44 protein-coding genes and 15 pseudogenes (2 of these 59 only partly in view) are annotated in these 57,671 nt (G+C 72.3%); 32 read left to right on the forward strand and 27 right to left on the reverse strand.

The window, feature by feature from the left end:
• The 3 genes in view from DEJ15_RS03615 to DEJ15_RS03625 are tightly spaced (each overlapping or abutting the next) and all read right to left on the reverse strand, a layout consistent with a single transcriptional unit that may run on beyond the window.
• On the reverse strand, positions 1 to 80 hold the beginning of the coding sequence (locus DEJ15_RS03615) for an OmpL47-type beta-barrel domain-containing protein (protein WP_284175621.1). Its footprint begins 925 nt before the window's first position; 80 of the gene's 1,005 nt are visible here — the first part of the coding sequence; the start codon lies at positions 78 to 80; its stop codon lies beyond the left edge, outside the window.
• Positions 28 to 1,773, reverse strand: a complete 1,746-nt coding sequence (locus DEJ15_RS03620; protein ID WP_284175622.1) for a glycoside hydrolase family 3 protein — start codon at positions 1,771 to 1,773, stop codon at positions 28 to 30. The genes DEJ15_RS03615 and DEJ15_RS03620 overlap by 53 nt, the downstream gene beginning before the upstream one ends.
• Positions 1,737 to 3,032, reverse strand: coding sequence for a glycoside hydrolase family 3 C-terminal domain-containing protein (locus DEJ15_RS03625; protein WP_284175623.1), 1,296 nt, complete (start codon positions 3,030 to 3,032; stop codon positions 1,737 to 1,739). Before DEJ15_RS03625 ends, DEJ15_RS03620 begins: the two co-directional genes overlap by 37 nt.
• 284 nt (positions 3,033 to 3,316) lie before the next feature.
• On the opposite strand from DEJ15_RS03625, the gene DEJ15_RS03630 reads away from it, so the two are divergent.
• The 3 genes from DEJ15_RS03630 to DEJ15_RS03640 are packed head-to-tail and all read left to right on the forward strand — an operon-like array spanning position 3,317 to position 4,645.
• A complete protein-coding gene (locus DEJ15_RS03630; protein WP_110825546.1) occupies positions 3,317 to 3,505 on the forward strand; it encodes a hypothetical protein in 189 nt (62 codons plus the stop codon).
• Between the two features lie 54 nt (positions 3,506 to 3,559).
• Entirely contained in the window at positions 3,560 to 4,141 is a 582-nt protein-coding gene (locus tag DEJ15_RS03635) for a hypothetical protein (RefSeq protein WP_284175624.1), read from the forward strand.
• Between the two features lie 12 nt (positions 4,142 to 4,153).
• The gene (locus tag DEJ15_RS03640; RefSeq protein WP_284175625.1) at positions 4,154 to 4,645 is read left to right on the forward strand and encodes a DUF6328 family protein; all 492 of its coding nucleotides are present in this window, start codon (positions 4,154 to 4,156) and stop codon (positions 4,643 to 4,645) included.
• Between the two features lie 224 nt (positions 4,646 to 4,869).
• Here DEJ15_RS03640 and ku read toward each other — a convergent pair whose 3' ends face one another.
• Positions 4,870 to 5,748, reverse strand: coding sequence for a non-homologous end joining protein Ku (gene ku / locus DEJ15_RS03645; RefSeq protein WP_284175626.1), 879 nt, complete (start codon positions 5,746 to 5,748; stop codon positions 4,870 to 4,872).
• Between the two features lie 311 nt (positions 5,749 to 6,059).
• Between ku and DEJ15_RS03650 the strand changes: the two genes are divergently transcribed.
• From DEJ15_RS03650 to DEJ15_RS03660, 3 genes and pseudogenes are all read left to right on the forward strand, one after another.
• Complete coding sequence (locus DEJ15_RS03650) at positions 6,060 to 6,806, forward strand: SDR family oxidoreductase (protein ID WP_284175627.1); 747 nt, start codon at positions 6,060 to 6,062, stop codon at positions 6,804 to 6,806.
• Positions 6,803 to 9,345: pseudogene (locus tag DEJ15_RS03655) on the forward strand (ATP-dependent DNA ligase). Before DEJ15_RS03650 ends, DEJ15_RS03655 begins: the two are co-directional and overlap by 4 nt.
• 151 nt (positions 9,346 to 9,496) lie before the next feature.
• Entirely contained in the window at positions 9,497 to 9,697 is a 201-nt protein-coding gene (locus DEJ15_RS03660) for a hypothetical protein (RefSeq protein WP_110825540.1), read from the forward strand.
• A gap of 65 nt (positions 9,698 to 9,762) precedes the next feature.
• Here the strand turns inward: DEJ15_RS03660 and DEJ15_RS03665 are convergent, their stop codons facing one another.
• The 5 genes and pseudogenes from DEJ15_RS03665 to DEJ15_RS03680 form a co-directional block, all read right to left on the reverse strand.
• A complete protein-coding gene (locus tag DEJ15_RS03665; protein WP_284175628.1) occupies positions 9,763 to 9,963 on the reverse strand; it encodes a hypothetical protein in 201 nt (66 codons plus the stop codon).
• Between the two features lie 10 nt (positions 9,964 to 9,973).
• Entirely contained in the window at positions 9,974 to 11,527 is a 1,554-nt protein-coding gene (locus DEJ15_RS03670; protein WP_284175629.1) for a fumarylacetoacetate hydrolase family protein, read from the reverse strand.
• A 65-nt stretch (positions 11,528 to 11,592) separates the two neighbouring features.
• A pseudogene (locus DEJ15_RS17625) lies at positions 11,593 to 11,793 on the reverse strand (fumarylacetoacetate hydrolase family protein); the annotation flags it as partial.
• Positions 11,790 to 12,173 (reverse strand): GtrA family protein, encoded by a 384-nt coding sequence (locus DEJ15_RS03675; RefSeq protein WP_110825789.1) that lies wholly within the window; start codon positions 12,171 to 12,173, stop codon positions 11,790 to 11,792. The pseudogene DEJ15_RS17625 and the gene DEJ15_RS03675, both read right to left, overlap by 4 nt.
• Before the next feature lie 193 nt (positions 12,174 to 12,366).
• Positions 12,367 to 14,800: pseudogene (locus tag DEJ15_RS03680) on the reverse strand (phosphoketolase family protein); the annotation flags it as partial.
• A 211-nt stretch (positions 14,801 to 15,011) separates the two neighbouring features.
• Here DEJ15_RS03680 and DEJ15_RS03690 point away from each other — a divergent pair.
• A complete protein-coding gene (locus DEJ15_RS03690; RefSeq protein WP_110826207.1) occupies positions 15,012 to 15,692 on the forward strand; it encodes a hypothetical protein in 681 nt (226 codons plus the stop codon).
• Between the two features lie 85 nt (positions 15,693 to 15,777).
• Here DEJ15_RS03690 and DEJ15_RS03695 read toward each other — a convergent pair whose 3' ends face one another.
• The gene (locus DEJ15_RS03695) at positions 15,778 to 16,383 is read right to left on the reverse strand and encodes a DnaJ family domain-containing protein (protein ID WP_110823072.1); all 606 of its coding nucleotides are present in this window, start codon (positions 16,381 to 16,383) and stop codon (positions 15,778 to 15,780) included.
• A gap of 121 nt (positions 16,384 to 16,504) precedes the next feature.
• Here DEJ15_RS03695 and DEJ15_RS03700 point away from each other — a divergent pair, with 121 nt between their 5' ends.
• Positions 16,505 to 17,566, forward strand: coding sequence for a sodium:calcium antiporter (locus DEJ15_RS03700; protein WP_110823074.1), 1,062 nt, complete (start codon positions 16,505 to 16,507; stop codon positions 17,564 to 17,566).
• Between the two features lie 17 nt (positions 17,567 to 17,583).
• Here DEJ15_RS03700 and DEJ15_RS03705 read toward each other — a convergent pair whose 3' ends face one another.
• Entirely contained in the window at positions 17,584 to 19,401 is a 1,818-nt protein-coding gene (locus DEJ15_RS03705; RefSeq protein WP_110823076.1) for a glycoside hydrolase family 15 protein, read from the reverse strand.
• Positions 19,402 to 19,580: 179 nt separating this feature from the next.
• Between DEJ15_RS03705 and DEJ15_RS03710 the strand changes: the two are divergent.
• The 8 genes and pseudogenes from DEJ15_RS03710 to DEJ15_RS03735 all read left to right on the forward strand — a co-directional run.
• Positions 19,581 to 20,748: pseudogene (locus tag DEJ15_RS03710) on the forward strand (RtcB family protein).
• 113 nt (positions 20,749 to 20,861) lie between these two features.
• A pseudogene (locus DEJ15_RS17630) lies at positions 20,862 to 21,173 on the forward strand (DUF1206 domain-containing protein); the annotation flags it as partial.
• A gap of 73 nt (positions 21,174 to 21,246) precedes the next feature.
• Positions 21,247 to 21,372, forward strand: a pseudogene (locus DEJ15_RS17635) (DUF1206 domain-containing protein); the annotation flags it as partial.
• A gap of 158 nt (positions 21,373 to 21,530) precedes the next feature.
• Positions 21,531 to 21,722: pseudogene (locus tag DEJ15_RS17640) on the forward strand (DUF1206 domain-containing protein); the annotation flags it as partial.
• Positions 21,723 to 21,850: 128 nt separating this feature from the next.
• Entirely contained in the window at positions 21,851 to 23,416 is a 1,566-nt protein-coding gene (locus DEJ15_RS03720) for a protein kinase domain-containing protein (protein WP_110823080.1), read from the forward strand.
• 219 nt (positions 23,417 to 23,635) lie between these two features.
• Positions 23,636 to 25,830: pseudogene (gene treS, locus DEJ15_RS03725) on the forward strand (maltose alpha-D-glucosyltransferase).
• A gap of 152 nt (positions 25,831 to 25,982) precedes the next feature.
• Positions 25,983 to 26,858, forward strand: a complete 876-nt coding sequence (locus tag DEJ15_RS03730) for an SMP-30/gluconolactonase/LRE family protein (RefSeq protein WP_110823082.1) — start codon at positions 25,983 to 25,985, stop codon at positions 26,856 to 26,858.
• 290 nt (positions 26,859 to 27,148) lie between these two features.
• Positions 27,149 to 27,664: pseudogene (locus DEJ15_RS03735) on the forward strand (alpha/beta fold hydrolase); the annotation flags it as partial.
• A 494-nt stretch (positions 27,665 to 28,158) separates the two neighbouring features.
• Here the strand turns inward: DEJ15_RS03735 and DEJ15_RS03740 are convergent.
• The 6 genes and pseudogenes from DEJ15_RS03740 to DEJ15_RS03760 form a co-directional block, all read right to left on the reverse strand.
• The gene (locus tag DEJ15_RS03740; RefSeq protein ID WP_110823087.1) at positions 28,159 to 29,355 is read right to left on the reverse strand and encodes an NAD(P)/FAD-dependent oxidoreductase; all 1,197 of its coding nucleotides are present in this window, start codon (positions 29,353 to 29,355) and stop codon (positions 28,159 to 28,161) included.
• A gap of 10 nt (positions 29,356 to 29,365) precedes the next feature.
• Positions 29,366 to 29,587: an SDR family oxidoreductase gene (locus DEJ15_RS17645; protein WP_349814800.1), complete on the reverse strand. Its 222-nt coding sequence runs from the start codon at positions 29,585 to 29,587 to the stop codon at positions 29,366 to 29,368.
• The gene (locus DEJ15_RS03745) at positions 29,584 to 30,270 is read right to left on the reverse strand and encodes an SDR family NAD(P)-dependent oxidoreductase (protein ID WP_349814935.1); all 687 of its coding nucleotides are present in this window, start codon (positions 30,268 to 30,270) and stop codon (positions 29,584 to 29,586) included. The genes DEJ15_RS17645 and DEJ15_RS03745 overlap by 4 nt, the downstream gene beginning before the upstream one ends.
• Positions 30,244 to 30,690 (reverse strand): annotated as a pseudogene (locus DEJ15_RS03750) (Dps family protein); the annotation flags it as partial. The pseudogene DEJ15_RS03750 and the gene DEJ15_RS03745, both read right to left, overlap by 27 nt.
• A gap of 137 nt (positions 30,691 to 30,827) precedes the next feature.
• Positions 30,828 to 31,343 (reverse strand): MarR family winged helix-turn-helix transcriptional regulator, encoded by a 516-nt coding sequence (locus tag DEJ15_RS03755; RefSeq protein WP_110823093.1) that lies wholly within the window; start codon positions 31,341 to 31,343, stop codon positions 30,828 to 30,830.
• A 133-nt stretch (positions 31,344 to 31,476) separates the two neighbouring features.
• Complete coding sequence (locus tag DEJ15_RS03760; protein WP_110823095.1) at positions 31,477 to 32,034, reverse strand: NADPH-dependent FMN reductase; 558 nt, start codon at positions 32,032 to 32,034, stop codon at positions 31,477 to 31,479.
• Between the two features lie 126 nt (positions 32,035 to 32,160).
• On the opposite strand from DEJ15_RS03760, the pseudogene DEJ15_RS03765 reads away from it, so the two are divergent.
• From DEJ15_RS03765 to DEJ15_RS03790, 6 genes and pseudogenes are all read left to right on the forward strand, one after another.
• Positions 32,161 to 33,796: pseudogene (locus DEJ15_RS03765) on the forward strand (glycoside hydrolase family 13 protein).
• A gap of 261 nt (positions 33,797 to 34,057) precedes the next feature.
• Positions 34,058 to 34,495, forward strand: a complete 438-nt coding sequence (locus tag DEJ15_RS03770; RefSeq protein ID WP_284175632.1) for an L-type lectin family protein — start codon at positions 34,058 to 34,060, stop codon at positions 34,493 to 34,495.
• Positions 34,496 to 34,632: 137 nt separating this feature from the next.
• Positions 34,633 to 35,946, forward strand: a complete 1,314-nt coding sequence (locus tag DEJ15_RS03775; protein WP_284175633.1) for a hypothetical protein — start codon at positions 34,633 to 34,635, stop codon at positions 35,944 to 35,946.
• A 121-nt stretch (positions 35,947 to 36,067) separates the two neighbouring features.
• Complete coding sequence (locus DEJ15_RS03780; protein ID WP_284175634.1) at positions 36,068 to 36,373, forward strand: hypothetical protein; 306 nt, start codon at positions 36,068 to 36,070, stop codon at positions 36,371 to 36,373.
• Positions 36,374 to 36,384: 11 nt separating this feature from the next.
• Positions 36,385 to 36,972 (forward strand): hypothetical protein, encoded by a 588-nt coding sequence (locus DEJ15_RS03785; protein WP_284175635.1) that lies wholly within the window; start codon positions 36,385 to 36,387, stop codon positions 36,970 to 36,972.
• A 58-nt stretch (positions 36,973 to 37,030) separates the two neighbouring features.
• Positions 37,031 to 38,443, forward strand: a complete 1,413-nt coding sequence (locus tag DEJ15_RS03790) for an MFS transporter (RefSeq protein ID WP_258365810.1) — start codon at positions 37,031 to 37,033, stop codon at positions 38,441 to 38,443.
• 151 nt (positions 38,444 to 38,594) lie between these two features.
• Here DEJ15_RS03790 and DEJ15_RS03795 read toward each other — a convergent pair whose 3' ends face one another.
• On the reverse strand, positions 38,595 to 39,458 hold the full coding sequence (locus DEJ15_RS03795; RefSeq protein WP_284175636.1) for a LysR family transcriptional regulator: 864 nt from the start codon (positions 39,456 to 39,458) through the stop codon (positions 38,595 to 38,597).
• Between the two features lie 93 nt (positions 39,459 to 39,551).
• Here DEJ15_RS03795 and DEJ15_RS03800 point away from each other — a divergent pair, with 93 nt between their 5' ends.
• Both DEJ15_RS03800 and DEJ15_RS03805 read left to right on the forward strand, forming a co-directional pair.
• Entirely contained in the window at positions 39,552 to 40,811 is a 1,260-nt protein-coding gene (locus DEJ15_RS03800) for an MFS transporter (RefSeq protein WP_110823930.1), read from the forward strand.
• 184 nt (positions 40,812 to 40,995) lie between these two features.
• Positions 40,996 to 41,628 carry a hypothetical protein gene (locus DEJ15_RS03805; protein ID WP_110823107.1) on the forward strand — a complete coding sequence of 211 codons (633 nt, stop codon included), beginning with the start codon at positions 40,996 to 40,998 and terminating at the stop codon, positions 41,626 to 41,628.
• Positions 41,629 to 41,653: 25 nt separating this feature from the next.
• Here DEJ15_RS03805 and DEJ15_RS03810 read toward each other — a convergent pair.
• Positions 41,654 to 42,570: pseudogene (locus DEJ15_RS03810) on the reverse strand (cation diffusion facilitator family transporter).
• A 48-nt stretch (positions 42,571 to 42,618) separates the two neighbouring features.
• Here DEJ15_RS03810 and DEJ15_RS03815 point away from each other — a divergent pair.
• Positions 42,619 to 43,377 carry a DUF4166 domain-containing protein gene (locus DEJ15_RS03815; RefSeq protein ID WP_284175637.1) on the forward strand — a complete coding sequence of 253 codons (759 nt, stop codon included), beginning with the start codon at positions 42,619 to 42,621 and terminating at the stop codon, positions 43,375 to 43,377.
• Positions 43,374 to 44,353, forward strand: a pseudogene (locus tag DEJ15_RS03820) (epimerase). The gene DEJ15_RS03815 and the pseudogene DEJ15_RS03820 overlap by 4 nt, the downstream one beginning before the upstream one ends.
• Here the strand turns inward: DEJ15_RS03820 and DEJ15_RS03825 are convergent.
• Positions 44,322 to 45,365 carry an EamA family transporter gene (locus tag DEJ15_RS03825; protein WP_284175638.1) on the reverse strand — a complete coding sequence of 348 codons (1,044 nt, stop codon included), beginning with the start codon at positions 45,363 to 45,365 and terminating at the stop codon, positions 44,322 to 44,324. The pseudogene DEJ15_RS03820 and the gene DEJ15_RS03825 overlap by 32 nt on opposite strands.
• A gap of 71 nt (positions 45,366 to 45,436) precedes the next feature.
• Here DEJ15_RS03825 and DEJ15_RS03830 point away from each other — a divergent pair, with 71 nt between their 5' ends.
• Complete coding sequence (locus DEJ15_RS03830; protein WP_284175639.1) at positions 45,437 to 46,354, forward strand: LysR family transcriptional regulator; 918 nt, start codon at positions 45,437 to 45,439, stop codon at positions 46,352 to 46,354.
• Positions 46,355 to 46,482: 128 nt separating this feature from the next.
• On the opposite strand, the gene DEJ15_RS03835 is transcribed toward DEJ15_RS03830, so the two are convergent.
• From DEJ15_RS03835 to DEJ15_RS03865, 7 genes and pseudogenes are all read right to left on the reverse strand, one after another.
• On the reverse strand, positions 46,483 to 46,821 hold the full coding sequence (locus DEJ15_RS03835; RefSeq protein ID WP_502866185.1) for a hypothetical protein: 339 nt from the start codon (positions 46,819 to 46,821) through the stop codon (positions 46,483 to 46,485).
• A gap of 26 nt (positions 46,822 to 46,847) precedes the next feature.
• Complete coding sequence (locus tag DEJ15_RS19340; RefSeq protein WP_502866147.1) at positions 46,848 to 47,570, reverse strand: hypothetical protein; 723 nt, start codon at positions 47,568 to 47,570, stop codon at positions 46,848 to 46,850.
• Between the two features lie 181 nt (positions 47,571 to 47,751).
• Positions 47,752 to 48,573: a L,D-transpeptidase family protein gene (locus tag DEJ15_RS03845; protein WP_258365792.1), complete on the reverse strand. Its 822-nt coding sequence runs from the start codon at positions 48,571 to 48,573 to the stop codon at positions 47,752 to 47,754.
• A 2-nt stretch (positions 48,574 to 48,575) separates the two neighbouring features.
• Positions 48,576 to 49,868, reverse strand: a complete 1,293-nt coding sequence (locus DEJ15_RS03850; protein ID WP_284175642.1) for a hypothetical protein — start codon at positions 49,866 to 49,868, stop codon at positions 48,576 to 48,578.
• A gap of 217 nt (positions 49,869 to 50,085) precedes the next feature.
• Entirely contained in the window at positions 50,086 to 51,447 is a 1,362-nt protein-coding gene (gene purB / locus DEJ15_RS03855; RefSeq protein ID WP_284176288.1) for an adenylosuccinate lyase, read from the reverse strand.
• A gap of 22 nt (positions 51,448 to 51,469) precedes the next feature.
• Positions 51,470 to 51,983: pseudogene (locus tag DEJ15_RS03860) on the reverse strand (low molecular weight protein-tyrosine-phosphatase).
• Between the two features lie 13 nt (positions 51,984 to 51,996).
• Positions 51,997 to 52,368, reverse strand: coding sequence for a phage holin family protein (locus tag DEJ15_RS03865; RefSeq protein WP_349814801.1), 372 nt, complete (start codon positions 52,366 to 52,368; stop codon positions 51,997 to 51,999).
• 122 nt (positions 52,369 to 52,490) lie between these two features.
• Here DEJ15_RS03865 and DEJ15_RS03870 point away from each other — a divergent pair.
• The 5 genes and pseudogenes from DEJ15_RS03870 to DEJ15_RS03890 all read left to right on the forward strand — a co-directional run.
• Positions 52,491 to 53,556 (forward strand): annotated as a pseudogene (locus tag DEJ15_RS03870) (histidinol-phosphate transaminase); the annotation flags it as partial.
• A 175-nt stretch (positions 53,557 to 53,731) separates the two neighbouring features.
• A complete protein-coding gene (locus DEJ15_RS03875; RefSeq protein ID WP_284176289.1) occupies positions 53,732 to 54,733 on the forward strand; it encodes a thiamine pyrophosphate-dependent enzyme in 1,002 nt (333 codons plus the stop codon).
• An 86-nt stretch (positions 54,734 to 54,819) separates the two neighbouring features.
• A complete protein-coding gene (locus DEJ15_RS03880) occupies positions 54,820 to 55,779 on the forward strand; it encodes an alpha-ketoacid dehydrogenase subunit beta (protein WP_110823934.1) in 960 nt (319 codons plus the stop codon).
• A 111-nt stretch (positions 55,780 to 55,890) separates the two neighbouring features.
• Positions 55,891 to 57,414, forward strand: coding sequence for a dihydrolipoamide acetyltransferase family protein (locus tag DEJ15_RS03885; protein ID WP_502866148.1), 1,524 nt, complete (start codon positions 55,891 to 55,893; stop codon positions 57,412 to 57,414).
• Positions 57,415 to 57,600: 186 nt separating this feature from the next.
• A protein-coding gene (locus DEJ15_RS03890; protein WP_284175644.1) for a GNAT family N-acetyltransferase crosses the window boundary here: on the forward strand, positions 57,601 to 57,671 show its beginning. 442 nt of this gene lie beyond the right edge of the window; only the first 71 of its 513 coding nucleotides appear in the window; it begins with the start codon at positions 57,601 to 57,603; the stop codon falls past the right edge of the window.

The raw sequence follows: 57,671 nt of genomic DNA on the forward strand, positions 1-57,671 counted from the left end.
AGGATCCGGCTCGCGCTGCGCTGCAGGTCACCCAGGCGCAGGTTGTAGCCGGTGGCGGGGTAGGAGCCGCGGATTGTCACCGTGTAGGCGACGACCGGCGACGCGGGGTCGGCCGGGTCCTGACGTCGGACGTCGGACACGGTGATCCCGGCCTTCTGCGCCGCAGTGAGCGCGGTGCCCGAGAGCAGTGCGGTCACGTCGGCGTAGGCGGCCTGGACGGAGGCGTAGCGCGCGTTGCCGGCGTACGTCTCGTTGTTGATCGCATCCCGCGTCGTGGTGCCGGAGAGCGGCGCCTTCGACAGGTCGGTCGTCGCGTCGACCGTCGTCGACAGCGTCTCGGTCCCGGTGGCCGACGGCACGAGGCCGCCGAACTGCCAGGAGTACGAGGTGCGGGTCGGCGTGACCGTCCGGTTGTAGGCCGGGAGGCCCGACACGTCGATCGTCGGGTCGACCTTCTTCAGGGCGTTCAGCACCTCGTTCGGGTTGCCGCCCGGCTCGATGAGGTCGTTGCCCGCGTACATGACGCCCGTCGCGCCGGTGCGCGGACCGGCCCCCCCAGTCGGTCATGACCGTGCCGGCGAAACCCCATTCGCCGCGGAGCACGTCCGTGTTCAGGTCGTAGCTGCCGGACGCGTACGTGCCGTTGACCTTGTTGTACGACGTCATCACCGACATCGGCTGCGCGCTCTTCACGGCGATCTCGAACCCGCGCAGGTAGATCTCGCGGCTCGCACGCTCGCTGATCACGTCGTTCGACGTGGTGCGAGCGGTCTCCTGGTTGTTCCCGTAGAAGTGCTTGATCGTGACGCCGACGCCCGGGATGCTCTGGACGCCCTTCGTGGTCGCCGCGGCGATGAGCCCGGTGAGCAGCGGGTCCTCCGAGTAGTACTCGAAGTTGCGGCCGTTGAGCGGGTCGCGGTGGATGTTCATGCCCGGTGCGAGCCACAGCGAGACGCCGTACTCCGACATCTCCTGGCCGACGGCCTCACCCACGCGCTGGACGAGCTCGGGGTCCCACGTCTGCGCGAGCAGCGTGCCGATCGGCCAGGCCGTCCCGAACTGGTAGGTCGCCGGGTTGGAGGCGATCTTCTGCGTGATGCGCAGACCGGCGGGACCGTCGGCGAGGGTCATGCCCGGCAGGCCGAGGTCCTCGTACTTGGCGGTCGTGTACCCGGCGGCGCCGACGGCGGTCGCGGTCGTCCCGGCGGCGCTGGCGCCCTCGACGATGTTCGCGAGCTGCGTGGCGCTCAGCCCCGCGACGAACTGCTCCATCGAGATCTTGCCGGTCTTGACGTCGAACAGGGTCGAGCCCGGGACGACGGTGACGCCCTCGGTCTCCTCTCCGGTCTTCGCCTGGTACGGCGCGCCGGTGCCCTCCCAGTTCGTGCTGGCCGCGTCGACGTACGCGGTGACCGAGGCGATCGTGTCGCGGTCGAGCGCGTAGTACGGCGAGTCGGTGCCGACGGGGACGTCCTGCTCCTCCTTCGAGGAGTGGTCCGGCGCGGCGAAGCCCGTCGTGTCGAGGGGCAGGACCGGTGCGTCGGCGAGCTGGCGCTCCTCGTCCGGGTAGGTGAAGAAGTCGGCCGGGTCGCTGGTGCGCTCGGTGGCCGGGGCCTGGTCGTCGAGCTGGTTCGACAGCTGCTCGACGGTCGTGGTCGCGCCGAGGCGGAGCTTCGCGGCGACGGTCGTGTTGCGCGACGAGTCACCGACGCGGATCACGTAGTCGCCGGCCTCCATCACGTTCGTGGCCTTTTCCTGGTCGTACGACGCCATGTCGGTGGTGTTGTACCGGATGGTGACGGTCTGCGAGGCGCCGGGGGGCGAGGCTGTCGGTCTTCGCCGAGCCCGCGAGCTGCTGGTACGGCTTGTCGAGTCCGGTCTGCGGGGCCGAGAAGTACGTCTGGACGACGTCCTTGCCCGACGCCTCCGTCCCGACGTTCGTCACGCGTGCCTTGACCGTCACGGACGACATGTCCGCCGTGACGCCGAGCGGCTCCACCTGGAACTGCGTGTACGACAGACCGAAGCCGAAGGGGTAGTCGACGACGCTCGCCGGGTCGGCGCGGTTGATCGACCCGTACATCGAGTCGAAGTACCGGTACCCGACGTAGATGCCCTCGGTGTACTGCTCCTCGGCGCTGTTGCCGTCGTTGTTCGCGAACGACCCGGAGGCCGGGTAGTACGAGTACTTCGACGCCCAGGTGTCGGTGAGCTTGCCCGAGGGGGGTGACGGTGCCGTTGAGCACCTCGGTCAGTGCCGTGCCGCCCTCCTGCCCGGCCTGGCTCATGAGGAGCATCGAGTCGAGCGGCTTCCCGCCGTCCGGGTCGACGGCCGCCGCGTTGATCTGGTCGAAGAACGCCGTGTCGACGACCCCGCCGACGTTGAGGACCACCACGACCTTGCCGTAGGTCTGTCCGATGAGTTGGAGGTCGTCCTTCTCGAGGTCGGTCAGCTGGTAGTCGCCGGCGCCGGACGACCGGTCCGCACCCTCACCGGAGTTGCGGGACAGCACGTAGAGCGCGGTGTCGGTCGGTGCTGTCGGCTGCACGGTGGTGCGGGTGAGGCGCTGCTCGACGGACGAGTAGTCGATGGTGGGGCCGAAGATCCCGCCGCCGCTGGTGTTGCCGTACTTCGCGTCGAACGCCGTCTTCACCGCGTCCGAGTACGCCCGGTCGGTGGTGATCTGGTAGCCCGCGTTCTCGAGGCCCTGACGCACGGAGACCGACGAGCGGTTGTTCACCGCGCCCGAGCCGGTGCCGCCCTTGACGGTCGCGTAGGCGCCGACGCCGTAGACGGCCACCGTCCCGCTGCTCGCCATCGGCAGCGCCGAGTCGTTGTTCTCGAGCAGGACCATGCCCTGGGTCGCCGCTTCCTTGCTCAGCGCGGCGTTCGCCTTCTCGAGGGGCCCGGGGTTCGGGTTGGTGGTGGCCGCTTGCGCGAGCCCGGTCCCGGCGACGACGAGCGCCCCCCGTGACCCCGGCCGCGAGGGCGGCCTTCGCGGCGACCACGAGGGGCCGCCTGTTCTCCACATGCATCGAGTTGTCCTCCCTGACAACGTCGGACGCGTCGGCGTCGACCCGCGCCGCGTCCCTGCGTCTCAGGTCGTCCCGACCGACGCGAGGGGTCTGACGGAACAATCCCGGACGCTATTCGGCTTTGGAGGGGACTGTCAATGCACAAATGTGCGGGGCCGTCATGTTTTTCGGCCGCCTCCAGACTGAAGGCCGACGGCGAGTCGCTTCACCATCGGGCCATGACGGTCAACGGTGTCGGGCGTCGCTCCGCGACCGCACGCGGGACGAGGTCCTCGCCGCGGTGCGCGCCGGGGGAGGCTCGACTCGCGCCGAGCTCGCCGAGCTCGCCGCGCTCGCCGAGCTCGCCGGGGTCCGCCGCTCGGCGCAGCCGGCGATCGCCCGGGCGGTCCAGGTCCGGCCGGCAGCGCTCGGGTCCGACTCCGAGCTCGTCGGGGCGCTCGACCTCGCGGCGGCGTGTCAGCCCGCCTGATCATCCTCTCCACACCGGTCCACTGAAGTACTGGAACATCAGTAGAGTGGAGCGATGACCCTCACCATGCTCGCGACCGTTCCGCTCCTGCTCATCACGACTGCGCTCCCGTCCGGAGCCGTGCCGTCCACCGAGGCGGCACCTCCCACCACGTCTGCCGGCGTCGTCAGTGCGCTCGAGCAGATCGGGCGCACCCAGACCGCGTCGGACATCAGCGCCGTGCGTGCTGCGGGCGGCGCCGTTCTGCTGACCGACCCGGACACGAGCGAGGTGGTCGCGGCCGTGTCGGCTGAGACGCCCCTCGGGCGCGCGCTGAACCCCGTCACGCCGGGCTGCTCCACGACGTCGCTCTGCATGCGGTCCGCTGCGAACGTGCCCTACGGCTACAGCGGAGCGGGGACGCGCACCGGGACCTGGAAGAACATCGCGCAGATGGCGCCCGGCGACCGTCGCTCGCGGTTCGAGTGGACCTCAGGGGGGTCTGACGCTCGCGCCCGGGGAGACGAACATCTTCGGTCGCCCGGTCACGATGAAGAAGATCAGTCGCTGATCGTCCGCCGTCTCCCGCGGCGGAGCAGCCGGTCTGTGCCGCGGGAGGTCGAGCCGGGGCGCGACGTGGTTCGATCCAGACCATGAGCACCACCGACCGTGACGTCCACCGCACCGAGCGGGGACGGAACGAGACCCCCCGCAGAGCGCTGGGACCGCAACTGGTCCGACATCCAGCAGGAGCTGCGCATCGTCCAGACCGGAACGCAGATCCTCGCCGGGTTCCTGCTGACGCTGCCGTTCCAGCAGCGCTTCGCGTCCCTCACCGCGCTGCAGGAGACGGTCTACCTCGTGCTCGTCGTGCTCGCCGTCGTCGTCACCGTGGTCGCGCTGTCCGCGGTCGCGACGCACCGCCTGGTGTTCCGGCAGCGGCAGAAGCACGACCTGGTCCGGGTGGGCAACGTCATCCTGCTCACGGCCCTCATCGCGAGCGCACTGCTGTTCGCCGGCACGGTGCTGTTCGTGTTCGACGTGGTGCTCGGGGACCGCGGGGGCGTGGTCGCCGGCGTCGTCGTCTTCGTGGGGACCGCCGCGCTGTGGACGACGCTGCCGACGGTGCTGCGCCGCACCTCGCGCGACGTCGAGGAGTGAGCGCGCGGCGGGGCTAGCTCGCCTTCTGCTTCGCGGCCGGTGCCTTGACCGGGGTCTTCTTCGTCGACGTCTTCTCGGCAGGGGCCTTCGCTGCCGGCGCTCCGTCCGCCGACGCCTTGCTCGCTGACGCCTTGCTCGTCGACGACCCGCCCGCCGAGGCCTTCGCGGCCGGGGTCTTGCGCGTCGACCTCTTCGCCGCCGGTGTCCGCTTCGCAGGCGCCTCCTCAGCGGCCGCATCGTCGTCTGACGTCGACTCGCCGGAGCCACCGCCCTGCTTCCGCGATCGCCCCGCCGGACGCGCCCCCCGAGCCTCCCGACCGGTTCTTGTCCACGGACGCGCGCAGCGCCGCCATCAGGTCGATGACGTCCCCACCGGTGTCGTCGTCGTCAGCCGCGTCCTTGCCGAACGTCTCCGCGGTGTCGACGTCGTCACCGGACTCCAGCTTCGCGTCGATGAGCTGCTGCAGCTCCTCCTGGTACTCGTCCGTGTACCGGTCCGGGTCGAAGTCGGTCGACATGCTCTCGACGAGCGAGGACGACATCTTCAGCTCGTTCGCGCTGACCTTCACCGAGGTGTCGAGGGCCGTGAAGTCCGCCGCACGGACCTCGTCGCCCCACAGGAGCCCCTGGAGCAGCAGCACGTCGTCGTGCACGCGGAGCACCCCGAGCCGGGTCTTCTGACGGAGGGTGAACTGCACGATCGCCAGGCGGTCGGTCTGCTCGAGGGTCTTGCGGAGGAGCACGTACGCCTTCGGGGAGCGCGAGTCCGGCTCGAGGTAGTACGTCTTCTCGAACATCATCGGGTCGACCTGGTCGACGGGCACGAACTCGAGGACCTCGATCTCGTGCGACTGCTCCTGCGGCAGCTGCTTGAAGTCGTCGGAGGTGAGGACCACGGTCTTCTCGCCGTCGTCGTACGCCTTCTGGATGTCGCCGTACTCGACCTCGTGGCCGAGCTCGCAGACGCGCTTGTACCGGATGCGGGCCTTGTCCTCGTCGTGGATCTGGTGCAGCGAGACGTCGTGCGTCTCGGTCGCCGCGTACACCTTGATCGGCACGTTGACGAGCCCGAACGCGATGGAGCCCTTCCAGATCGACCTCATGCGCTCATGATGCCCGGATGCATGCGGATCGGCGCTCAGTTCCGAGCGGATCGGCAGGTGCGGCGGGCGGCCGCTCGCCCTCCACAGCCGGGAGGCGCGGCTCGCGTTCTCCACGGAGGTCGCCGCTCCTGTGTCGCCGGCCCGGTTCCGCGAGCACGATGGGGCCATGAGCCAGCTCGACAAGCAGGACCCCCCGGGAGCAGTACGCCCGTCCGCCGTTCCCCGCGCAGACGCAACAGGGGTCCGGCCGCGCAGCGGACCTCGACCCGCCGGCCGACCACGGCGAGACGAGCTACCAGGGCACCGGGCGGATGCGCGGGTACCGCGTGCTCGTGACCGGGGCGGACTCGGGCATCGGCCGGGCCGCGGCGATCGCGATGGCGAAGGAGGGGGCGGACGTCGCCCTGAACGCCCTGCCCGAGGAGATCGAGGACCTGACCGAGGTGCGGGACGTCATCGCCGACCTCGGTCGCACGGCGGTGATGCTCCCGGGCGACCTGACCGACGAACCGTTCTGCGACGAACTCGTGCGGACTGCGGTCGACCTACTCGGCGGACTCGACGCGCTGGTGCTCGTCGCCGGGCACCAGAAGGTGCACGAGGACATCACGGAGCAGACCACCGAGGACTTCGACCGGACGATGAAGGTGAACCTCTACTCGCTGTTCTGGCTGACCCGGGCTGCGGTGCCGCACATGGCACCCGGCAGCGCGATCGTCACGACGAGTTCGGTGTCGGCGTACCTGCCCCAGGACCGGATGATCGACTACGCGGCGACGAAGGCCGCCATCATCACGTACACGAACGGGCTCGCCCGCCAGCTGGCGTCGAAGGGCATCCGGGCGAACACGGTCGTCCCCGGCCCGGTGTGGACCCCGCTGCAGCCGATCAGCTACCCCGGGGACGAGATCGCGGCCTACGGACAGGACACCCCGCTCGGCAGGCCCGCACAACCGGTCGAGCTCGCCAGTGCGTACGTGTACCTCGCCGGCCCGGAGTCGTCGTACACGTCGGGCACGACGCTCACGGTCGGCGGTGCGACCGGGGTCGCCCTGTGAGCCCGGTGACGAAGAAGACGACGGTGCAGGTCGGGGACCGTCGTCTGGCGCTGACGAACCTCGACAAGGTGCTCTACCCGGAGACCGGCACGACCAAGGGGCGGGTCATCGAGTACTACGAGCGCATCGCGCCGTGGATGATCCCGCACGTCACCGGCCGCCCGATGACCCGGAAGCGGTGGGCGAACGGCGTCGACGGCAAGGTCTTCTTCGAGAAGAACCTGCCCGACTCGGCCCCGGACTGGATCCGGCACCACACGATCTCGCACGAGCACCACGACGTCGAGTACCCGGTGGTGGACGAGATGCCGACGCTGGTGTGGACGGCGCAGCAGGCCGCGCTCGAGCTGCACGTGCCGCAGTGGCGGTTCGGTCCGCGCGGCGGGCACCAGAACCCGGACCGGCTCGTCCTCGACCTGGACCCGGGTGAGGGCGTCGGGCTGCCGGAGTGCGTCGAGGTGGCGCTGGCCGCCCGGGCGGTGCTGCAGGGGATGGGACTCGAGCCGTACCCGGTGACCTCCGGGTCGAAGGGCATCCACCTGTACGCGGCACTCGACGGGAAGGCGACGGCCCAGCAGGTGTCGGACGTGGCGCACGAACTGGCGCGGGCGCTGGAGCAGGACATGCCGGACCTGGTCCTGTCGTCGATGAGCCGCGCGGAGCGGGCCGGCAAGGTGTTCGTGGACTGGTCGCAGAACAACGGCAACAAGACGACGATCGCGCCGTACTCCCTGCGCGGCCGGTCGCTGCCGACGGTCGCTGCGCCCCGGACGTGGGAGGAGTTGACCGAGCCTGGCCTGGCACACCTGACGCTGGACGAGGTCCTCGAGCGGGTGCCGGTGCTCGGTGACCTGCTGCACCCGGTCGCCGCGGCGTCCCTCGGGGTCGGACGAGCCGATGCCGGGCGCTGGGACGGCGCGCGCACGGAGGCGGTGAACGAGCGCGAGCGGCAGGAACGGCAGGAGCTGCAGGACCGCCTGTCGACGTACCGGGCTAAGCGGGACGCGTCCAGGACCCCGGAACCGGTGCCGCAGGCGTCGCCGACCGTGCGGACCGACGGGAAGCCGACGTTCGTCATCCAGGAGCACCACGCGACCCGGAACCACCACGACTTCCGCCTGGAGCACGACGGCGTGCTGGTGAGCTGGGCGCTCCCGAAGGGGGGAGCCGACCGACCCGGGCGCGAACCACCTGGCCGTGCAGACCGAGGACCACCCGCTGGAGTACGGCGGCTTCGAGGGCGTCATCCCCGCCGGAGAGTACGGCGGGGGGCACGGTCACGATCTGGGACGACGGGACGTACGAGCTCGAGAAGTGGCGCGAGGGCGAGGAGGTCATCGTCACGCTGCACGGACGGACGAACGGCGTCCGACGGCTCGCGCTCCTGCACACCCGGGGGGCGCGGTCGCGGTGGTGACGAGAAGAACTGGCTCATCCACCGCACGAAGGACCAGCCCGACCAGGGCGCGGTGACGGACGGGGCGGACGCCGGGAGGGCCTCCCGGTCGAGCGCCGCGGGCCGTGAGCGGATCGACCGGGCGGCGTCCGCGTCCACGGAGCCGGCCGAACGCCGCACCATGCAGGCGTCGCTGCAGAAGGGCGAGCCGGCACTCGACCCGCGCCAGTGGGCGTTCGAGATGAAGTGGGACGGGGTCCGGGCGCTGGCGACCGTCCGCGACGGCGCCGTCCGCCTGCTCAGCCGGAACGGCAACGACCTCACGGACCAGTACCCGGAGCTGCAGGAACTCGGGGAGCGGGCTGGGGTCGACGGCGTGTTCGACGGCGAGGTCGTGGCGCTCGACGACCACGGACGGCCGTCCTTCCAGCTGCTGCAGAACCGGATGGGACTGACGAAGCCGCGCGAGGTGGCCGCCGCACAGGCCAGCACCCCGGTGCGCTTGTTCCTGTTCGACGTGCTCGAGGCGGACGGCCACGAGCTCACCCGGCTCGGCTACACCGCCAGGCGCGAGGCGCTGACGACCGTGGTCGAGCCCGGAGGCGCGATCGAGGTGCCGCCGGCGTTCGACGGAGACCTTCCGGCGGCGATGTCCGCGTCGCGGGAGCGCGGGCTCGAAGGAGTCGTCGCCAAGAAGCGCTCCTCGCGGTACGTCGAGGGGGCGGCGGTCCGAGTCGTGGCTGAAGCTGAAGCACCACGCCACGCAGGAGGTGGTCGTCGGTGGCTGGAAGCCCGGGGCCGGACGGCGAGCGGGGGGGCATCGGCTCGCTGCTGCTCGGGATCCCCGGCGACGACGGCCTGGTGTACGTGGGCAAGGTCGGCACCGGGTTCCGTGACCGGGACCTCGACGAGATCGGCGCGCTGCTCGACGGGCTGGAGCGGGATGCGTCGCCGTTCGTCGACGTGCCCCGGCCGGACGCGCGCGATGCGCATTGGGTCGCCGCCGAGCGGGTGGCGGAGGTCGAGTTCGCGGAGTGGACGGGCGACGGACGGCTGCGTCAGCCGTCGTGGCGGGGCTGGCGCAGTGACAAGTCCCCGGAGGACGTCGTCCGCGAGGTCCCCGAGGAGGTCGTGCCCGACTGAGCCGGTCCGGAATCCGCATGCACGAGCATGAGGTCCGCCGGGGGCGAACTTCCGTCCCCCCGTTGTCCACGGCAGCGGGGGGACGATCTCGGCACGACCGCCTGCTGCCGCGAGCGTGGCTGTTACGGTCCTCGAGACGGAAGGACGCGACATGGACGCGAGCAAGTACCTGCCGCCGTTCACGCAGGGACAGCGCGGTGACGCGACGCAGGACCCGCGTGGCAAGCAGGACGCCGCCGGTGGCGCGGCCGTCGGCGGACGACACGACGACCGGCAGATGGTGGACGCGGGCAGCGTCACCGACCCGGAAGCGACCTACGCCGACTTCCTCGGCGACCAGGTCGACGACTGAGCCGACCGCGCGAGACCGGCCCACGCTCCGGTCGAGCCGACCGCGTCAGACGGAGCTGCCCGGCGTCAGGCCGAGCCGATCGGCGTCAGGCTGCGGGCGCGGGCCCGTCCGCGGCGGCGCTCCCCCGACTCCAGCGGCAGGTCTTCCTCCGCTGCGGCACGCTCGTCCGCCTCACCGGCGTCCGCCGCGGCGGCCTTCGCCTCGTCGATGGCCTCCTGGGAGGCACGCAGCGCTTCGTCGTTCCCGGGGTGTGCCTGATCAGTCATGTCCGCCACGCTACGCGGACGTCGCTGGACCGGTTCGGCGACGCAGGACCCCGTCCGGCACGACCGGCGGCCGTGGCTGGTCGAAGTCGACGGCCGAGGTCGGCGCGACCGAGGTCGGCATCGCCGGTGCGGGCGGCGCACCCTGGGCATCGGCCGCGTCGAGCACGGCACGGGTCGCCGCCGCAGCGATCCGCAGGGCGTCCTGCAGGGGCCTCGCCCGGAGCGCCGGGGTCCGGACCTCCACGCCCCACGGCTCGGCGAACCCCAGGCCGCGGACCGTACGGACGAACCCGGGCAGGTCCCAGGCACCGGAACCGGGCAGGTAGCGGCCGTCCCGCGACTCGTCGGCGAGCGTCATCCCGTTCGGGGTGTGCAGCAGTCCGTCGCTGAGCTCGACCGCGGCGAGGGCGGACGGCGCCACGCCCTGCGCGATCGAGGCCAGGGTCGACCCACCGCGCAGCGCGTGCATCGCGTCGAGCACCAGCCCGCCGTTCGGGTGACCCGCCACCACGAACCGCGAGGCGCGCTCGACGGTCGCCAGGTTCGACCACGGCTCCGGCTCGAGCACCAGACGGGCGCCGACGCCCTCGGCCTGCACCGCGAGGTGGTTCCACGCTTCACCCATCACCGCCGGTGACGCCCCGGGAACCGAGTGGTCCGCCCGCACGACGACCTGCCAGGCGGCCAGGGTCGCCGCTGCTTCGAGCAGGACGCCGCGGTCGGCCTCCTGGTCGTCCCGGCCCGGTGTCGACCACCAGTCACCGAGGGTGCCGAGCTGGACCCAGACCACGCCGGCGTCGTCGAGCATCCGGCGCAGGTCCGCGAAGCCGGTCGTGGCGCGGACCTCGTGCAGGTCGTCGAGCGCGAGAGCGAGCCCCGCGAAGCCGGCGTCGGCCACCGCGCGGACACGCTCCCGCACCGGTTCACGCCCGGCCCACGTCCACGACGTGGCGAGCAGGTCGTGTTCCTCCACAGGACCACCTCCATGATCCGGACACGCTCGGCTGCCCCGTTGCAGCTGCTGCACGTCCTGTCTGCGGATCGCTGCCGTACCCCTCGCAGCGTTCGGGGTCCGGTGTACGCCGGGCGCCTCGGAGTCCTCCCAGGACGGCCGGCGTCCGGAGCGAGCCGGGGAGGGCCGCGTCAGACGACGTGCGTCTCGACGACCCCGACACCGTCCACCGCGCCGCGCAGCACCGACCCGCGCGCCACCGGCCCGACGCCCTCGGGGGGTGCCGGTGAAGAGCAGGTCGCCGGGCGCGAGCGCGACGGAACGGGACAGCGCGGCGATCGTCTCGGCGACGCTCCAGATCTGCTCCGCCAGGTCGCCCGACTGCCGCAGGTCCCCGTCGACGTGCAGGGTGACGGCCCCGGACGTCGGGTCGACACCGGCTGCGGGGACGATCGTGCCGATCGGTGCGGAGTGGTCGAACCCCTTCGCCAGGTCCCACGGACGCCCGAGTCGCTTCGCCTCGGCCTGCAGGTCCCGGCGGGTGAGGTCGATGCCGACCGCGTACCCCCCAGACGAGTCCGAGCGCGTCGGCGACGGACACGTCCCGGCCACCCCCACCGAGGGCGACGACGAGTTCGACCTCGTACTCCAGTCGGGCGGTCAGGGTCGGGTACGGGGGAGTCGGCGCCGTCCGTCACGAGCGCGTCTGCCGGCTTGCCGAAGAAGAACGGCGGCTCGCGGTCCGGGTCGTGGCCCATCTCGCGCGCGTGCGCTGCGTAGTTGCGTCCGACGCAGTACACGCGACGGACCGGGAACCGGCCACCGGTGCTCGTGGGAACGGTCGGGAGGCCCGGCGCCGGGACGACGAGGTCGGTCACGCGTCCAGCGTGGCAGGCCGCGCCGGGAACACGAAGCGGTTCATCGCCCAGTAGCGGAAGACCATCGCGATGAGCGTGCCGATCACGGGGCCGCTGATGAAGTCGGCGAGTTCCTGCCCCGCGAGCGACACGTTCGGCACTTCCAGACCGAGGACGTAGCGGGAGATCCAGAGCGGTGCCGAGTTGAGGCCGACGCCGATCACGCTGACGATGACGAACAGCAGGACCTCGTGGCCGGTGTGCAGCTCGCCACGGTCACCGAAGGACCACTTCTTGTTGAGGAAGTAGGACACGACCGTCGCGACGATGATGCCGATCGCCAGGGCCGTCACCGGGTGCTGCGGGATGACGAAGAACTTCAGCCCGTAGTTGATGCCCATCGTGATGACGAAACCGAGACCACCGACGACCAGGAACCGGAGCGCGGGGTGCTCCACGAGCGACCGGACAGAGAACGACTGCACCGGCCAACCCTAGACCGGCCGGCCGGACGGCCGCCGACCGGCACGCGTTCCGGACCGGCCGTCCGGTCAACGACCGGGAGCGGCCCCCCTCGGTCTCGCCCTGTCCCGGGTCGCCACCCGTGCCGCCGTCCGAGGCCCCGTCCTGCGGCCAGCCGGTGAACTCCCATCCGGCGACCGCCTCGTGGTCCTCGCCGTTCGTGTAGGCGAACTCTCGAGCGGCGGCGCGTGCGTCGGTGAGGGCCGTCAGCAGGTCGTCGAACCGGTCGGACCCGTCGGCGACGCGGGTGAGCGCGTCGTGCGCGAGGGCGTACCGGTCCATGTCGTTCCGCATGAGCATGTCGAAGGGCGAGGTGGTCGTGCCCTGCTCGAGGAAGCCGTGCACGTGCAGGTCGTCGTGCCCGTGCCGGCGGTAGGTCAGGTTGTGCACGAGCGAGGGGTAGCCGTGGAAGGCGAAGACCGCGGGCGTGCCGGGCAGGAAGACCTCGTCGTAGCGCTCGTCCGACGCCGGGTGGTCGTGCTTGCGCGGGTCGCCGATCGACAGCAGGTCGACGACGTTGACCACGCGGACGCCGACGTCGGGCGCGTGCTTCCGGATGATGTCGGCGGCGGCGATCGTCTCGACGGTCGGGACGTCGCCGGCGCTGACGAGCACGACGTCGGCGTGGCCCACGGTCTGCTCCGTGCCGGCCCAGTCCCAGACACCGAAGCCGGCCGCCGCGTGGGCGACGGCGTCCTCGAGGGACAGGAACACCGGCTCGGGGTGCTTGCCGGCGACGATGACCTCGATGCGGTCCGTCGTCTCGAACGCGTGCGCGGCGACGGCGAGCAGCGTGTTCGCGTCGGCGGGCAACTTGATCCGGACCAGGTCCTGCTGCTTGGACGCCACGACGTCGAGGAACCCGGGGTCCTGGTGCGAGAACCCGTTGTGGTCCTGCCGCCACACGTGCGACGACAGCAGGATCGTCAGGTTCGACACCGGTGCGCGCCAGTCGATGTCGGTCGAGGACTCGAGCCACTTGGCGTACTGACCGACCATCGAGTCGACGATGTGCGCGAACGCCTCGTACGTGTTGAACACCCCGTGGCGCCCGCTCAGCACGTACCCCTCGAGCATCCCCTCGAGCAGGTGTTCGGACAGCACCTCGATGACACGACCGCGGGCTGCCATGTGCTCGTCACCGGCCTCCCGCCGGGCACGCCAGACCCGGCTCGTGACGTCGAAGACCGCGTCGAGCTTGTTCGAGATCGTCTCGTCCGGGCCGAACAGCCGGAACGAGTTCGGGTTCCGCTGCGTGAGGGCGGCGAGCCACGGCCCGAGGGTGCCCGTGGCGGACGCGTCCTCGCCGACGGGCACGGCGAACTCCTCGAGGCCCGGGCGGTCGAGGGCGGTCCGGATCCGGCCGCCGTTGGCGTGCGGGGTGGCGCTCATCCGGGTCTCGCCGGCGGGACGGATCGTCTCGAGGATGCCGATCGGCCGGGCGTCCTGGTCGAACAGCTCCTCCGGCCGGTAGGAGCGCAACCACTCCTCGAGCTGCCGGCGGTGACCCTCGTCGTCGCGGACGTTCGGCAGCGGGACCTGGTGCGCGCGGAAGGTGCCCTCGACCTGCTCGCCGTCGACGACCTTCGGGCCGGTCCAGCCCTTCGGGGTCCGGAGCACGATCATCGGCCAGCGCGGGCGGAGGTCCGCGGCGCCGGCCATCTCGCCGGCGGCGGCTCGGGCGGCCTGTGCCCGGGCGGCGGCCTGGATGTCGTCGATCGTCGCGAGTGCCCGGCGGAGCGCCCCGTCGAACAGGGCGTGCACGGCGAACGGGTCGTGGTCCACCCGGCCGGAGTCGACCACGATCGGCTCGTAGCCGAGTCCGCGGAAGTACGCCTGCAGGTCCTCGTCGGGGATCCGCGCGAGGACGGTCGGGTTCGCGATCTTGTACCCGTTCAGGTTCAGGATCGGCAGGACCGCGCCGTCCGACACCGGGTCGAGGAACGTGTGCGCCTGCCAGGACGCCGACAGCGGACCCGTCTCGGCCTCACCGTCGCCCACGACGCAGGCGACGACCAGGTCGGGGTTGTCGAACGCGGCGCCGTACGCGTGCGCGAGGGAGTAGCCGAGCTCACCGCCCTCGTTGATCGACCCCGGGGTCTCCGGTGCCGCGTGCGAGGGGATGCCGCCGGGGAACGAGAACTGGCGGAAGAACCGCTGGAGCCCGGCCGTGTCGGGCGTGATGTCGGGGTAGAGCTCGTTCCACGTGCCGTCGAGCCACGCGTTCGCGTTCATCGCGGGGCCGCCGTGGCCGGGACCGCAGATGTAGAGCACGTCGCGGTCGGTCTCGCTGATGACGGCGTTGAGGTGCGCGTACACGAGGTTCAGCGCCGGCGACGTCCCCCCAGTGCCCGAGCAGCCGCGGCTTGATGTCCGAGGGCTCCAACGGCCGCTCCAGCAGCGGGTCGTCGAGCAGGTAGATCTGCCCGACGGTGAGGTAGTTCGCGGCGCGCCACCAGGCGTCGATCGCGCGGATGCGGTCGGTGGACGAGTGCGACGTGGGCATGCCCCACACGCTACGAGAGAGCCGATCCGGGAAATCCAGAAAACCCTCCAATCCGATCGGCGCAGGGTGCCGAATCACTGTCACAAGCCGGGAACGGCCCGCAAGCGCTCACCAGCCGCACATCGCTGGTTCTCCACCCCTTCGCGGGGTGTGTTCGGCGCGCATCCCATTCCAGATCCGCGCCGAGCGCGACAAGCAAAGGAACGAAGACATGCGCAAGTCCCTGAAGACCTCGATCACCCTCGCCACGACCGGTGCCCTCGTGCTCGGCGGTGCAGCGTTCGGCGTCAGCGCCGCGAACGCCTCCACCCCGGCCGTGCACACCGTCTCCAGCTCCGCGTCGAAGATCCCCGCCCCGGTCGCGTCGGTCCCCGAGGTCCTCGGCGGCGACACCTCCGTCGCCCTCGACAAGGGCTTCACCGACGCCCTGACCTCGCTGAAGCTCACCCCGGGTGTCTCGGGAGATGCGACCCTCGAGGACGGCGCCGTGTCGTTCCCGATCACCTCCGGCTCGGTCACCTACTGGAGCCCGGACGGCAACTACCGCCCCTACGTCCAGGGTCTGCTGAACCACGACGACTCCGGCCTGACCCTCAAGGCCGGCGACACCACCGTCACGCTCGAGAACTTCGTCGTGAACCCGGGCTCCTCGAAGCTCTACGGTGACGTCCTCGTCAACGGGAAGGTCGCCGCCCCGAACGCGTTCCTGTTCGAGCTGCACGGCGGCTCCCTCAAGCCCCTCCAGCTCGAGGGCGACAACGCGATCCTGACCGGCACCACCGTCCACATCTCCCAGGACGCCGCGGACCTGCTGAACCAGACCTTCAAGACCGACGCCGTCAAGCGCGGCCTGCTCGTCGGCACCGCCACCATCACCGCCCAGATCAAGTAACACCCGATCTGACGCACCACCACCAGAACGCCGTCCCGCACAAGCGGGACGGCGTTCTCGCGTCCCCGGAACCAGACGCCCGGGGTCAGCCGCGCCGGCGCCACCAGCGGGTGGGCCGGGAACCGGACGCCCGCTCGGCCGCAGCGACCGCGTCGGCCGCGAACCGGGCCTCCCGGCGGTCCTTCCACGCGACGACCTCTGCCTCGACGTCCCGCATCGGGGTGACCACGGGCGGGCCGCCGAGCAGCTGACGGCGGGCCTCCTTCACCCGGGCGTTGAAGTCGACCAGGACGTCCCGCACGTCGGACTCGGCCGACAGCGCGTCGAGGTGGTCGTCGAGTTCGGCGTCCTCGGTGCGCAGGGCCAGGGCGGGCGGGGCGATCCCGCGGATGTCCTCGCGCTCGATCTTCGCCTTGATCCACCAGTTCGGGTCGTGTTGCTCACCGAGCCCGGGGAGCGGCTTGCCGTGGTACGGGTTCCCCTCGAAGACGCCGCGCCGTTCGGCCTCGGCGATCTGGGCACGCGCGTGCGCGGCGACGTCGGCGGCCTTGAGCAGTCGACGTTCCTCACGCTCGGCGCGGACCTCGTCCGGGTCGAGCGAGCCCCGCTCGATCTCGGCGTCCACGAGCTGCTGGTAGCGGTACCGCGCGGCCTTCCGCAGGCGGTCCATCCGGGCATCGACGTCGTTCATCGTCGGACCATGATGCGCCCCACCACCGACTGCCACCCTCAGCCGCCGTCCGCGGACAGGACGAGGAGCCGATGGACGCAGGACTCGGACAAGACGGACGGGGCGGTCCAGGGTCGCAGAGGTGGAATCCCTGCCCCTCTGGTTGCTCTGTCTGGTCTTCGTCGCTGGCGCGGCCGTCATCTGGGTCGCCGGCATCCAACTGTCGAAGACCACCGACGTGCTCGACGCCCGGCTGCACCTCGGCAGCGCGCTCGGCGGACTCATCGTCCTGGCCGTCGCGACGAACCTGCCCGAGATCGCCATCACCGTCAGCGCCGGGCTCTCCGGGTCGATCGAGGTGGCCGCCGGCAACATCCTCGGCGGCATCGCGATCCAGACGGTCGTCATCGCCGTGCTCGACGCCTTCGGAAAGAGCGGGAAGGGCGTCAAGCCGATCACGTACCGGGCGGCCTCGCTGACCCTGGTGCTCGAAGCGATCGTCGTCGTGGCGGTCCTCGCCGTCGTCATCGCCGGGAGTCAGCTGCCGCCGGACCTGGTCGTCGCGCGGCTCACCCCGGACGTCGTGCTCATCGCCCTCATCTGGATCGCCGGGCTGTTCCTCGTGCAGCGCGCCGGCAAGGGACTCCCGTGGCACGAGAGCGGTCACGCCCCGGACGCCAGCCCGCACGCGTCCGGACACCGGACCCGCAAGCCGGACACCCCGCCGATGAGCACCCGGAAGGCCGCCGTCGTCTTCACCGTCTCGGCGCTCGCGACCCTCGTCGCCGGTGTCGTGCTCGAGCGGGCCGGTGACGCGGCGTCCAGCCAGATCGGGCTCTCCGGCGTGCTGTTCGGCGCCACCGTCCTCGCCCTGGCGACGAGCCTGCCGGAGATCTCCACGGGCCTCCAGGCGGTCAGACAGGGCGACGACAACCTGGCGGTCTCGGACATCTTCGGCGGGAACGCGTTCCTGCCCGTGCTCTTCCTGGTGGCCACCGTGCTCTCCGGCAAGGCGGTGCTGCCGCAGGCGAACGCGAGCGACGTGTACCTGACGGCGCTCGCGGCACTGCTGACGCTCGTCTACGCCGTCGGACTCGTGTTCCGGCCGCAGCGTCGGGTCATCGGGATGGGCGTCGACTCGTTCCTCGTCGTCGTGCTCTACCTGCTCGGCATCGGCGGGCTCGTCGCGATCACGCTCGGGTGAGCGCTGCCCGGTCGCGGTCAGTGGTCGGCCGCGACCTCCTCGATCGTCAGCGCCGCCTGGATGAGCGCCAGGTGGGACAGCCCCTGCGGGATGTTGCCCATGAACGCCCCGCCCTCGCTGAGCATCTCGCTGAACAGCCCGACGTCGTTCGCCTGGTCGACCATCTCGTCCATCAGCGCCCGCGCGTCGTCGGTGCGGCCGACGCAGGCCATCGCGGCCGCGAGCCAGAACGAGCACGCGACGAAGGGTGACTCCTCGTCCTCGATCCCCGAGTAGCGGTAGACGAGCGGACCGCGCTGCAGCTGCTCCTCGATCGCCCGGATCGTCGACTCCATGCGAGGCCCCCGGTCGAACCCGCTCATGGCGTGCAGCAGGATCGAGGTGTCGAGGGCGTCGCTGCCCGGGTACATCACGTAGTGACCGCGCTCCTCGTCCCACCCCTTCTCGGACACCCACTGCTCGATGAGCTCGCGGTTCTCGATCCACTTCCCACGCGGGCCGTCGATCATCCCGGCGTCGTGCAGCTCGACGGCCGCGTCGAGGGCCTGCCAGCAGCCGATCTTGCTCGTCACGTAGTGCTGCGCGTCCTCGAGCTCCCACATGCCCGAGTCCGGTTCGACCCAGCGATGACACGCGTCGTCGGCCAGGTCCTGCAGCACCGATGCGGTCTTCCGGTCGAGGACGTTGCCGGCGCGCACGTACTGCTGCATGATCGCGAAGACGTCGCCCCACACGCCGAGCTGCAGCTGGTCGCCCGCGCGGTTGCCCACCGTGACCGGCCCGATGCCGTTCCACCCCGGGACGGTGCGCTCCTCGACCTCGTCGGTCTTCGAGCCGTCCAAGCCGTAGAAGATCGGCATGGTCTCGTCGTGCTCGGCGATGGTGCGCATCACCCACGACACGGCGGCGTGTGTCTCCTCGCGCAGCCCGAACCGGGTGAGCGCGTGCACCGTGTACGCGAGGTCGCGGACCCAGGCGAAGCGGTAGTCCCAGTTCTTCCCGCCGGTGCGGTCCTCGGGGAGGCTCGTGGTCGGCGCGGCCGCGATCGCGCCCGTCGGCGCGAAGATGAGCAGCTTCAGCGTGAGAGCGCTCCGCTGGACCGCTTCAGCCCACGGGCCGTCGTAGTCGAACTCCTCCGACCACGCCGACCAGTTCGCGATCGTGCGGTCCACGCCCTCGAGGCTGCGCTCCGGGTCCGGCAGGAAGATCGGTTCGTCGTGCGTGCCGACGACCGTCAGGATCGACTTCGATCCCTCGCTCGTGTGGAAGCGACCGGAGAAGCGCGGCCCGTCGTCGTGCACCGGTTCGAAGCCCTGCTCGACGATCGCGATCGTGACGCCGTCGATGCCGATCACGGTTCCGTTGCCGGTGTCCAGACGTTCCGGCTCGGCCGTGTCGAGCAGTGTCCCGGGTACGACCGCCCACTCCATCTCGACCGACCCCTCGACGCCCTCCACGCAACGGCCGATCTCGGCCCAGGGCAGACGACCGGCGACACCTGTCACCATCGCGTCGGTCACGGTCGCCTTCCCCTCGGAGGTCGTCCAGGTCGTGACGAGGACGTTCGTCCCGGGCAGGTACTGACGGGAGGCTTCGGCGTCGTCGTCCACCGGACGGAGGGCGATGTGCCCGCCGTGTTCGGCGTCGACGATGCTCGCGAACACCGGCGGCGAGTCCATCGACGGGATCGGGAGCCAGTCGATCCGGCCGTCGCGGGCGATGAGGGCCACGGTCCGGCCGTCACCGATGGCGCCGTAGGACCGCAGCGGCACGTAGCCGTCGGTGCGCTCCTCGTTGTCGCTGGCGTCGGGTGTGTCTCGTGTCCGTTCCGGCATGGTCCCATCGTGCCCGCCGCGGCTCAGCGTGCCCCGCGCACCCCACGTACCCCGGGCGGCCGGTGGTGGGGCCGCCGTCGTGCACCCTTGCGCGCAGGGCTCGTCACGCGGTATGTTCCTCGGTTCCGCCCGGACGGGTGGACCGTCGCTCCGACGCCGTCCGACAGGGACACACGACCATGCAGAAGATCACGGACCGCCTCCTCTCCTGGGCCTCGATGCTCGAGGAACGCACCGAGCAGCAGGCCCGCACGACGTCGCGGATGCCCTTCGTGTACCCGCACCTCGCGCTCATGCCCGACGCACACCTCGGCCTCGGTGCCACCGTCGGGTCGGTCATCCCCACCCTCGGTGCGGTCATGCCCGCAGCCGTCGGCGTGGACATCGGCTGCGGGATGATCGCGGTCCGGACGCAGTTCTCCCGCGCCGACCTGCCCGAGGACCTCCGACCGCTCCGGCAGGCGATCGAGCGGGCGGTCCCGCTCTCCGCCGGAGCGACGAACCGGACGATCGTCGACACGGCCGTGCCGCGCATCGCCGCGCTCGAGGCGCTCGCGGTGGAGGCCGACTTCGACCCCGCCGACTCGCTCGCCGGTTGGCGGAACCAGCTCGGCACCCTCGGGTCGGGCAACCACTTCATCGAGGTGTCGCTCGACGAGGAGGACCGCGTCTGGCTGTTCCTGCACTCCGGCTCGCGAGGCGTCGGCAACCGGATCGCGCAGCGGCACATCGCCGTCGCGAAGGAGGCCATGCAGTGCTGGTGGATCGAGCTGCCGGACCCCGACCTCGCCTACCTCGTCGAGGGCACTCCGGAGTTCGACCGGTACATCGCCGAGCTGCGCTGGGCCCAGCACTTCGCGCTCCTCAACCGCGAGGAGATGATGGACCGCGTCGTCCGCCAGCTCGCCGAGGTCGTCGGCACGGCCGTGCAGGAGGTCGAGCGGATCAACTGCCACCACAACTTCACGCAGCGCGAGACGCACTGGGGGGAAGTCCGTGTGGGTCTCCCGCAAGGGCGCGATCCAGGCGACGGCGGGTCAGCCCGGGCTCATCCCCGGCTCGATGGGCACGGCGTCGTACGTCGTCGAGGGGCGGGGTGACAAGCGGTCGCTCGAGTCGTCACCGCACGGGGCCGGCCGGTCGTACTCGCGGTCAGCGGCACGGCGGACGTTCACGCACGAGCAGCTCCGCGAGGCGATGACCGGCATCGAGTACCGGGACACCGACGCGTTCCTCGACGAGATCCCGGCCGCGTACAAGCCGATCGACCAGGTGATGGCGGACGCCGCCGACCTCGTCACGGTCCGGCACACGCTGCGGCAGATCGTCAACGTCAAGGGGGACTGACCGGGCGGCGACGGACGGGAGGCCCGTGGCGGGCCCGCCACGGGCCTCCCGTCCGGATCGGCGCGACGCCCGTCGGTCCGGACAGCCCCCGTCCGGGCGGGCAGACTCGTGGGGTGACCGACGCAGCCCAGGACGCCGCCCGTGAGACCGGACGACAGGCGCGCCGCGCCGCCGACAGCAGGTGGTTCGAGACGACGGCCCGTGCCGGGTTCGTCGGCAGCGGTGTCGTGCACCTGCTCATCGGGTACCTCGCGGTGCTGCTCGGTGTCGGGAACGCCTCGGCCGGCAGCGGTGCGCAGGGATCGGAGTCCGGCGACACCGACCAGTCCGGTGCCCTGGCGCAGCTGGCCTCGGTCCCGGGTGGTGTCGTGCTCCTCTGGCTCGTCGCCGTCGGCACCGCGGCGCTGGCCATCCGACTCCTGGTCGAGGCCGTCGTCGGCGGTCGCACGGACGACGCGCGGGCCTGGGTGAACCGGGGGGAAGAACGTCGGCAAGGCCGTGGTCTACGGCGTCATCACCTACTCGTCCGCCAGCTACGCGGTCGGCGCCGGGAAGAGCTCCTCCGGGTCGACGACGAGCGCCGCCGCGACCGCGCTCGCGACGCCGGGCGGTGTCGTACTCCTGCTCGTCGTCGCCGCGGTCGCGATCGCCATCGGGGTGGGACTCGTCGTGATCGGGGTGCGGGGGGTCCTGGAAGAAGCACCTCCGGCCCCAGCCGCAATCCGTCCGTCGACCGGTGGCCGTGCTCGCGACCCTCGGGTACGTCGCCAAGGGGGGTCGCGGTCGTCATCGTCGGCGTGCTCGTCGCGGTGGCCGCGTTCCGCAGCGACCCGGAGCAGGCGAGCGGGCTCGACGGGGCCTTCGACGCGCTGCGCTCGATGCCGGGCGGGTCCGTCGTCCTCGTCGTGGTGGGGCTCGGGTTCGCCGCGTTCGGCGTCTACAGCTTCTTCCGTGCCCGCTACGCGCGGATCTGACCGCGCGCACGGGATGGTCGCGGACACCGCGGCCCCGGCGATGCGATGATGCATCGCGGTGGCACGTCGCGCGTCGCCTGTGCCCGTGACCACCGGTCGCGGCTCGCCCACATCGAAGACGAGGAAGCATGGTTCCGACGGAGGGACACCAGGAGGCCGCCCCGCTCCTGGCAGGCCGGTACCGCCTGGAGCAGGTGATCGGTCGGGGTGGCATGTCGGTCGTGCACCGCGCGTGGGACGAGAGCCTGGACCGTCCGGTCGCCGTGAAGCTCTTCCACCCTGGCATCGTCGACATCGCGCGGCAGGAGGCCGAGCAGGGCGTCCTGGCGTCCCTCGACCACCACAACCTCGTCAGCCTCCTCGACGCGGGCGTCGTCGAGGACCAGAACGGATCGCTGCAGCGGTTCATCGTGATGGCGCTCGTGCACGGCCAGGACCTCGAGGAGCGGCTGTCCCTCGGGCCGCTCGCCTCGCGGCACATCGCCGAGATCGGCTACGACATGGCCGAGGCGCTCGACTACATCCACGCGCAGGGCGTCGTGCACCGTGACATCAAGCCGTCGAACATCCTGCTCGTCGACTACGGCAACGGGTCCGACCGGGCACGGGCACGGCTCACCGACTTCGGGATCGCGCTCGCGGCCGGCGTCGAGCGGCTCACCGCGGACGGCGTCACGACGGGCACCGCGGCCTACCTGAGTCCGGAGCAGGCCCGGGGCGCGGACGTCGGTCCGGCCAGCGACGTGTACTCGCTCGGACTGGTGCTGCTGCAGTGCTTCACCCGGCGGCGGGAGTTCCCCGGCTCGCTCGTCGAGTCCGCGCTCGCACGGCTCTCGCGTGACCCGATCGTGCCGGAGCCGCTGCCCGAGCACTGGAAGCAGGCGCTCGCGGCGATGACGGCGCAGGACCCGGCGGCCCGACCGGTCGGCGGCGAGCTCGTCGCGTTGCTCCGACACGTCGTGCTCACCGACACCGCGAGCGACGAACCGGCGGACGTGGCCGCGGCGGACTCCGCTCCCGGTCGTCCCGAGGCGGGTGCGGCACCCGCGTCCGGCTCGGTGTCCGCGTCCGGCTCGGTCTCCGGCGAGGGCGACGGGCGTCCGACGACGCTCGACGTCCTGCCCGAGGAGGCCCTGCAGCGCACGACCGCGATGGCGGCGCGGCTCTTCGACGCGCCCATCGCACTCATCGAGGTGCTCGACGAGGACCGGGAGTGGTCGCAGTCGTACGTGGCCGACGGCGTCGACAAGTCCGCGCGGAGCATCACGTTCCGGAACGGGTTCGCCCCGGTGCCGGTGCCCGTGGTGATCCCCGACGGGTCGACCCACCCGGAGATGCGGAACAGCCCGCTCGTCACCGGCCCGCTCGGCATCCGGTTCTACGTCAGCGTGCCGCTCGTCCGACACGACGGCGCGACGGTCGGCACGCTCGCGGTGCTCGACTCGCGTCCCCGCACCGCCGACGAGGCCGACATGGCGAACCTGCGGGACCTCGCGGCGCTCGCCGTGACGCAACTGGAGCTCCGGCAGGAGTCCCTGCGGACCGGCACCAGCGACGCCGTCCCGATCGTGCGCACCGGCGGGACGCACACCGGCGGACCGCACACGGGCGGTGCCCTCACGGGTGGTGGGCACACCGCGGGCCGACACAGCGGGGACGTCCGTGCGGCCCCGGAGCCGGACCGCGCCGGCTGACCCGCCGAACCGGCGACCGTCGTCGGGTAGGCATGACTAGCGTGGGAGACGTGGACATGGACGACGAGGCACCCCGGATCGACGAGCAGGTCGCCGACGAGCACATCACCGGTACGCGGTTCCCGGTCGACCGGACTCCGGACGACCAGGGCACGGCAGCCGAGGGCACGACCGACGAGGACGTGACCGACGAGGACACGACCCCGGCGGCCCCCCGAGATCACCTACGACGAGCAGTTGTACCCGGCCCGACCTCGCCGACTGCGGCCGCGCGCGAACCTGCGCGGCGGCAGCCTGCAGCGGCGGTTCTCGGACCCGCGTGCGGCCAACGGCGAGAACCCGGCCTACATCGAGTGGCTGGTGCGCCAGTCGATGCTCAAGGACGCGGACGTCCTGAGCCGCCAGCTGTCGGGGTCGCCGAGCATGTGGCGCAACCCGTACGCCCGTCCGGACGCCCGGCGCGCCGTGTCGACGTCGGACGTCTGGTTCACCGCGTACCCGATCTCGCTCATCACGCGTCCGGGGGGAGTCGTTCCTGACGGCGCTCGCCGACCCCGAGCTCTGGACCGCGTTCGAGCGCATCGGCATCAACGGCGTGCACACCGGACCGGTGAAGCGCGCCGGTGGCATCCGCGGGTGGCAGGAGACCCCGAGCGTCGACGGCCACTTCGACCGGATCGGGACGCAGATCGACCCCACCTTCGGGGACGAGGAGACGTTCCAGCGGATGACCGACGTCGCCGAGGAGCACGGCGGCAGCATCATCGACGACATCGTCCCGGGACACACCGGCAAGGGCGCGGACTTCCGTCTGGCCGAGATGGCGTTCAAGGACTACCCGGGCATCTACCACATGGTCGAGATCCCGCCGGAGGAGTGGCACCTGCTCCCGACCGTGCCGGAGCACCGCGACTCGGTGAACCTCGACTCCGCCACCGAGTCCGCCCTCGCCGAGCGCGGCTACATCATCGGCGAGCTGCAGCGCGTGATCTTCCACCAGCCCGGCGTCAAGGAGACGAACTGGAGCGTCACCGCGCCGGTCGTCGGCGTCGACGGCGTCACCCGCCGCTGGGTGTACCTGCACTACTTCAAGGAGGGGCAGCCGTCGGTCAACTGGCTCGACCCCACCTTCGCGGGCATGCGTCTGGTCATCGGCGACGCCCTGCACTCCCTGGGCGACCTGGGCACGAGCGCGCTCCGTCTCGACGCGAACGGGTTCCTCGGCGTCGAGAAGAGCGCGGAGGGTGCCCCCGGCTGGTCGGAGGGCCACCCGCTGTCGCACGCGGCGAACCACGTCATCGCGGGCATGGTGCGCAAGGTCGGTGGCTTCACGTTCCAGGAACTCAACCTGACGGTCGAGGACATCCGCGACACCGGGGCCGTCGGCGCCGACCTGTCGTACGACTTCATCAACCGTCCGGCCTACCACCACGCCCTGGCGACCGGGGACACCGAGTTCCTCCGCCTGACGCTCCGCACCTCGCTCGAACTCGGCGTGGAACCGGTCAGCCTGGTGCACGGCATGCAGAACCACGACGAACTCACGTACGAGCTCGTGCACTGGGCGACGCTGCACAAGGACGACGTGTACACGTTCCACGGCGAGGACACGACCGGCGGCGCGCTCGCCGAACGGATCCGGGCCGACCTGACGGACGCGCTCACGGGCGAGGCCGCCGACTACAACCTCGTCTTCACCACGAACGGCATCGCCTGCACCACGGCGTCGCTCATCGCGGCGACCCAGGGGCACACCACGCTCGACGCGATCACCGACGAGCACGTCCCGCAGATCCGTGACGCCCACCTGCTGCTGGCGGCGTTCAACGCCTGGCAGCCGGGCGTCTTCGCGATGTCGGGGTGGGACCTGCTCGGGTCGCTGACCCTCCCGAAGGAACTCGTCACCGACCTGATCGCCGAGGGGGGACACGCGGTGGATCGAGCGCGGCGCGCACGACCTGCTCGGCGTCGCCCCGGACACCGAGCGGTCCGCGTCCGGCATGCCGCTGGCCCGGTCCCTGTACGGTCCGCTTCCGGAGCAGCTCGAGCGGCCGGACTCGTTCGCGTCCCGGCTCGGGGAACTCCTGCGGGTCCGGACCGAGTACGGCATCGCCTCGGCCCGCCAGGTGGACGTGCCCGAGGTGGCGCACCGCGGGATGCTCGTCATGGTCCACGAACTCGAGTCGACGGACGAGCAGGGCGAGCCGATCGTGCAGATCACCGTGCTCAACATGACCGACACGGCGCTCGACGGCACCATCCGGTCGGAGTCGCTCCCGCACGGCGCGACGGTCGTCGACGCGACGGACCACAGCGAGCTCGGCACCGTCGACGACCTGTGCAGCTTCCCGCTGCGCATCGACGCCTACGGGTCGCGCTTCCTCGTCCTGCGCCGGACGGCGTTCGAGCAGTGACCTGCACCGATCCGCACCGAGCAGTGACCCACACCGAGCAGTGACCTGCACGAGCGGTGACCGCACCGCCGTCCGTCCCGGTCCCGCGCGATCGGGACGGACGCACTGCGGTCTGAGCGGCCGGGCACCGCGCGACCGGTAGACCGGACGGCATGACGACGAGCGCCACCACCGGCCCGGCCCGCGTGTTCTCCGACGTGCAGGCGACCCTCGCCGAGAGCATCGTGTGGGACCCCGGGCAGCAGGTGGCCCGCTGGGTGGACATCCCGCAGGGCACGCTGACGACCGCGGACGCCGAGGGCCGCGTGCTGCACACGGTGACGCTCGACCCGCCGCTGCCGTCGTTCCAGCCCCGCGCCGCAGGTGGGTTCGTCGCCGCGAAGGACGACACCGTGGTGCTGACGGACCAGGACGGTCACGTCGAGCGCGAACTCGCCGGCGTGCAGCACGCGAACGACGAGATGCGCTTCAACGAGGGCAAGTGCGACCCGTTCGGACGCTTCCTGGTCGGGAGCATGGACCCGACGGACGGGCCGCCGGCAGGGGTGCTGTACGCGTTCTCGCCGGACGGCACGGTCCGGGTCCTCCGCGACGGCTTCGGCACCACGAACGGCATGGAGTGGAACGACGACGGCTCCGAGATGTACGTCACCGACACCGACACCGACACGGTCTACCGCGGTGCGTACGGCCCGGACGGAGAGCTCGGCGATCTCGAGCCGTTCATCGCCGGCGCGGCGCACGACGGTCTGGTCCGTGACGACGAGGGCTGCTTCTGGGGCGCGATCTACGGCGAATCCCGCGTGGAGCGGTACGGCCCCGACGGCACGCACCTGGAGACGGTCGAGATCCCGGCACCGAACGTGACCTCGGTCGCCTTCGGCGGGACGGACATGTCCCTGCTGCTGGTGGGCACGGCACGCGAGAACCTGACCGACGAGCAGCTCGCAGAGGCGCCGCACTCCGGGTCCGTCTTCGCCGTGCCGACACGGGTGCACGGCCGCCCGGCGTTCCCCTTCGCCGGCTGAGCGGCCGGTCGCCGGGCACCGCCCGGCGACCGGTGCGCTCCAGCGCGTCGGGCCGCCCGGCGGGGTGCTCGCGGTAGCCTGGGCGACCGCCAGCGACCGCGAGGAGCGTCAGTGAACGACGAGCAGCACCAGGGGGACCCCCGTGCCACCGGGGGGCACCGGACCCGGCCGGGGAGCTCGCCCACGCCGAGGACGCCGACGTCGAGGTGCGCGTCGACCGCATCGCCGTCGACGGCACGTACGTCCGCGTCAGCTCGATCGGCGAACCCGGGGAACGTGCCTTCGTCCTGGTGGCCGGCCTCGGCATCGCGTCGACGTACTACGAACGGCTCGCGCCGCACCTCAACGAGTACGGCCCGGTGCACGCGCTGGACCTGCCCGGGTTCGCCGGGGTCCCGCGCTTCCGCGGTGCCGTGTCGATCGAGCGCTACGCCGACGCGGTCGAGGCGGTCATCGACGAGCTCCGCCTGCACGACCCGGTGCTGGTCGGGCACTCGATGGGCACGCAGGTCGTCACCGAGGTCGCCGCCCGGCGCCCGGACGTCTCCGACGTGGTGCTCATCAGCCCGGTCCTCGACCCGGCGTCGCGGTCGGTGCGGAGAGCCGCGCTGCGGTTCCTCCGGTCCTCCGTGCACGAACCGTCCGCCGTGCGGTGGCACGCGGTCACCGCGTACGCGCTCTGCGGGTGGCACTGGTTCCGCAAGGTCCTGCCCGAGATGATCGCCTACCCGATCGAGGAGCGTGCCGCCGACGTCCAGGCCCGGACCCTGGTCGTCCGCGGCGAACACGACGCACTCGTGCCGCGCTCCTGGGTGCGGCGGCTCGCGCGTGCCCTGCCGTACGCGGTCCTCCGCGAGGTGGTCGGGGGGCGCGCACTCGGTGATGCACGCCCAGGCGGACGCCGTCGCACGCCTCGCCGTCGCGCACGTCGACGGTCGGCTCCCGGACCGCGGGGTCTCCTCGCTGCAGCGCGTCCGCGACGACTCCACCGCGTCCGACCTCGACCGCCTCGGCCTGACCGACCGCTGGCTCGTCGTGAAGTCGCGCTTCACGGAACTCGTCGGGATGGCGAAGGGCGACGACGAGCGGCTGGAGGCAGCCAAGTCCGCGCACGCGGTCGCGATGGCCGACCGCGACGGCGTCCCGGTCGACCCGGAGGAACGGGAGACGGTCGTCGAGACGGTCGCCCCGGAGCGCGGCGGCGACCGCCGACCCTTCTGACCCCGTCCGCACAGGAGGCCCGGAACCGGTCCTGCAGGACCGGTTCCGGGCCTCCCGGCCGGCCGTGGCGCCGCGCCGGTCAGTCGGCGGTGATGGTGCCGGGCAGCATGTCCGGTGTCAGCGCATGCGCCTCGGCCAGCACCTTGCGGGCGTCGTCGGTCTTGCCGGGCACGTTCCAGAGCAGCACGCCGGCGACCAGGTCGTCGTCGTCCAGTTGGTAGACGACGCCCCGCTCGTGTGGTTCGGCCCAGTCCTCGACGGCGCGGAGCGAGGAGGACACGACGCCGACGGCCTCGTACCGGACGTCGAAGACGGTGGAGTAGAACATCGGGGTGTGCTCGTACGGCTCGTCCGCTCCGGCCAGGTTGCGACCGGCCTGCCGACCCTGCTGCTGCGCGTTGTCGACGTGTTCGACGCGGCGGGTGCCGAGCAGCCGGTCCGGGTAGGACGCGACGTCGCCGGCGGCGTACACCGCGGGGTCGTCCGTGCTGAGCGTCGCGGACACGCGCACGCCGTCGTCGACGGCGAGGCCGGCGTCCTCGGCGAGCTGCGTGGCAGGATCGATGCCCAGGCCGGCGACGGCGACGTCGGCGGTCACCGTCGAGCCGTCGTCGAGGGTCAGGACGACGCCGTCGGCCGTCTCCTCGCCCGACGCGACCCGACTGCCCGTGCGGACCTCCACCCCGGCATCGACGAAGCGCTGCTGGAAGACGGCCGCCAGAGCCGCCGGGAACATGTGACCACCGAGCACGTCGTCGGGGGTGACGAGCGTGACACGGGCACCGTTCTGCACCAGGCCCGCGGCGATCTCGGTCCCGATGTAGCTGCCGCCGACGACGACCACGGAGGCACCCGCGTCGGCGTGCCGACGGAGTGTCCGGTAGTCGGCTGCGCTGCGGTAGCTGAGCACCCGGTCGGACGGCCGGAGACCGGGCAGGTCCCGCGGACCACCGCCGGTGGCCAGGAGCAGCCGGTCGTAGCCGATCGTCTGCCCGTCGGCGGTCGTCACGGTCTTCGCCGCGCGGTCGATCGACTCGACCCTGGTGCCGAGCACGAACTCGGCGCCGGTCTCCTCGGTGTGCAGGTCGACCCCGTCGTCCCAGCTGAAGTCCGGATCCGTCCAGAGCTTCTTGGACAGGGCCGGACGGGCGTACGGGCGGTCGACGTCCTCGCTGATGATCCCGATCGTGCCGTCGGGGTCGAGCTCGCGGATGCCGCGTGCAGCCGAGTCGGCGACCATCCCGCCGCCGATGATGAGGTGTCGGTGGTGCGTCACGGGTCCTCCGTCAGATGGTCGCGACCGAGCCGGAGTCGACGCGGTAGTCCGCCCCGTTGACGAAGCTGGCGAGCTCCGAGCACAGGAACGCCACGACGTTGGCGACCTCCTCCGGCTCACCTCGGCGCTTCAGTTCCATGTACGGACGCTCTTCGTCGAGGAAGCTCGAGATCGCCTCGTCGAACGAGGTGCCGAGCTGCTTCGACCGCTTGTCCATCATGGCGTCGGTCATCGGGGTGTGGATGAACGCGGGGGGAGACCGTGTTCACGAGCAGCCCCTCGTGCGCGTAGGAGCGCGAGAGGCCCTTCGCGAACGAGAGCACCCCCCGCCTTGGCGGCACAGTAGGGCAGTTCGTCGTCGTACGGCTGCCTGGCGTCCTCGGACACCAGGTAGACGATCCGGCCCCAGCCGCCGTTCCGCAGGTCGCTGATGAACTCGCGGGTGATGCGGACCGGCCCCATCAGGTCGATGTCCAGCGTCTCCTGCCAGCCGGCCTCGTCGATCTCGTGGAACATGCCCTGTGCTCCCGTGACGCCCGAGGACTGCACGAGGATGTCGATCTCGCCGACGGCGTCCCGCACCTTCGCATGCAGCGCGGCCAGGCTGTCGGCGCTACGGACGTCCGCCGCGAACGCGTGCAGCTTGCCGTGCGGCGCCTCGAGCTGGTCCGCGCTCGTGTCGAGGCGGCTCTGGTCGATGTCGGTCACGACGACGGTCGCACCCTCGGCCAGGAGGATGCGCGCCGTGTTCCAGCCGATGCCGGAGTCACCACCGAAGACGAGAGCGGTCTTGCCCTGGATCCCGAGGTCCACGTCCGGTCCGGGCTTACTCGTGCTCGGAGGCTTCGGCCACCGCGGGGGGTCGTCGCACTCGCCAGCGGCGTCCGGGGGGGCGCGGTTCTCGGCGCTGACCATCCACGCGAGCTGCTCGAGGCGCTCGATGAACCCGTGCAGCAGGTCGGCGGTCGTCGGGTCCTCCTCGTCGACCTCGTCGTGCACGTCACGCATCGTGGCGGTGGTCTGGTAGAGGCGCAGCGTGATCAGGTCGATCGCGTCGTGCGTGAGGACCTCGCCGTCCGGGAACGGGTCGAGGTGCGTGCCGGCCGCGACGGTCGCGGAACGGCCGTCCGGCACGGCGTAGAGCGCACGCATGCGCTCCGCCATGTCGTCGGCGAACTCACGGGCGGCCTCGACGATCTCGTCGAGCTGCAGGTGGAGGTCGCGGAAGTTGGTGCCGAGGATGTTCCAGTGGGCCTGCTTGCCCTGCAGGTGCAGGTCGATCAGGTCGACGAGGACCTTCTGGAGGTTGGCGGCGAGCGTGTCCGACGCGTGCATGTGACGACTCCTTCTTCGCGGTGTTGACGATCCCGGTCTACCCGCTCGCTCCCCCCCGTGTTCCCAGTGGGTGTCGAGGTGGCGTCCCCCGCGGCGCGGCGGGGCGCGTCACGGCGCGGTCGAGGCGCCGGTGGACGTCAGTGCGCGACGACGGGCGGGTCGACCTGGTCGACCGCGGTGCGCATCTGCTCGAGGAACACCGCGACGACGCGGGCGTCCTGCGCGCTGAGTCCCTCGGCGATGCCCATCATGCGCCGGTGCATGATGCCGAGCGTGGCGCGCACCTCGGCGTCGGTCTCCACCGTCGGCACGATGATGAGGCCGCGGCGGTCGGTCGGGTGCGGCTCGCGCCGGACGTGGCCGCTCTTGACGAGACGGTCGACCAGGATCGTCGTCGACGCCGACGAGATCTTCAGGTACGCGGAGAGGTCCTTCGGGCTGACGGCGTGCCCGGAGCGCTGCGCCTGCAGCAGGTGACGGATGGCCAGCAGGTCGGTCTCGCCCATGCCCATCGAGTCGCGCGTGCGGCGACGCATGGCGGTCTCGGCGGCGCGGTAGCGACGGAGGGCGTTCAACACGGCGACACCGCGCTGGGTCGCGTCGTCGTCCGGGAACCAGTAGCCGGACGCCTCCGTGATCTCCTGCGTGGTCATCCCGAAAGGATAATCCGTCTGGTAGCGAGGCTGTCTAGCGATGCGGCGGACGCCCAGCAGACGGACGGGAGGCCCGATGCTCGCTCGCACCGCGCCTTCCGTCCGTCTGCTGGGCGCCTCGCGACCGGACGGGCTACGCCGCGACCGGCTCGCCGGCCGCGTCGGCGAGCGCGGTCAGGGCGCCGCGGACGAGACCGACGACCTCCTCGTCCTCACGGGGGTGGGTCTCGGCGAAGCGGACGACCGACTGCGGGATCGCGACCTTGACGTCCTCCAGGACCTTCGCGCCGGCGATGCCCGCGGCCTTGCGGGCCTCGTCGTGGGCCCAGACCCCGCCGTACTGGCCGAACGCGGAACCGATGACGGCGACCGGCTTGCCGGAGATGGGCGAGGAGCCGAACGGACGCGACGCCCAGTCGAGGGCGTTCTTCAGCACCGCCGGCATCGTCCCGTTGTACTCCGGGGTCACGAGGAGCAGGCCGTCGGCGTCGGCGACCGCCTCGCGGAAGGCGACGGCCGCGGCGGGCGGGGTGTCGCCGTCGAGGTCCTCGTTGTAGAAGGGCAGGTCGACGATGCCGTCGAAGACCGTGAGCTCGATGCCCTCCGGTGCGTGCTGGACGGCAGCCTCGGTGAGCTGGCGGTTGGTGGAGCCGGCGCGGAGGCTGCCGACGAGGGCGACGATCTGGGTCATGGCGTTCCTTCTGGTCGTGGTGGTTGCAGCGACAACCGATCCGTCCAGCGCGGGATTCCCCGCGGTGACCTCCGGCGTGTCCGCCCGCCCGAGCCGTGCGGAGGGGCCGTCGGTACTCTCGGCCTCGTGAAGAAGACGCCGAGTGACACGCCCCGCACCACCGATCCGAACTGGTGGCGGCAGGCCGTCGTCTACCAGGTGTACCCGCGGAGCTTCGCCGACTCGGACGCGGACGGCATCGGCGACATCGCGGGTGTGACGAGCCGGGTGCCGTACCTCGCCGAGCTCGGTGTCGATGCCGTCTGGCTGTCGCCCTTCTACCCGTCACCGCTCGCCGACGGCGGCTACGACGTCGCCGACTACCGGGACGTCGACCCGAAGCTCGGGACGCTCGACGGAATCGACGAGCTGATCTCCACCGCGCACGAGCACGACCTGCGCGTCATCGTCGACCTCGTGCCGAACCACACCTCGGACCAGCACGCGTGGTTCCGGGCGGCGCTCGCGGCCGACCCCGGGTCCGCCGAACGGGCCCGGTACGTGTTCCGGGACGGCTCCGGCCCGGACGGCGACCAGCCGCCGAGCGACTGGGTGTCGAACTTCGGCGGCAGCGCGTGGACGCGGGTGCCGGACGGCCAGTGGTACCTGCACCTCTTCGCTCCCGAGCAGCCCGACCTGGACTGGACGAACCCCGAGGTGCGGCAGGACTTCGAGGACACCCTCCGGTTCTGGTCCGACCGCGGGGTCGACGGGTTCCGCGTGGACGTCGCGCACGGGCTCGCGAAGGACCTGTCGGAGCCGTACCGGCCGTCGAACGGTGAAGCCCTGCCCCTCGACGGCTCCGACCCGCTGTACGACCGCGACGAGGTCCACGCGATCTTCACCGAGTGGCGGAAGGTGCTCGACGAGTACGCCCCGCCGCGCGCCGCGATCGCCGAGGCGTGGTCCCCGGCCCCCCCGCCGTGTCCTCTACGCCCGACCGACCGAACTCGGTCAGGCCTTCAACTTCGACCTCCTCGAGGCACCGTTCGAGGCGGCCGTGTTCCGGTCGCTCATCGAGCAGAACCTCGACGCCGCGGAGACCTCCGGTGGCTCGAGCACGTGGGTGCTCTCGAACCACGACGTCGTGCGCCACGCCACGCGCTACGGCCTGCCCGCCGACGTCGACACGGACGCCTGGCTCATGTCCGACGGCGAGACGCCGCCCCTCGACCGCGCCGCCGGCCTCCGTCGGGCCCGGGCGGCGACGCTCCTCGTGCTCGCGCTGCCCGGCTCGTCGTACGTCTACCAGGGCGAGGAGCTCGGGCTGTACGAGGCGCCCGCGATCCCGCACGACCAGCTGCAGGACCCGAAGTGGATCCGCACCGGGCACACCGTGAAGGGCCGCGACGGCTGCCGGGTGCCGATCCCGTGGACGAAGTCCGGGCCCTCGTTCGGCTTCGGCGACGCCGCTCCGCACCTGCCGCAGCCGACCGACTTCGGCGCGAGCAGCGTCGAGGCCGAGGACCGGGTGCCCGGGTCGACGCTGTCGTTCTACCGTGAGGCACTGTCCGCCCGTCGCCGGCTGCAGCAGGGTGAGGCGCTCGAGTGGCTCGAGACCGACTCGCCGGAGGTCGTCGCCTTCGCCCGGCACGACGGCTGGCGGTCCTACACGAACTTCGGGACGGAGCCGGTCCCGATGCCCCAGGGAGCCGTCGTGGTCACCTCGGGCCCGCTGGGCGACGACGAACTGCCCGGCGGCACGACGGTCTGGGTGGCGTAGCGGTCGGGCTCCCCCTCCACACCTGGGAGGGGGAGCGGCATCGATCCACAGGGCGGCACCCCGACCGGAGGCGCGGGGAGCCGGCTCGCGAAGATCGTGACATGACACATGACACGACCTGCTCCGGCCCGCCTCCCACCCCCCACCGCCGTCCGCAGCCGACCGCCCCGGCGGCCGCGCTCGTCCCGTCCGTCGCGCGCACGCCGCGGACTCCGGCGGTGGATCGCCGGGACCGCGGTCGCCGTCGCGGTCGGCAGCACGGTGCCGCTCGGCGTCGGCGGCGGTGCAGCGGCGGACGACCTGCCGTTCCCCTGGTCGACCGGCTTCAGCACGGCTGACGGGGGCACCCTGAGTGGCGACGCCCACATCGTCGACGGGCGCCTCCGCCTGACCGATGCCGACGTCGACGCTGCCGGTGCCTGGGCGATGGACGACTCCTTCCCGTCGAGCCTCGGGCTCGACATCGAGTTCGACTACGCCATGTACACGCCGTACGAGCAGGGGGCCGACGGTCTGCTGCTGTCCCTGTCGGACGGGGCGGTCGCACCCGGGGTCGGCGCGTACGGCGCGGCGCTCGGGTACTCCTGCCGGTCGGCGACGAACCAGGGAGCGCACGAGTGCACCCTCCCCGGACTCCCCGGGGCGTTCGCGGGGGGTCGCCCTCGACCAGTACGGCAACTTCTCGCTGCCCTTCAATGAGAGCGGGCCCGGTCGGACGCCGGACACCGTGACCATCCGGGGGGTCCGGGAACGGGACGACGGGGTACCGGTTCGTCCAGCACGCGCAGGTCCCGGGCGGCGTCGCGACCGGCACCGCCACACCACGGAAGGTCCGCGTGGTGCTGCTGCCCGAGGACGGCGGGCTGACCCTGACCGTCCGACTCGCCTCCGCGGACGGCGGGATGCGCACCGTCCTCGACCACGTCCAACTGCAGGGGCCGGACCAGGCTCCGCTCCCACCCACCCTCCGGCTCGGGTTCACGGCGGCCACCGGATCCTTCCGGAGCGTGCACGAGATCGATGCACTGCGGGTGACGCAGCCGGCCGACCTCCGGATCGAGCACGACATGCCGCCCGTCGTCGCCGGCGACCGGGTCGCGTACACGGTCACCGCCTCGAACGTGGGGGCGAACGACTCCGACCCGAGCGCGGTCGCCGTCGACGTACCGGACGAGCTCCACGACGTGACCTGGACGTGCAGCGTCCCCGCGCCCTCCAGCTGTGCCGACGCCTCGGGCACCGGCGACGTCGCGACGACCCTCGGCCTGCGGCGTGGAGCGGCCGCGACCTTCACGGTGTCCGGGCAGCTCGACCCGGGCACGACCGGGCAGATCGACAGTGAGGCTACCGTGGCGATCGCCCCGGGGCTGTTCGACGCGCGACCCGCCGACAACGTGTCACAGGCCTCGGCGCCCGTGACGGCGGTCGCCCAGATGACGACGGACAAGAGCGTCGCGCCGGACCGTCCCGTCGAGCCCGGGGACGAGCTCGAGTACACGGTCACCGCACGGAACGGCGGTCCCTCCACCGCTCACGACGTGGGCGCGGTCGACGACCTGCCGGAGCAGCTGGCGTTCGTCGGGTCGGACGACGCGTGCACGGCCGACGGCCAGCGTGTGACGTGCACCGGCGGCGGGGACGTCGCCCCCGGGCAGGAACACGCGTTCCGGTTCCGCGCCCGACTGGACGCCGGCTACACGGGTGACGGCTCCGACGTGGTGAACGTCGCGACGGCGACCTCGCCGACCGACCCCGACGGCGGCGAGGAGTCGCCCGAGGTGCCGATCGAGGTGATCGAGCCGGACGGCCCGGGTGGTCCCGACGGGCCGGACGGTCCCGACGGCCCGGGGGACCCCGACGCGCCGGGTGACACGGGTGGACCGGGCGACGCCGGTCGCCCGGACCCGACGCCGGGACCTGCCGGACGGCCGGACGGACCGGTCGACCAGCACGGGCCGGGCACCGGCGACGGGAGTGGTGCTCCCGGAGCGACGGCACCGCGGCAACCGGGTGCCCTCGCCTACACGGGAGCGCAGGGGCTCGGCCTGGTGGGCCTGGCCGGGATCGTGCTGACCGGCACCGGAGCGTCCGTGTGGCTCGTCCGTCGACGCCGTCCCGAGGACGCAGCGGAGGCGCCGGAAGAGCACTAGTGCCACGGACGGGGCGGATCGCGGTCCGCCCCGTCCGACCGCCGGGGTCGACGGTCGGGCGGGTGCCCACGGACGCGGCGGTAGGATCGACCGTACGAACCGACAGCCCGAGAGAGGTCCCGTGTCCCACTCCGTGGACGACGCCGCGCAGCGAGCACGGTACTGGCCGGTCCCGGTCCTCCGGGCAGTCCCGGCAGCCGTGATCGCGATGGTGATCACGTTCTCCCCGAACCACTCGGCCGGCTTCGGCCTCGTGCTGTTCGGCGTCTTCGCCCTCGTCGACGGGGCCGTCCTCGCCTGGGGGGAGCACCTCGCGGCTGCCTGGGGACGACCGCTCGCGGCGATCCGGGACGGCGCAGGCCGCCCTGTCCATCGTCGCCGGCCTCGCGGCGATCGCGTGCAGCGGTCTCGGTCTCCCCCGCGCTGATCACCGTCGTCGTGTGCTCCGCCGTCCTGACCGGCGCACTCGAACTGTCGCAGGGACTCCGCGCTCGTGGGCGGTCACCGTTCGCCCGGGACTGGACGACCGTCGGAGCTCTCACGCTGCTGCTCGCGGTCGCCTTCCTCGTGACCCCGCCCGACTACTCGCAGCAGCTCGGTGGCGTCGAACGCGTCACCGGCACCCTCGACGCCTCGATCGTCCTCGTCGGCCTGCTCGGCGCCTACCTCGCCATCGCGGCGGTCTTCCACCTGATCGCCGGCCTCTCGCACAAGTGGGGGGACGGCTGCTCCGGCGGCCACCCCGGACGGAGCACCACACGTATGACCACCCCCAGCCGTCGTGACCGCCTGCGCCCGGTCGAACTCCTCGGCATCTCCGCGGTCATCGCGGTGGTCGTCGGCCTCGTCGTGCTGATGTCGACACGGGAGCCCACGCTCGCGCTCGTCTTCTTCGGCGTCGGCTTCGTCGTCGTGGTCGTCGTGATGGCGATGCTCCAGCTGACGTCGACCTCCGACCAGGACGACAACGACATGCTCGGCGGGCACAACACCCCCGGACGAGGAGACGACGACGGCTTCCACTGAAGCGGCGGCGGGACGCACGGCCCGCGGCCGACGCCGTCCCGAGCAGGGTGACCCCGCACTGCCGAGCCGGTACCGGCACCGCACCCTCATCCTCGCGGTCTGCTGCATGAGCCTGTTCATCGTGTCGATGGACGCCACCGTGGTGAACGTCGCCCTCCCGTCGATCGGACGCGAACTCCACAGCCCCATCGCCGGCCTGCAGTGGACCATCGACGCCTACACGCTCGTCCTCGCGAGCCTGCTCCTGCTGTCGGGGTCGACCGCCGACCGGATCGGCCGTCGGACGACGTTCCAGGTCGGTCTCGCGCTCTTCACCGTCGGGTCGTTGCTCTGCTCGCTCGCTCCGAGCGTCGAGTGGCTCGTCGTCTTCCGCATGGTGCAGGCCGTCGGCGGCTCGATGATGAACCCGGTCGCGATGAGCATCATCACGGCGACGTTCGACGACGCGAAGGAACGTGCCCGCGCGGTCGGCGTCTGGGGCGCGGTCGTCGGGGTGTCGATGGGGCTGGGTCCCCTGGTCGGCGGAGCGCTGACCGACACCGTCGGGTGGCGCGCGATCTTCTGGATCAACGTGCCGATCGGCATCGCCGCCATCGTCCTCACGTTCCTGTTCGTCCCGGAGTCGCGGTCGCCGAAGCCCCGGCGGTTCGACCCGCTCGGGCAGGGCATCGTGATCGTGCTGCTCGCGAGCCTGGTCGGCGGGCTGATCGAGGGCCCTCGCCTGGGCTGGGCGTCCGCGGGCACGCTGGGTCTGTTCGTCCTCGCCGCGGCCGCGTTGGTCGCCCTGGTGGTCGTCGAAGGTCGGACCGCCGAGCCGCTCATCGACCTCCGCTTCTTCCGGAGCGTCCCGTTCTCGTCCGCCGTGGGCACCGCGCTCGTGGCGTTCGGGGCGAACGGTGCGTTCCTGTTCCTCAGCGCCCTGTACCTGCAGGAGGTGCGCGGCCTGACCCCCTTCGAAGCGGGGCTGTGGACGCTGCCGTCGGCCCTCGCGACGATGGTCGTGTCGCCGGTCTCCGGGCGACTCATCGGCACGGTGGGGACGCGGGTGCCGCTCGTCCTCGCGGGTCTGGGGATCGGTGCGGCCGGTGCGGTCCTGACCACCGTGCAGGTCTCGACGCCGATGTGGGTCCTCGTGGTCGCCTTCGTGTTGTTCGGCTTCGGGTTCGGCATGGTGAACGCGCCCATCACGAACACCGCGGTCTCCGGCATGCCCCGCACGCAGTCCGGGTCGGCGGCGGCCGTCGCGTCGACCAGTCGGCAGACCGGGGTGTCCCTCGGCGTCGCGCTCGCCGGGACCGTCACGGGGGCGAGTGCGGTCGCGACGGTCAGCCCCGCGTTCGCGGTCGCGACCCATCCGATGTGGTGGATCGTCGTGGGCATCGGCGCCGTCATCGTCCTGGTCGGCGTGCTGTCGACCACGGCGGCGGCCCGGCGGTCGGTCGAGGCCGTCGCGCCGCTGCTCCGCGGCTGACCCGGCGGCGGTTCACCGCCGGGCTGACCCGACCGCGGCTGACGTGACGGGGCTGACTCCGGAGGCGGCTGACACAGCGGCTGACCCGGCGGCGGCTGACCCGACGGGGGGCTGGGCCGACCATCCGCGGGGCTCCGGCTGCGCGCGCGGCTCAGCGCCGGGCCGCCACGATCGCCCGCGCCAATGCCTGTGTCGCCCGGTTCGGCTCCGGGTCCGCCCGCATGGCGAGCCCGATCCGCAGCGGCTCGACCACGTCCTCGAGGTCGAGCACCGCGCCGTCGAAGCGGACGCCGGAGTCCGGGACGACCCCGACACCGATCCCGGCCGAGGCGAACCGGACCACCGCGGGCATGTCGTTCATCTCGGCGACCACCCGACGTCGGATGCCGAGCCGCTCGAGCACCGCGTCCAGGATCATGCGGTTGCCGAACCCGTGCGCGGTGTCCACGAAGGTCTCGTCGGCCAGGTCGGCGAGGGACACCGAGCGCCGGCCGGCCAGCGGGTGGTCGGCGGCGAGGAACACCCGGAAGGGCATCTCCCGGAGCGGCTCCACCACGACCCCGGACGGCGTGTTCGGCAGCCCCGTGTACGCGAGGTCGAGGCGCCCGGCCACGAGGTCCTGCACGAGCCCGGTCGTCCCGCTCGGCGAGGTCATCAGTTCGACGGCGACGAGCGGGTGCTGCCGACGGAAGTCGCGCAGGACGCCGGTCAGGTCGACGACGTCCATGCTCGTGAAGATGCCGAGGCGCACCCGACCGCGCAGCTCCGCGTCCGACGCCGCGGCGAGGTCACGCATCCGGTCGAGCGACTCCAGCACGGCGCGGGCGTGGGGCAGGAGGTCCGCTCCGGTCGGGGTGAGGACGAGCCGCCGGCCGCCACGCTCGAACAGGCGGGTCCCGAGCGACCGTTCCAGGCTCGCGATCCCCGCGGACACCGTCGACTGCGCCGCCCACAGGCGCTCGGCGGCACGGGTGACACTGCCCTCGGCCGCGACCGTGACGAACTGTTCGAGCAAGCGGGTCTCCATCCGGACATCATCGACGAGATCGATGCCGGCCATCAAGGAGCTGCGTTTGACCCGATGGTCCACCGGCGGGACGATCGGGGCATGTCAACCGTCATCGAAACGCCGGCGACCGGCGCCCAGGCCACCGCTCCGGCTCCCCGTGGTCGGCGTGCGCACACCCGCCGTCGGCACGGCTTCGGCTTCTGGGCCGTCGCCTTCGCGTTCACCTCGGTGATGGCCTTCGCGACCGTCCCCGCGCCGCTCTACGTCATCTACCAGGCGCGCGACGGCTTCCCGACGTTCACGACGACCGTCGTCTTCGCCGCGTACGGTCTGGGCGTCGTCGGCTCCCTCTGGCTCGCCGGACACCTCAGCGACGTGCACGGGCGTCGTCCGCTCATCCTCGTGTCCGTGGCGCTGGAGCTCGTCGCCGCGGTGCTGTTCCTCCTCTGGAACGACGTCACCGGTCTGATCGTGGCGCGACTCGTCACCGGACTGGGTGTCGGCACGTTGACCGCGACGGCGACCGCACACCTCGGGGAGCTCAAGGTGCGGGCCACCGGCGACGAGTCCTCGGCGAAGGGCGCCAGCGTCGCCGCGGGCGTCGTCAACCTCGGCGGCCTGTCGCTGGGCGCCCTCGTCGGTGGTGCCCTCGCGGAGTTCGTCGGTCAGCCGCTCATGGTGCCCTACGTCGTGTTCGTCGTCGCCCTGGCGGTCGCGTTCGTCGTCGTGCTGGCCGTCCCGGAGACCGTCGACCGTCCGGCCGAGCCCGTGCCGTACCACCCGCAGCGCCTGCAGGCTCCGGAGGGCCAGAGCGCCGCGTTCTGGGCCGCCGGCACCGGGGCCTTCGCCGCCCTCGCGGTGCAGGGGCTGTTCACCTCCGTCGCGCCGACGTTCCTCGGGACGACGTTCCACGTCACCGACCGGTTGGCCGCCGGCGCCACGACCTTCGGGGTCTTCGCCGCGAGTGCCCTGTCGCAGATCGTGTTCGCCGCGCTCCCGCAGCGCAGGCAGATCCGCCTCGGTGTCGGCCTGCTCGTCGGCGGTCTCGCGGTCCTCGCGGTCTCGGCGGTGGTGCTGCAGGTCGCCGGGTTCATCGGTGGCGGGGTCGTCGCCGGTGCCGGTGTGGGTCTGCTGTTCCGTGCCTCGATCGGCAGCGCCGGAGCCCTCGTCGGCCCCGAGGAGCGCGGCGGCGTCCTCGCCGCGACGTTCCTCATCGCCTACGCCGGGCTCACGATCCCGGTCGTCGCGGTCGGCGCCGCACTGCTCGTCCTGCCCACCCTGCCGGTCCTCATCGGGTACGTGGTGCTCGTCTCCGTGCTCGCGATCGTCGCGGGCGGACGGCTGGCCGCGCGCGCCTGACCGCCGCGAGACGCCGCCCCCGGTCCTGCGCCGCTCGCCACGTCGGCGTCGCCCGGGTCGGGCGGGGTCGCGCGGCGTCCCGACGACCGTGACGACCGTGACGACCGTGACGACCGTGACGACCGCGCCGCGGTGCAGCAGCCCCGCCGGTCCGACCGGGAGGGCCGCACCCCATACTGGCCCGATGGCCCAGAAGCGCCCGCGTTCCACGCTGACCGGCATCGCCGCGGCGGTCGCCGCCGTCCTCGTGGTCGGCGGCTTCGCCCTGACGAACGCGCGGGAGGGTGACGACGCCGTCCTCACCGCCGCACCGTCGGCCACCGCGTCCACGACCGCCGACGAGCCGCAGTCGACGCCGGGCGGCGAGGGCGACGCGGGCGGCGTGGCGGTCATCGCCCGGACGGGACCCGACCTGCCGGGCACCGCGGTGCTCGACCGCTGCGGCACCGACACCCGTGCAGAGGTCGCGTCGTACGACACCGCCGCCCTCGGCACCGTCGTCATGCAGTGCGGGAACGCCGCGCAGGGGTACGAACACATCCGGGTCCGGCACACCGCCGACTGGCAGGACGTCCTCCGCGGGCACACCGACGCGCGCGACTGGGACGACGCCATGCTCACCGCCGTGCGGACCGCGGTGACGAACCCGCAGAAGGGCCTGCCGGTCGACGCCGGCGACGGCAAGGTCTGCTACGCCGCGCCCGTGCGGTTCGACGACGGCAGCGCGCCGAGCCCGGACGGCTTCGTCAAGGTGATCGTGTCCGCGACGACCGAGCGGGTCATCACGGCCTACCCGACGGACGAGTCCGACTGCTGACGCCCGGGGGCACCAGGGGGGAGGATCAGGCGTGCACCTCGTGCTCGTGCCGCTGGTGTGACGCCGGCTCGAGCTGGAAGGTCGAGTGCTCGACCGGCACGTCGAAGTGCTCCGCCACGCACTGCTGCAGTTCGTCGAGGATCGCGGGGGGCGTGCGCCGTCGTGAAGCAGTGGTCGTCCACCACGACGTGTGCGGTGAGGTTCGGGACGCCGGTCGACACGAGCGTGGCGTGCAGGTCGTGCACGGCGATGACGTGGTCGAGCTCGAGGATGTGCCCGCGCACCGCGTCCAGGTCGAGTCCGCGCGGGGTGGCCTCGAGCAGGACGTCGGCGGTCTCGCGCAGGAGCTTCACGGCCCGGGGCAGGATGAGCGCTCCGATGAGCAGTGCCGCGACCGAGTCGGCTCGTTGCCAGCCGGTCAGGAACAGCACGACCGCGGCCAGGATCACGGCGACGGACCCGAGGGTGTCGTTCAGGACCTCGAGCCGTGCCGCCCGCGAGGTGAAGCCCTCGCCGGACGCCCGCACGAGCACCGCGAACGCGATGAGGTTGCCGACGAGTCCGACGACCCCGAAGACGAGCAGCGGCCCCGCCTCGATCTCCTCGGGCACGATCAACCGCTGCACCGCGGAGATCACCACGTAGACGCCGACCGCGAGCAGGACCGCGGCCTGCGCGGTCGCGCCGAGGACCTCCGCCCGCTGGTACCCCCCACGTGCGCCGGGCCGTCGGGATCCGGCGTGCCAGACGTGTGGCGACGAGGCCGATGCCCAGTCCGCCGGTGTCGACGACCATGTGCCCGGCGTCGACGAGCAGGGCGAGGGAGCCGGTGACGACCGCGCCGACGACCTCGGCGAGCAGGATCCCGGCGGAGATGCAGAACGCGATCAACAGCGCACGCTCGGACGCGGGTCCGTGCGTGTGGCCGTGGTCGTGTCCCATGACCGCCATCGTAGGAGCCCCGTCCGACGGCGTGCCAGGATCGGGAGCGTGAGCGGATCGCCGTACGAGCTGAGCGCGCCGGCCGACGTCCTCGCGCGGCTCCATCCGCGTCTCCGCACGTACTTCGGCCGGATCCCGTCCGGGTACGTCGGGCGCGGGTCAGGCACGTTCAGCGTCGTCGGCACGCCCCGCCGCTGGGTGTGGCCCGTGCTCGCCGTCTTCGCGCGGGACGCGGTGATGTTCCCGGTCTGGGAGCACGACGTGCCCTTCACCGTCGAGAACCGCCCGGTCCGCGTCGGCCGGGGCCCGGCGCCGGACGAGGAACCCGGCTCCGGCCGCCGCGACGCCCACCGGTCCGGCAGCTCCCGCGTCGATCGCGGTCAGGCCGACGGCCGGGAGGCGCGTCCCGCGGTGCGTGCGCACCGCACCTTCCACTTCGCCTCCGGGGACCGGACGATGGTCGACGCGATCACCGCCGAGCCGGAGGGGCTCGTCGACCACCTCGGCACCCGCGGGCGGGTGAGCGCGGTGCTCACGGTGGAGGTCCCGGCGACCGGACCCGACGCCGGGGCCCTCCGCCTGGTCTCCACGCGCGTGTCGGTGCGCGCGCTGGGACGCGCGTGGAGCCTCCCGGCCGTCGTCGCACCGCGGGTCGAGCTCACGGAACGATTCGATGACGAAGCCGACGTGCAGCGCGTGTCCCTGGTGCTCTCCGCACCGGTGCTCGGCACGCTGTACCGGTACGAGGGGGGCGTTCCGGTACGCCGTCGTACGCGACGAGTGACCGGGATCAGGAGGACAGCATGAGCGGTCAGCAGCGACGCGTGGTGGTGGCGGGGGGCGAGCGGGTTCGTCGGCCGGTACCTGCAGGACGCGTTCCGCGACGAGGGCTACGAGGTCGTCACGGTCGGTCGCACCGGCGACGCCGTCTGGGGGGAACACCCTGCGGATCCGCGAGCTCGTCGACGGCGCCGACCTCGTGGTGAACATGGCGGGCAAGAGCGTCGACTGCCGGTACGGGCGCCGCAACCGCGCGGAGATCCTGCGCTCCCGGGTCGACACGACGCTCGAACTGGCCGAGGCCATCCGGACCGCCGAGCACCCGCCGCCGCTGTGGGTGAACGCGTCCACCGCGACCATCTACCGGCACGCCGACGACCGCCCGCAGGACGAGGAGACCGGGGAGCTCGGCGAGGGCTTCTCGGTCGGTGTCGCTCGCGCGTGGGAGGACGCCCTGTCCCGCGCCGACCTGCCGAGCACCCGCCGCGTGGCGCTCCGGATGGCGATCGTGTTCGGCGACGGCAGCGCCCTCGTCCCCCTGCTCCGCCTCGCGCAGGCCGGCCTGGGCGGACCCCAGTACGACGGACCGTGGTTCCCCACCAGGGCGCGCCTGGCCGCGGGGACGTACCACCACGACCGGCACACCCACGGTCGGCAGCGGTTCAGCTGGGTGCACATCGAGGACGTCCTCGGCGCGATCCGGTTCGTCCGCGACCACGAGGACCTCGACGGCCCGGTCAACGTGACGAGCCCGAACCCGTCCGACAACCGCACGGTGATGGCGACGATCCGGGACGCCGTCGGGCGCCGCTTCGGGCTGCCGACGTGGCGGTGGATGCTCGAGCTCGGGGCGTTCGCGATCCGCACCGAGACCGAACTCGTGCTCAAGAGCCGGTGGGTGGTGCCGACCCGGCTCGTGCAGGCCGGCTACGAGTTCCGGTACCCGCACCTCCGCGGCGCGCTCGCCGGGATCATCGCGGAGCGACGCCAGCACCGGGGCTGACCGGGGCGGCGGGCCCGGAGCCGGGCCCGGAGCCGGAGTCGGGCCGGGACGCCCCCCGTCTGCGCAGGACGCCCCGACGCCCTCGGGACGCCGCCGGGCCCCGCGGCGTCCCGAGCACCCGGCGGCGTCCCGATGGCCAGGCCGGTCCGCGGCGGGCGCGAGGACCACAGCACCGCCGCGACCACGACCGCCCCGGCCACGGCCTCGACCGCATCGGGCACCTCGCCGAAGGCCGCCCAGGACGCGAGCACCCCCCACGACGGGCACGAGCATCGAGAACGGCGCGACCGTGCTCGACGGGTACTTCCCCATCAACCGCGACCAGATGCCGTAGCCCACCAGGCTCGCCGCGACGACGATGTACAGGACGCCGAGGTCGGCCGGCAGCGCCTCGAGCGTGAACGCGGTGCCCAGTGCCTGCCCGATCCGTTCCGGGCCCTCGACCACGAACGACAGCACGGCCATCGGGATCGGCGGGACGACCGCCCACCAGAGCGTCAGGTGCAGCGGGTTCACCGGTCCCGTCCGGCGCGTCGCCACGTTGCCCGTCGCCCACCCGATCGCCCCCCAGGAGCACGAGGACGACGGGGAGCAACGCGGCCGTCTGCGCCCGGTGCACCGCGATGACGCCGAGCGCGGCGACGGCGATGCTCACGCCGACGACCTGCCGGGTGGTCAGGCGTTCGCGGAGCAGGACCCCGGCGAGCACGACGGTGAAGGGCGCCGCGGCCTGGATGACGAGCGACGCCAGCCCCGAGGGCATCCCGGCCGACATGCCCAGGTAGAGGAACGCGAACTGCACGACGCCGAGCGTGGAGCCGACGAGGAGGATCCACCGGAACGGCACCTGCGGCCGCGGCACGAAGAGCAGGGTCGGCACGGCGAGCAGTGTGAAGCGCACCGCGGCGAGCAGGAACGGCGGGAAGTGCTCGAGGGCGATCGCGGTCGCCGGGAAGTTCAGACCCCAGGCGACGGCGACGACGAGGGCGAGGATGCGATCGCGGAACAGCACCGGATGATCGTCCCGCACCTGAATCAGTAGCACCAGCGTACGTTCCGACAGGATCGTTGTAGGGTCCCTGCATGGTCGGGTTCGACATCGCCCTGTTGCCGGTCCTCCGCGAGCTCGCCGAACGCGGGAGCGTGACCGCGGTCGCCGCCGCCACGCACCGGACACCGAGTGCTGTGTCACAGCAGCTCCGGACGCTGCAGCGCCAGGCCGGGGTGCCGCTCGTGGAGCGCGTCGGGCGTGGGGTGCGGCTCACCGAGCACGGTCGTGTCCTGGCCGGGATGGCCACCGGCGTCGCCACCGCCCTCGCCACCGTCGAGTCCGCCTGGGCCGAACACCTCGCCGGTGCCACCGGGACCGTCGACCTCGCGGTGTTCCCCTCGGCCGCGGAACTGCTGCTGCCCGGGCTCCTGACGCGGATGCGCGAGCACCCGGGCATCGCCCTCGAACTCTCCGACGTCGACGTCAGCGAGGGGGGGAGTTCGCCCCGCTCACCGCCGACCACGACGTCGTCATCGGTCACCGGCCCGACGGGGCGCGCCGTGCCGACCGTCCCGCGGTGGAGACCGTCGCGCTGCTCCGGGAACCGCTCGACGTCGCCCTGCCGCTCGACCACCCCCCTCGCGGGCCGGGAACGCGTGGGGATCGAGGACGTCCTCGGCGAGACCTGGATCGGCGTCCCGGAGGACTACCCGATCGACCGCGTGCTCACCGCCATGGCCGCGGCCTCGGACGCACCGCCGTCGGTCGCGTTCCGCACGATCCACCTGCCGGTCATCGAGAACCTCGTCGCGGCCGGACACGGCATCGCGCTCGTCCCGCGGTACACCTCACGGACGCGCGCACCCGGACGGTTCCACCTCGCCACCCTCGCCGACGTGCGCGCCGGACGGCGGATCGAGGCGCTCGTGCGGCCGGACCGAGTGGTCCGACCGGCGGTCCGCGTCGTCCTGGAGGCCCTGGTCGCCGGAGCGACGGACGTCACCACCTGAGGTGGTGCGGACCGCGCGGTCGTGCTGCGGGCCTCCCGTCCGTGACCGGGAACGGATGCGACGACGCGACGACGCGGGGCGCCCCTCCCCGGTGGGAGGGACGCCCCGCGTCGGTCGTGTGCGGAGGGTCAGCCGGTGAAGGAGACGTTCCCCGGGACCGGCGTGGCGACCGGTGCGGTGCCGGTGCCGGGCAGGACGGCGGGCGTCGGCGTCGGCGGCGTCACGCCCGCCGTCGGCTCCTCCTGGATGGTCAGCTCCGCGAAGACCACGATGCCGGAGTCCAGCCCCTCGAACACCATCTGGTACTCGCTCGGCGGCGCGGAGGAGACGAAGGTCGTCTGACCGGCGAAGGCGCCGTCGGCGTCAACGGTGAAGCGGTTGGAGTCCGGCACGATCTCCGCGTCCGGCAGGATCAGGAAGACCGAGACCTCTTCGCCCGGCAGGAACCCGGTGCCCTCGACGGGCAGGCCGTCCGCCCGGAGGACCGACGGCGTCAGGTTCGAGGGCACCCCCCACCACGGCGGTCGGCTCCGGCGTGAAGTACGAGCGGGTCTCGTTGCCGAGGATGCCGACGACGGTGCCCGGCGCGGTCCGGGCGAAGGCGCCGTAGCCGTTGACGGTTGCGTCCGGGGTGGTGGCCGCGATCTGTTCCTGGAACGTCGCGAGCGTGGCTGCGCTCCCCGCACGGACGGTGCCGATGTCGACGGAGGAGCGCCACGTGCCGTCGACGCCCTGGGCGCCGGCCTCGGCCGCGCTGAGGACCGCGGGCGTGGTGTTGTCCGCGGAACCGGCGAGGTCGAGGAGCAGCGCGTAGCGCGTTCCGCCGCTGCCGGCGAACAGGTCTGCGGTGGGCAGGCCGAGGCCGAGGCGGCCCGCGGCGTCGGTCGAGTACACGTCGGTCAGGTCGGTGGCTGCCGACCCGGTCCGGGCGTGCGCGACGAGCGTGCCCGTCGGGAGTGCGAGGCCGTCGACCCCCCGAGGTGGTCGGGCCGGTGGTGAACCAGCCGTCGGGGAACGCGCCGGTCGTCACGGTGGTCAGGTCGTCCTGTGTCACCCACTCCGCGCGGGAGGTCGGGGTGCCCTGGACGGGCGTGGTGGTCGCGGCGGCGGCGGTCGACGTGGCGGGTGCATCGGCACTGGCGACGGTCGGCAGGCCGACGAGGGCGACGCTCAAGGCGGACACCGCGACGGCGGTGGCGAGGACGGGACGGCGCATGGGCTCATTTCCGGGATCGGGCGCCCGAGCGGGGCGCGACGCAGACCCCGGCTCCCGCGACGATGCGGCCCCCCCTGAGTCCTAGCTCAGGATATTGGGCCATCCTCACGGACGCGCACACCGGGAGGTCACGATCCGGGAACGGTCGACGCTGCGTCGTGCCGCGTCCGGGTCGCCGACCTCAGCGGACCTGGATCGGTGTGCCGAGCGGCAGCCGTCCGGCCAGGGCGGTGATGTCGGCGTTCCGCATCCGGATGCAGCCGTGCGAGGCGTCGGTTCCGATGCTCGTCGCGTCGTCGGTGCCGTGCAGGCCGATCTGGCCCGGCCCGCCGCCGAAGGAGTTGAGGACGTCGGAGAACGCCGTCGTGCCGTACGCGTACGGGCCGTACCCGTCGTTCGTCGGCGCGAGGAGCTCCGTCAACGCGAAGCGGCCCGTCGGTGTGGGCGTCCCGCCGGTCCCGGTGGCGACCGGGTACGAGTCGACGACCTCGCCGGCCCGGTAGAGATCGAGCGTGTTCGACGCCTCGGTCACGACGATCGCGTAGTCCGTGGTCGACAGGGAGACCGCGCTGTCCGGCACCCAACCGGTGCTGCCGTTCGGGCGCTGGGCGAGCTGCACCTGCACCCAGCCGTCCCGCTGGTCGACGACGCGGAACACCAGCGGCGCGCCGGACGACAGCGGGTTCGCCAGCTGGTCGGTGGCGGGGCCACCGGGCGCGGCGCTCACCGGGACGGACGGACCGGACGCGGCGGCGATCGTCGTCGAGGCCGGAGCGTCGACCGCAGCGGGGTCGGTCGGTCTCGCCGAGGCCGACGGGCTCGGTGTCACGGTGGTCGTGGCGGACGGCACCGCAGCACGGGTCGCGGACGGCGCCGGGGCCGGGGCCGGGGCCGGGGTGAGCGTGCCGGTCAGCACGACGGCGACCACCCCGGCGCACACGACGGCCACGGCGGCGGCGACCAGGGTCGCGCGCCGTCGGGGATCGGTCGGGAGGCTCGGCACGGTCAGCCGGTGAAGGTCGCCCGCCCCGGCACGGGCGTGGCGACGGGTGCGACCGCACCGTCGGTGATGCGGATGCCCGGGGCCGCGACCTGGCCGGACGCGGTGCCGAGGAGCTCGAGGTTCCCCGGCCCGGCCACGGTCCCCGCGGGGAGGACGACCGTGGCGGTGAAGGCACCGTCGGCATCGGCGACCGGCCCGACCGGGAACACGGCGCCGGTCTCGCTCACCGTCAGGGACACGCTGATCCTCTCACCCGGGGCGAAGCCGGACCCGGAGACGGCGAACCCGGTGCTCGTCGCCTCGGCGACCGTGAGCTCGGGGTCCGCGACCGTCGCCGTGGCGGTCGGCTGCGGCGTGAAGTAGGTCGTCGTGTCGTCGAAGCGGAGGCTCGCGATGTGGGCGTCGGCAGCGGCAGCGGCAGCGGCGTCGGCGTCGGCCGTGGCGCGGAAGGCCGCGGCACCCTCGGCAGCGGCGCCCTCCGTCACCTGCGGGAGGAGGCGACGGAGCGTGTCGTCGAGCGGGGTCGTCGGCGCGGTCGGAGCGCTCGTGGGGGGCGTCCGTCGGCGCTGCCGTCGGTGCGTCGGTGCGTCGGTCGGCGCGGTGGTGGGCGCGTCCGTCGGCTCGGTGCCCGGCGCCTCGGTGCCGGGCTCCTCGGTGCCGGGCTCCTCGGTGCCGGGCTCGACCGTGCCCGGGTCGATCGACAGGATGTCGCTGCCGATGAGCGCGACGAAGTACCCCGTCACGACGCGGTGGTCCGACGCGAGGTCGGCCGCGAGCTCGGACGTCGTCTCCTCGCCGGAGTCGGTGTAGGCCCAGGTGGTGTCCGCGCCGTGCAGGCCCTCGAGGGCGAAGGCCGTCGTCGCGAGCACGTCCGGGTCGGACTCGTCGGCGACGATGAGCCCGACGAGGGCGTTGTCCCCGGTCGCCGCCGTCGCGTCCGCCACGACCGACTGCAGCAGCTCGGGGACGACGGGCCGCGTGGTCGGGTGCAGGAGGAACACGCTCGAGTCGTCGTGGACCGTCAGACCGTCCTGGCCGAAGTCGACCACGTCGTCGAGCGAGCGGGCGGCGTCGCCGGACTCGATGGCCCCGCCGAACCAGGACCACCCGTCGGGAAGGCTCAGGTCCGTCGACTCCGGCGCGAGGCGAGCGAAGTCGTCGGCCCCGTCCGCCCAGGTGACGACCGGCGGGAGGGCGGCGAACGACGTGGCGCCGGAGACGGAGGGGACGAGCCCGGCGGTGACACCGAGGACGGTGGCGCCGACGGCGGCTGCGGCGATGCGGGAGCGGAGCACGGGGTGGGGGGTCCATCCTGTCGAGCGAGCGGGGCACGTCAGCACTGCCGCCCCCCGTGCTGAGCAGTACTCAGCGAGGTGAACCTAGCAGCAAGCTGAGCACCCGTGAAGGCCACGGGTCCGGCGCTGCTGTGCCGAGCCTCCCGTCCGACCGCGGAGACGACGACGGCGGCGGGACGCACCGGTGCGACCCGCCGCCGTCGCGACGCCGTGCGGCTCAGACGTCCAGGTGGTCGACCAGCTCGTCCGCCAGGCCCGTGTAGCCGGCCGGCGTCAGGTTCGTCAGCCGGGCCTTCGCGCCGTCGGAGATGTCCAGGCCGTTCACGAAGGCGACCAGGTCGTCGCGTCCGATCCGCTTGCCGCGCGTGAGCTCCTTGAGCATCGCGTACGGGTCCTCGATGTCGGACTGCCCGGCGGTGACCTCGGCGCGGATCACGGTCTGGATCGCCTCCGCGAGCACCTCCCAGTTGCCGTCGAGGTCCTCGGCCAGGCGGGTCTCGTTGACCGCGATCTCGCCGAGCCCACGGCGCAGGTTGTCGAGCGCCAGGAGCGAGTGCCCGAACGCGACGCCGATGTTCCGCTGCGTGGTCGAGTCGGTCAGGTCACGCTGCAGGCGGCTCGTGACGAGGGTCTCGGACAGTGTCGAGAACAGCGCCGACGAGATCTCGAGGTTCGCCTCGGCGTTCTCGAACCGGATCGGGTTGATCTTGTGCGGCATCGTCGACGACCCCGTGGCGCCGGCCACCGGGATCTGCGTGAAGTACCCCATCGAGATGTAGGTCCACACGTCGGTCGCCAGGTTGTGCAGGATGCGGTTCGCGTGGCGGACCCGGTCGTACAACTCGGCCTGCCAGTCGTGCGACTCGATCTGCGTGGTCAGCGGGTTCCACGTCAGGCCGAGGCCCTCGACGAACTCCCGGGACAGCGCGGGCCAGTCGGCCTCGGGGTCCGCGGCCAGGTGCGCGGAGAACGTGCCGGTCGCGCCGGAGAACTTGCCGAGGTATTCGCCCCGCTCGACCTGCGACAGGACGCGCTCCAGTCGGTAGACCACGACCGCGATCTCCTTGCCGAGCGTCGTCGGCGTCGCGGGCTGGCCGTGCGTGTGCGAGAGCATCGGGACGGCGCGGAGGCTCGTGGCCATCTCGCGCAGGCGCTCCACGACCGCACGGGCGGACGGCAGCCACACCTGCTCGACGGCGTCGCGCACGGTGAGGGCGTACGACAGGTTGTTGACGTCCTCGCTCGTCGCCGCGAAGTGGGTGAGCTCGGCGACGGCGTCGAGGCCGAGGTCGCTGAGTCGACGGCGGACGAAGTACTCGACCGCCTTGACGTCGTGACGGGTCGTCGCCTCGATCTCGGCGAGCTCCGCGATCTGGGCCTGCCCGAAGTCGTCGACGATCGCGCGGAGGGCGGCCTTGTCGTCGACCGAGAGCGGCGAGGTGGTGAACATCGCGTGGTCGGTCAGGAAGACGAGCCACTCGACCTCGACCCGGATCCGGGCACGGTTGAGACCGGCCTCCGACAGGTGCTCGCCCACCGTGTGCACGATCGGGTAGTAGCGCCCGTCGAGCGGGCTGATCGGCTGCGGGGGGAAGGGGGGGTCATGGGGCTCCCTGGCGGACTGCCGGCTCGAGCTGGTGGAAGAGCGCCCGGCAGGCCCGTTCGACCGTGCTGAGCACCCGGTCGAACTCGTGTCGGTCCGCGTAGTACGGGTCCGGCACGTCGGCCTGCTGGGGCCAGGCGTCGTCGTACCGCAACAGGAGCGTCACCTTGGCGGCGTCGTCCATGGTCGGGGCCCACGAGCGCAGGATGCGTTCGTGGGAGCGGTCGAGTGCGACCACCAGGTCGAGGTCCGGGAACCGGTCCGGGTCGAACTGACGGGCGCGATGCCTGCTGCCATCGTATCCGCGTGCCGCGAGCGCTGCGATCGTGCGCTCGTCGGCGGGTTCGCCGACGTGCCAGTCCCCGGTGCCCGCGGACACGACCACGAACCGGTCCGCCATGCCGGCATCGGCGGCGATCTGCGCGAAGACGATCTCGGCCATGGGGGGACCGGCAGATGTTGCCGCTGCAGACGAAGGAGACACGGAAGGGCGACGGGGCGCCGGCGTCCATGGTCATGTGCACATCATGGCGCAGCCGGGGTGCGGACGCGACGCCCGTCCGTCAGGCGCGACCGCGACCGCCGAGCACCGGGCGGGCGACGAGTCCGACCAGCCAGGAGCACACCGCGAGCACGAAGGCACCGACGATGCCCCAGCCGAAGGACTCCACCGACAGGCCGAAGCCCAGCGCGGTGGACACCCCCCGCGACGATGAGCAGCAGGACGCCGTTCACGACGAACGAGATGAGCCCGAGCGTCAGCACGTAGAGCGGGATCGCCACGATCCGGATGAGCGTGCCGACGACGGCGTTCACGATGCCGAAGACGAACGCGACGAGCAGGTAGGTCAGGACGGTCTCGACGGGGCCGGCGTCCCCGAAGGCGTCGACGGACACCCCCCGCGACGACGAGCGTGGTGAGCCACAGGGCGACGGCGTTGACGACGAGCCGGACGATGAACCGCATGCACCCATGATGCCGGTCCTGCCCGCGAGACTGCCGCCGGTACGCTGACCCGGTGACCGACAGCCCCGTCCACATCAGACCCGAGATCGCGGTCCTCCCGCCCTACAAGCAGGGACGCCAGGCCGCGCCGGACGCCCTCAAGCTCTCGAGCAACGAGAACCCCTTCCCGCCGCTGCCCGGCGTGGTCGAGGCCGTGCAGGCGCAGACGTCGTACAACCGCTACCCGGACGCCACCGCGCTCGCCGTCCGGGCGGTGCTCGCGAACCGGTTCGGCGTCACGGTCGACGAGGTGCACGTCGCCCCCCGGTAGCGTCGCGATCCTGCACGAGCTGGCGAAGGCCACCTCGGGCCCCGGCGACGAGGTCGTCTACGCCTGGCGCTCCTTCGAGGCGTACCCGGGTGTCGTCACGGTCGCCGGCGCGACGAGCGTGCAGGTGCCGAACCGGCCCGACGGCGGGCACGACCTCGACGCGATGGCGGCGGCGGTCACCGAGCGGACGCGCATGGTGCTCGTGTGCACCCCGAACAACCCGACGGGACCGATCGTCACCGGGGCGGAGTTCGAGTCGTTCATGGCGCAGGTGCCGTCCTCGGTGCTCGTGGTGCTCGACGAGGCGTACGCCGAGTTCGTCACCGACGTGGACGCCGTCCGCGGTCCGGCGCTGCTCGAGCGGTACCCGAACCTCGTGGTGCTCCGGACCTTCTCCAAGGCGTACGGCCTCGCGGGCCTCCGGGTCGGGTACGCACTCGGACCGGCATACGTCCTCGACGCCGTCCGCGCGTGCGCCATCCCGCTGTCCGTGACGGCGCAGGGTCAGGCGGCCGCGCTGGCCAGCCTGGAGCGCGAGGGTGAGCTGCTCGAGCGGGTCGCCGAGCTCGCCGACCGACGGGACCGGATCCGCGCGGGGCTGCTCGCGCAGGGCTGGGACGTGCCGGAGGCGCAGGGCAACTTCGTGTGGCTGCCGACGGGCGAGCACACGGCGGTCGTGGCCGAGGCCCTCGAGCACGCCGGGCTCATCGTCCGGGCCTTCGCGCCCGAGGGCATCCGTGTCTCGATCGGCGAGCACGAGGCTGTCGCAAAGCTCCTCGAAACCACGGGTGCCGTTGTGGGACGTCTCACAACGGGGGGCTTCGGACCGGCCGGTACGCTGACCGACATGTTGTTCCGCGCCGCGGCTCCTGCGACGACCCCCGTCCAGCTCCTCGACCCCGAGGGCCGGTTCGTGGAGACCGACGAGAACGCCGAACTCGCCGCCGTCGCACAGGCCCTCCCCCGACGAGACCCTCCTCGCCATGCACCGTCAGATGGTGCTCACCCGACGCTTCGACCACGCCGCCGCGAACCTGCAGCGCACCGGTCAGCTCGGGCTCTGGGCGCCGAGCCACGGGCAGGAGGCGGCGCAGGTCGGTTCCGCGTTCGCGCTCCGCCCGCAGGACCACGTCTTCCCGTCGTACCGGGAGCACGCCGTCGTCCTGCAGCGCGGGGTCGACCCGATGGAGATCATCTCGCTCTTCCGCGGGCAGGCCCACGGCAACTGGGACCCGGACGAGCGCGGCAACACGCACGTCTACACGCTCGTCATCGGCGCGCAGACGCTGCACGCCACCGGCTACGCGATGGGCCAGGCGCTCGACGGCGTCGTCGGCACGGGCGACCCGACGGTCGACGAGTGCTCGATCGTGTACTTCGGCGACGGCGCGACCAGCCAGGGCGACGTGAACGAGGCGTACGTGTTCGCCGCGTCGCACACCGCCCCGGTCGTCTTCTTCCTGCAGAACAACCACTGGGCCATCTCGGTGCCGGTGTCGGTGCAGTCGCCGACCCCGCTCGTCGACCGGCCGCGCGGCTTCGGCATCCCGAGCATCCGGGTGGACGGCAACGACGTGCTGGCCTCGTACGCGGCCAGCGTCATCGCGACCGAGCACGCCCGGACCGGGCAGGGCCCGGCGTTCGTCGAGGCGGACACCTACCGCATCGGCGCGCACACGAGCTCGGACGACCCGACCCGGTACCGTGCCGACGACGAGCTCGCCGGCTGGGTCGCCCGCGACCCGATCACCCGGTCCGAGGCGTACCTCCGCAGCCGTGGCGCCACCGACGCCCAGTTCGCGGAGTTCGACGCCGAGGGCGAGCAGATCGCCGTCGACGTGCGCACCCGCACGAACGCCCTCCAGGACCCGCCGATGGAAGCGATGTTCGACAACGTGTACCGGGAGCCGCACCCGCGCATCGACGAGCAGCGCGCATGGCTCCGGGACTACGAGGCCGGCCAGGACGCAGGAGCCCACGCATGAGCACGACCGAGCAGCTCTTCGACTACACGCTGCGCGCGCACCCGGGCGCCGGCGAGGTCCCCGCGGACCCGACGCCGACCCTCCCGATGGCCAAGGCGCTGAACGCCGGCCTGGCGAAGGCGATGGAGGCGGACGACAAGGTCCTGCTGATGGGCGAGGACATCGGCCGTCTCGGCGGCGTCTTCCGCATCACCGAGGGCCTGCAGGACCGTTTCGGCGCCGACCGTGTGCGGGACACCCCGCTCGCGGAGTCCGGCATCGTCGGCACCGCGATCGGACTCGCCCTGCGCGGCTACCGTCCGGTGATCGAGATCCAGTTCGACGGCTTCGTCTGGCCGGCGTTCAACCAGATCACCTCGCAGCTCGCGAAGATGGCGAACCGCCTGCCGGCGCACATGTCGCTGCCGATCGTCATCCGCATCCCCTACGGCGGTCACATCGGCGCGATCGAGCACCACCAGGAGAGCCCGGAGGCGTACTTCGCGCACACCCCGGGCTTGCGCGTCGTGAGCCCGAGCACCCCGAACGACGCCTACTGGATGATCCAGGAGGCCATCGCGTCGAAGGACCCGGTGGTGTTCTTCGAGCCGAAGTCGCGCTACTGGCCGAAGGGGCAGGTCGACCTCGTCGACGGCCACGTGCCGATGCACACGACCCGCGTCGCCCGCACCGGCACCGAGGTCACGCTCGTCGGTCACGGTGCGATGGTCGCGACGCTCATGCAGGCCGCCGACATCGCCGAGGCCGAGGGCACGAGCTGCGAGGTCGTCGACCTCCGCTCGATCTCGCCGATCGACTGGGAGCCGTTGCTCGCCTCGGTGCGCAAGACCGGTCGCCTGGTCATCGCGCAGGAGGACTCGGGCTTCATCAGCGTCGGCAGCGAGATCGCCGCGACCGTCGCCGAGCGGGCGTTCTACACGCTGCAGGCACCGCCGCTGCGGGTCTCCGGGTTCGACGTCCCGTTCCCGCAGTCCAAGCTCGAGCACTTCCACCTGCCGGACGCCGACCGCGTCCTCGAGGCCGTCGACCGCGCCCTCGCCTACTGACCCGCACCGCACCCGTACGAACGAACCCTGCTGAAGGAGCCGACGTGGCCGTCGCCGAATTCCCCCCTGCCCGACGTGGGGGGAGGGCCTGACCGAGGCCGAGATCGTCCAGTGGCGCGTCGCCCCCGGCGACGAGATCGCCGTGGACCAGGTGCTCGTCGAGATCGAGACCGCGAAGTCGCTCGTCGAGCTCCCGTCGCCGTTCTCCGGCACCGTGACCGGGCTGCTCGTCGCCGAGGGCGACACGGTGGAGGTCGGCAAGCCGATCATCCGCGTCGAGTCCGACGCGACCGCGGGCGTGCCGGGAGGATCGGCACCCGTCGCCGACGCAGCCCCCGTCGCGCAGACCCCCCGTCGCGCAGACCCCTGTCGCGCAGACCCCCCGCTCCGGCCGCACCGGCCTCCGCTGCGCCGGCACAGACCGCCGCCGTCCCCGCGCCCGCCGCCCCGGCCTCCGCCGCTGCACCGACGGCCGCTGCCGGCGCACCGACGGCCCCCGCTGCGCCCGCACAGGTCGCCGTCGACGCCGGCGTGGTCGGCACGGACGAGGGCTCCGGCGCCGTCCTCGTCGGCTACGGGTCTGCGACCTCCGCACCGTCCCGCCGCAAGCCGGGTGCCCGCCGGGCCGCAGCGGCCGCGGCGCAGGCGAGCCGGGCCTCCAGTCGGGAGGCCGACCTCGACCTGGTGACCGACGACGGCGAGGCCACGACCGCCGACGCCGTCGCCGCGCAGGGTCGGCGCCCCGCCCGCCCGACGATGCCGAGCGGCTCGGCGCTGCAGGTCATGGCGAAGCCGCCGATCCGGAAGCTCGCGAAGGACCTGGACGTCGACCTGACGACGGTCGTCCCCACCGGGCTCGCCGGCGAGGTCACGCGGGACGACGTGATCCGGCACGCGAAGCAGGCCAGCGTCTTCCGCAACATCGAGACGCCGGAGTGGGGTGGTGTCCGCCAGGAGACCATCCCGGTGAAGGGCGTCCGCAAGGCCATCGCGACCGCGATGACGACCTCGGCGTTCACCGCACCGCACGTGTCGCTGTTCGTGGACGTCGACGCGACCCGCACGATGGAGTTCGTCAAGCGCCTCAAGGAGTCGCCGACGTTCGCCGGGGTGAAGGTGTCCCCGCTGCTCGTCATGGCGAAGGCCGTGATCTGGGCCGTCCGGCGCAACCGCTCGGTGAACTCGTCGTGGACCGACCGCGAGATCATCGTCCACCACTTCGTGAACCTCGGGTTCGCCGCGGCCACCCCGCGCGGGCTCCTCGTGCCGAACATCAAGGACGCGCAGGACATGTCGCTCCTCGAGCTCGCCAAGGCGATCGAGGAGATGACCCTGACCGCGCGTGACGGCAAGACGAGCCCCGCGCAGATGGCCGACGGCACCATCACGATCACGAACATCGGCGTCTTCGGCATGGACACCGGTACGCCCATCCTCAACCCGGGCGAGGTCGCCATCGTCGCCATGGGCACGATCAAGCCGAAGCCGTGGGTCGTCGACGGGGACGTGCGGTCGCGCATGGTGACGACGATCGGTGCCTCCTTCGACCACCGTGTGGTGGACGGCGACGTGGCCTCGCGCTTCGTGCACGACGTCGCCTCGGTCCTCGAGGAGCCGGCGCTCCTGCTGGACTGACGTCCCGGACACCGGAGCGCGACCCCGCTCCGTCCCGGCCGGACCGGTCGACGTGGTCCGGGTCGCGCGGTCCCGGTGTGCCGTCCTCGCCGTTGTCGGCGGCGCGGGGGGAAGATCGAGCCATGGTCCACCAGCTGCTCGTCCCGCAGCAGGAGATCCGGACGGGTCGCCTGGTGCTCACCCCCCGTGACGCCCGCGGACATCGACGCGGTGCACGAGCTCTTCTCGGACGCCCGCACCTGGACGCACCTCCCCGC

Source organism: Curtobacterium sp. MCJR17_043, assembly GCF_003224315.2.
Classification (GTDB): Bacteria; Actinomycetota; Actinomycetes; order Actinomycetales; family Microbacteriaceae; genus Curtobacterium.

What these genes read in the sequence shown, in the direction of transcription:
- DEJ15_RS03705 (WP_110823076.1), bottom strand. Translation starts at nt 19,401, where the DNA reads ATGCCGGAACGGACACGAGACACACCCGACGCCAGCGACAACGAGGAG.
- DEJ15_RS03635 (WP_284175624.1), top strand. Translation starts at nt 3,560, where the DNA reads ATGACCCTCACCATGCTCGCGACCGTTCCGCTCCTGCTCATCACGACT.
- DEJ15_RS03830 (WP_284175639.1), top strand. Translation starts at nt 45,437, where the DNA reads ATGGTCGGGTTCGACATCGCCCTGTTGCCGGTCCTCCGCGAGCTCGCC.
- DEJ15_RS03650 (WP_284175627.1), top strand. Translation starts at nt 6,060, where the DNA reads ATGCGCGGGTACCGCGTGCTCGTGACCGGGGCGGACTCGGGCATCGGC.
- DEJ15_RS03675 (WP_110825789.1), bottom strand. Translation starts at nt 12,173, where the DNA reads ATGGGCATCAACTACGGGCTGAAGTTCTTCGTCATCCCGCAGCACCCG.
- DEJ15_RS03880 (WP_110823934.1), top strand. Translation starts at nt 54,820, where the DNA reads ATGGCCAAGGCGCTGAACGCCGGCCTGGCGAAGGCGATGGAGGCGGAC.
- DEJ15_RS03695 (WP_110823072.1), bottom strand. Translation starts at nt 16,383, where the DNA reads ATGAACGACGTCGATGCCCGGATGGACCGCCTGCGGAAGGCCGCGCGG.
- DEJ15_RS03620 (WP_284175622.1), bottom strand. Translation starts at nt 1,773, where the DNA reads ATGGCGTCGTACGACCAGGAAAAGGCCACGAACGTGATGGAGGCCGGC.
- DEJ15_RS17645 (WP_349814800.1), bottom strand. Translation starts at nt 29,587, where the DNA reads ATGACCGACGCCATGATGGACAAGCGGTCGAAGCAGCTCGGCACCTCG.
- DEJ15_RS03730 (WP_110823082.1), top strand. Translation starts at nt 25,983, where the DNA reads ATGACGACGAGCGCCACCACCGGCCCGGCCCGCGTGTTCTCCGACGTG.
- DEJ15_RS19340 (WP_502866147.1), bottom strand. Translation starts at nt 47,570, where the DNA reads ATGCGCCGTCCCGTCCTCGCCACCGCCGTCGCGGTGTCCGCCTTGAGC.
- DEJ15_RS03665 (WP_284175628.1), bottom strand. Translation starts at nt 9,963, where the DNA reads ATGACTGATCAGGCACACCCCGGGAACGACGAAGCGCTGCGTGCCTCC.
- DEJ15_RS03760 (WP_110823095.1), bottom strand. Translation starts at nt 32,034, where the DNA reads ATGACCCAGATCGTCGCCCTCGTCGGCAGCCTCCGCGCCGGCTCCACC.
- DEJ15_RS03755 (WP_110823093.1), bottom strand. Translation starts at nt 31,343, where the DNA reads ATGACCACGCAGGAGATCACGGAGGCGTCCGGCTACTGGTTCCCGGAC.
- DEJ15_RS03720 (WP_110823080.1), top strand. Translation starts at nt 21,851, where the DNA reads ATGGTTCCGACGGAGGGACACCAGGAGGCCGCCCCGCTCCTGGCAGGC.
- DEJ15_RS03875 (WP_284176289.1), top strand. Translation starts at nt 53,732, where the DNA reads ATGCACCGTCAGATGGTGCTCACCCGACGCTTCGACCACGCCGCCGCG.
- DEJ15_RS03625 (WP_284175623.1), bottom strand. Translation starts at nt 3,032, where the DNA reads ATGTGGAGAACAGGCGGCCCCTCGTGGTCGCCGCGAAGGCCGCCCTCG.
- DEJ15_RS03660 (WP_110825540.1), top strand. Translation starts at nt 9,497, where the DNA reads ATGGACGCGAGCAAGTACCTGCCGCCGTTCACGCAGGGACAGCGCGGT.
- DEJ15_RS03745 (WP_349814935.1), bottom strand. Translation starts at nt 30,270, where the DNA reads ATGGTCAGCGCCGAGAACCGCGCCCCCCCGGACGCCGCTGGCGAGTGC.
- DEJ15_RS03805 (WP_110823107.1), top strand. Translation starts at nt 40,996, where the DNA reads ATGGCCCAGAAGCGCCCGCGTTCCACGCTGACCGGCATCGCCGCGGCG.
- DEJ15_RS03690 (WP_110826207.1), top strand. Translation starts at nt 15,012, where the DNA reads ATGCGCAAGTCCCTGAAGACCTCGATCACCCTCGCCACGACCGGTGCC.
- DEJ15_RS03800 (WP_110823930.1), top strand. Translation starts at nt 39,552, where the DNA reads ATGTCAACCGTCATCGAAACGCCGGCGACCGGCGCCCAGGCCACCGCT.
- ku (WP_284175626.1), bottom strand. Translation starts at nt 5,748, where the DNA reads ATGAGGTCGATCTGGAAGGGCTCCATCGCGTTCGGGCTCGTCAACGTG.